Below are 57,671 nucleotides of genomic sequence, written 5' to 3'. Positions count from 1 at the left end.
CGCACGTTGGCGATCACATCCGGGTCATGGTTGGGGTCTTGCAGGTTGTTCCAGCCCTGCACCACGCCCAACTCGAAGCCCAGCATGCTTTCGCCGGGTGCCGAGGGCAGTTTGAAGGAGTACAACGCACCGGCATGTTTGGCCGGGCCATGCATGAAGGAATACGTGTGCGAGTAGAAGTCCGTCGGTGCCGGGGATGGCAACGCGAAGCCGATTTCGTTTTCCAGTGGCGTGTGGAATATCCCGATCATCAGGTCTGAGCCGCCAAGCACCGGGAAGTAGAAGTCGGCGTAGGCCTGGGCGATGGTGAGTGCGGGTTCTTCGGGTTTGTTGCTGCGGTTCGCGCTCAGGTCTTCGTCCCAGCCGTAGGTCTTGAAGTAGCGCGCGTCTTTGCCATACACCGTCGTGACGTTGAAACCCCAGTCAGCCTCTTGCGGCATCGGCCCCGGAAACGGCCCGACGCGGCCGATCACATTGCTCTTGGGTTTCTTTTCCACGGCCAGGGCGAACTGGTTGAGGTTCACGCCTTCATCGGTATTGAAGAAACTCTGTTTGCTGACGTCATCCGTGCCGTTGTTGTTGTAGATCACACCCACCTGGCCCCAGCCATAGACCTTGATCCCGTGTTCACGCTCAAGGCTGTCGCCGAACACCCCGCGCACCAACGAGCCCATCGGGTCGTCCGCTGCGCAAGCCAAAGAGGGAACCAGAACCCCGGCACCCAGAACGGGCGCAAGCAGGGTTGCTGCACGGACCCATGCACGAATACTCATAGCTGCCTTCCTTATTTTTATTAGGTGCCAATCCCCCGAAGGGGCATGCGGCCGAAAGCAAGCGATGACGTAACAGTGTCTGTCTTGATGAGCCCTGGCTGGAGCTCCACCCGATCGTTGGCCAATCGCGGTGTTCGGCGTAATGGAGGCTACAAGCCCACCACTCCACCAACAATTCCATTCTCGGCGACTTCAGTGTTTGCGTATTCAGAACAATCAGAGGCTCGGCACCCGGCTCTCAAGTGTGGATGTCGATGTCAGCCTCATCCATACAGGGCGCCACAGACTGGTGTGTCGACAAAGGAACACCCGGCAAAATTCGTATACCATATCTACAACTCATTCCGAACGACCGCCGCCGTGACCCAAACCAAATTCAATGCTCCAGACCTTGGCAATGCGCCTTCGACGTCGGAAATCATCACTCGCCATCTGCGGGACGCAATCGTTGCCGGGCATTTTGACGAGGACGAGCCGATTCGCCAGGACGACATCGCGCGGCAGTTCAACGTCAGCAAGATCCCGGTGCGCGAAGCGCTCAAGCGCCTGGAGGCTGAAGGCCTGGTGATGTTCCAGCGTAATCGCGGGGCGATGGTGACGCGGGTGTCCGACGCAGAACTGGCGCAGATGTTCGAAGTGCGCATGCTGCTCGAAGACAAAGTGCTGCGCCTGGCCATCCCTAACATGACCGAAGAAACCTTCGCCCGTGCCGAACGTATCTGCCAGGAATTCATCGGCGAAGATGACGTGGGACGCTGGGCCGAGCTCAATTGGGAACTGCATTCCTGCCTTTACGAACCGGCGCAACGCCCGTTTCTGGTCGGCCTGATTCGTTCGGTCAACGACAAACTGGAGCGTTACCTGCGCATGCAGATGAGCCTCTCGGCCGGCAAGGATCGCGCCGATCATGAACACCGGGAGATTTTGGCGGCCTGTCGCGCCGGCGACGTGGACCTGGCGGTGAAGCTGCTCGACGAGCACATTGCCGGGGTCTGCAAGACGCTGTTCGAGCACCTGCCGCACCATCACTAACCGCTCGCCGCACTGTGCCGATATCGTCATCGGCGCTGGATAAAACCATCAAGCCGGCGCCCCCCCGCACGGGCCACTCTTTCGTTCACTCATCTGAACGGACGTGGCCCTGTTATGAAACGAATCAGCGTGATCGACTCCCACACCGGCGGCGAACCTACCCGCCTGGTGACGGCAGGTTTTCCCGACCTGGGTTCCGGCAGCATGGCCGAACGTCGGCAGCGGCTGGCTGAGCAGCATGATCGGTGGCGTGCCGCGTGTGTGCTCGAACCACGAGGCAGTGACGTACTCGTCGGCGCCCTGCTCTGCCAGCCCGTCGATCCGACCGCGTGTGCCGGCGTGATCTTCTTCAACAACAGCGGTTATCTGGGTATGTGCGGCCACGGCACCATTGGCCTGGTGGCATCGTTGGCCCATATGGGCAAGATCGGCCCGGGCGTGCACAGCATCGAAACGCCAGTGGGCACAGTGCAGGCAACGCTGCACGAAGACCATTCAGTGAGCGTACGCAACGTGCCCGCTTACCGTTACCGCAAGGCGCTGGCGCTCGAAGTGCCAGGTGTTGGAACGGTGGTCGGCGATGTGGCTTGGGGTGGCAACTGGTTTTTCCTGATCGCCGAGCATGGCCTGCGTGTGGCCGGTGACAACCTCGATGCATTGACCGCGTATACCTTTGCCGTGCAGCAAGCGTTGGAAGCCCAGGGCATTCGCGGTGAAGACGGCGGGCTGATCGATCACGTCGAGCTGTTCGCCGATGACGAACACGCCGACAGTCGCAACTTCGTCCTCTGCCCCGGCAAAGCCTACGACCGCTCACCCTGCGGCACCGGCACCAGTGCCAAACTGGCGTGCCTGGCGGCTGACGACAAATTGCAGCCGGGACAGATCTGGCGCCAGGCCAGCGTCATCGGCAGCGAGTTCGAGGGTTCATACGAACTTCAGGGCGAGCGCATCGTGCCGACGATTCGCGGTCGTGCCTACATCAGCGCCGAAGCCAGCCTGATCATCGAACAGGACGATCCATTCGCTTGGGGCATTCGCCCGTGAGTGAAGGCCTGATCGCCGATGTGATCGTGATTGGCGCCGGCATCATCGGCGCCGCCTGTGCCCAGGCGCTGGCCCGCCGTGGCTTGCGCGTGCTGGTGGTGGACGCCGGCATCCCCGGTGCGACAGCGGCAGGCATGGGTCACCTGCTGGTCCTGGACGACAACCCGGCCGAACTGGCGCTCAGCCAATATTCCCTGCAACGCTGGCGCGAACACGGGCCGGATCTGCCCGACGGCTGCGCCTACCGCAGCAACGGCACCCTCTGGCTGGCGGCCAACGCCGAAGAAATGACGGTCGCCCACAGCAAATACCTGAACCTTCAAGCTCAAGGCGTTGCCTGTGAACTGATTAGCCGCCGTGCGTTGCGCGAGCGCGAACCCGAGTTGCGCGAGGGCCTGGAAGGCGGTTTGTTAATCAATGGCGACGGCATTCTCTATGCCCCGGCGACGGCTAACTGGATGCTCGACACGACGAACATCCAGCAGCTGCGGGCGCGAGTCAGTGAAGTCGATGGCAACCGTGTACGCCTGGATGACGGTCGCTGGCTGAGTGCCGAAGCCGTGATTCTGGCCAACGGCGTTCAGGCCAACGAGTTATGCCCGGAATTGCCAATCGAACCGAAGAAAGGCCACTTGCTGATCACCGACCGCTACCCCGCCAAGGTCACGCACACCTTGGTGGAGCTCGGCTATGTCACCAGTGCCCATAACGCCTCGGGCCCCTCGACGGCTTGCAACATTCAACCTCGACCAACCGGGCAATTGTTCATCGGTGCCTCGCGGCAATTCGGCACCACTGACCCGCAGGTCGAAGGCTGGATGCTCGCCAAAATGCTCAAGCGTGCGATCGAATACATGCCGGGGTTGGCGCAGCTCAATGGCATCCGCGCCTGGACCGGTTTTCGCGCCGCCAGCCCCGACGGCTTACCGCTGGTGGGTCAGCACCCAAAGCGCAAGGGCCTGTGGCTGGCCGTCGGCCACGAAGGACTGGGCGTCACCACGGCCCCCGGCACGGCCGATTTGCTGGTCGCGCAACTGTTCAACGAAACATCGCCGCTCGCCGCACATCCATATCTGCCGCAGCGTTTTCTGGGAGAGCCCGTTTATGCCTGAATTGATGCTCGATGGCCGTTCCCTGCGCGTTGCCGAGGGCACCAGTGTCGCGGCCGCGCTGGCATTGGGAAGCGACGGTTGCAGTCGGACTTCGGTCAGTGGTCAACGCCGCGCGCCCTTGTGCGGCATGGGTATTTGCCAGGAATGCCGGGTGACCATCGACGGTCGACGCCGTCTGGCCTGCCAGACACTGTGCCGTGACGGCATGCAAGTGGAGACACGCACATGAGCGAATATGCCGACGTGCTGATTATCGGTGCCGGCCCTGCCGGTATGGCCGCCGCCCTCGCCGCCGCGCCTGGCGGTGCACGTATCGTCATGCTCGACGACAACCCCGCGCCGGGCGGACAAATCTGGCGCGACGGGCCTCAGGCCAATTTGCCGACGCTGGCCCGTGATCTGCGTGATCAACTGCAGCGCTGCGACAACATCCGCGTCCATTCCGGGGCCCGGGTGATCGCCTGCGCCGGGCCGAAGCAATTATTGGTCGAAGATGCTGATCGTGGCTGGCTGATTGCCTACGACAAACTGATTTTGTGCACCGGCGCCCGTGAGTTGCTGCTGCCCTTCCCCGGCTGGACACTGCCCGGCGTAACCGGCGCGGGCGGCCTTCAGGCATTGATCAAGGGCGGCCTGCCGGTACAGGGTGAACGCGTGGTGATCGCCGGTAGCGGGCCGTTGTTGTTGGCCAGCGCCGCGACCGCAAAACACAAGGGTGCCCGGGTGCTGCGCATCGCCGAGCAGGCTTCAACGGCGGCAGTCGCCGGGTTCGCCGCACAACTGCCGCGCTGGCCCAACAAACTGCTGCAGTCGTTCACGTTGTTCGATCGCCATTACCGCACCGGCACCCACGTGTTGGCGGCGCTGGGAACCGAGCGCCTAGAAGGCGTGCGCCTGCAACAGCAAGGGAAAATCGTCGAACTGGAATGTGATCGCCTGGCCTGTGGCTTCGGCCTGATCCCCAACACTCAAATTGGCCAGGCCCTGGGCTGTGATCTCGATGGCCACGCCCTCGCGGTCGATACCTGGCAAGCCACCCGCCGCGTTGATCACTATGCCGCAGGAGAATGCACGGGGTTCGGTGGCAGTGAACTGGCGTTGGTCGAAGGTGCGATTGCAGGTTACGCAGCGGTCGACGACCGTCAGGCGGCTCAAGCATTGTTCTCTCGGCGCGCGCGGTGGCAGGGATTCGCCAATGCGCTGAACCAGGCATTCGCGCTCGGCCCGCAACTCAAGTCGCTGGCACAACCCGACACCCTGCTATGCCGCTGCGAAGACGTACCCTACGCGGCGCTCGCCGGGCACGCGGACTGGCGCGAAGCCAAACTGGCCAGCCGCTGCGGCATGGGCGCTTGTCAGGGTCGAGTGTGTGGCGGCGCCTTGCAGCACTTGTTCGGCTGGCAACCCTCGGTGCCACGCCCGCCGTTCAGCCCGGCACGGATCGAGACCTTGTTGTGCCTGGACGACAACCCGCCCGTTTGAATACCGGGCCAGGGCTTTCGATAGCCGGCCCGAGTCTTTATGATCCTCGGCATTGCCACCAGACGCCCAGCGCCATGTATGCCTCGCTCACGACGTTCAAACCCTGTGACCTGCCAACCCTGTTGAGCAGCTTGCAGCCGATTGCGCCGCTGCTCGACACCTTGTCCGACGTGGTGTTTTTCATCAAGGACAGCGAGGCCCGCTACGCGTTCGTCAACCAGACCCTGGCCCGACGTTGCGGCTTCAAACACCCTGACGAGTTGCTTGGGCTCACCGCCGACAGGGTCTTTCCCGAGCGTTACGGCCCGCTGTACACCGAACAGGATCGGCGCGTGCTGTCCACCGGCCGCGAACTGGCCGATCAACTCGAACTGCATCTGTATTTCGGCAATCAGCCAATGTGGTGCCTGACCCACAAACTGGCCCTGCACGATGAACAGGGCCGCATCGTTGGCCTGGCGGGCATCTCCCGCGACCTGCAACTTCCCCAGTCCAGCCATCCGGCGTTCCCGAAACTCGCTGCGGTGGACGCGCATATCCGCAAGCATTTCGCCCGCCCTATCAGCCTCGCCGAATTGACCGCGATTGCCGGGTATTCCGTGGCGCAACTGGAGCGCCACTGCAAACGCGTGTTCCAGCTCACGCCACGGCAGATGATTCACAAGGCCCGGCTGGAAGAAGGTTCGCGGCTGTTGTTGCACACCGACCTGCCCATCACAGAGATCGCCCTGCGCTGTGGTTACACCGACCACAGTGCCTTCAGCCGACAGTTCCGCGCCTTGACCAGCCTGGCGCCGAGCCAATACCGCGACAGCCGCCGTTAAGGTGTTCCTTTAAGGCGCGTCATGGGGCGACTGTGCTCCCTTCTGTAACACCTTCCTGATCCGCACCCTCTCGCCTCTACCGACTCATCGTCGCGCAACCCGTCTGATTCAAGGGCTGGAAATTAATTCTGGTCTCGGGAGGAAAACAGGCACGTCCATTGCTATTGTTAATATCGTATACGAAATCCCCAATACGATATCTGACGACACTACAACCACAACGAGGCCTCTATGAAAAACCCCGCATTTGCCGTAGCCCTCAGCGCTGTCCTCAGCACTTCCTTCATCGCCACCGCCCAGGCTGACAAGCTCGACGATATTATCGGTTCGGGCAAGCTGCGTTGCGCCGTGACCCTGGACTTCCCGCCGATGGGGTTCCGCGATGAAGGTAACAACCCGGCCGGGTTCGACGTGGACTACTGCCGCGACCTGGCGAAAGTCCTCGGGGTCGAAGCCGAAGTGGTTGAAACCCCCTTTCCTGACCGCATTCCGGCGCTGATCTCCGGGCGCGCCGACGTGATCGTTGCGTCAACCTCCGACACCCTGGAACGGGCCAAGACTGTCGGCCTCACCGTGCCGTACTTTGCCTTCCAGATGGTGGTGCTGACCCGCGACAACACCGGCATCAACAGCTTCGCCGATATCAAAGGCAAACCCCTGGGTAACACCAGCGGCACCTATGAAGCCATCGCCCTGGAAAAAGACGTGAAGAACTGGGGCAGCGGCACCTTCCGCGCTTATCAGTCGCAGAACGATACGTTGCTGGCCGTCGCTCAGGGCCACATCGACGCAACCGTCGTCACCAATACCGTGGCCGCCGCCACCATCAAGTCGGGCAAATACAAGAACCTGAAGGTCGCCGGTAACGCACCGTACACCATTGACTATGTCTCCCTGGGTGCCAAGCGTAACGAGTATGGCTTGCTCAACTACCTGAACCTGTTCGTCAACCAGCAAGTCCGTAGCGGCCGCTACGAGGAACTGTTCACCAAATGGGTCGGCACCGAGATCAAGCCTTCCGACCTGACCGTGCCCAAGGTCTACTACTAAGATGTCCGGCATGCCTGGGGCCACTTCCCTTTCCGGTCGCAGTCTGGTCGCGGGCGCCGCACAAGGCGCCCTGCTGTTCGCCGATGTCGGGCTGAGTTTCTGGGGCGGCGTTGACCCGTTCAGCGGTGAGGTCATCGACCGTCATCACCCGCTCAGCGGCGAGCATTTGGCCGGTCGTGTGCTGGCCATTCCCAGCGGTCGCGGCTCGTGCACTGGCAGCAGTGTCCTGATGGAGTTGATCAGTAATGGTCACGCACCGGCCGCACTGGTGCTGGCCGAACCCGATGAGATTCTGACCCTGGGCGTGCTGGTGGCGCAGACCATTTTCGAGCGTTCCCTGCCGGTGCTGTGCATCGGTCAGGAGGCCTTTGCCGCCTTGCGCGTCAAGGCGTTTGCCCGTGTCGAGAATTCATCGGTGACACTGTTCGAACACCTGCCCGGCGATGCCTGGCAGGCACTCGAAAATTCATCGCAAACCGTCGAAACAAGCGCCTCGATCGAGCTCACTGTACTCGACCGGGCGCTGCTCGATGGCGAGCATGGCAAGGCGGCACAAATTGCCATGCAAATCGTCCTGCGCATGGCCGAACTGCAAGGTGCCCGATGCCTGGTGGATGTCACTCAGGCGCACATCGACGGCTGCATCTATACCGGCCCGGCCAGCCTGCGGTTTGCCGAACAGTTGGTGCAGTGGGGCGCAAAAGTGCGGGTGCCGACGACCCTCAATTCAATCTCCGTCGACCAGCGTCGTTGGCGAGAATTGGGCATCGATCCCGCGCTTGGGGTACCGGCCAGCGCTTTGGGTGATGCCTACATGGCAATGGGGGCGCAGCTGAGCTTTACCTGTGCGCCCTACCTGCTGGACAGCGCGCCGAAGGCCGGTGAACAGATCGTCTGGGCCGAATCAAACGCTGTGGTTTACGCCAACAGTGTGCTCGGTGCACGGACGCTGAAGTACCCGGACTACCTGGATATCTGCATCGCCCTGACCGGTCGCGCGCCCTTGATTGGCTGCCATCTGGACGCTCAACGTAAAGCCCGTTTGCACATTGAGTTACCCGCATTGGGTGAACTGGATGACGCGTTCTATCCGCTGCTCGGTTATCACATTGGCGCGCTGGCGGGCAGCCGGATTCCGTTGGTGTATGGATTGGAACGGCGCACGCCAAACCTGGATGACCTGAAAGCCTTCGGCGCGGCGTTTGCCACCACCTCCGCCGCGCCGTTGTTCCATATCGCCGGTGTTACCCCGGAAGCCCTCGACCCGACACAGGTTCTGGAGCCGGATCAAACCCTGCCGGTGGAAACCATTCGCTTGAAGGACCTGCTGCACAGTTGGCGCAAGCTCAACAGCGCCCGCGAAAACCGGGTGGATGTGGTCTCGCTGGGCAATCCGCATTTCTCCCTCAGCGAGTTCGCTCACCTGGCGCGACTGTGTCGCAATCGGGTCAAGCATCCCGACGTGGTCCTTGCCATCACCTGCGGCCGCGCGGTGCTGGAGCAGGCGCGCGAGGCTGGGCACATCAGCGTGATCGAAGCCTTCGGCGCAACCCTCGTCACGGATACCTGCTGGTGCATGCTCGGTGAACCGGTGATCCCGCTGGACGCCAAAACCTTGATGACCAATTCGGGCAAATACGCCCATTACGCACCCGGCCTGGTCGGTCGAAAGGTGCACTTCGCCAACCTTGCCGAATGCGTCGATGCAGCCTGCACCGCTACGGCCAGCGGACGCTTGCCCGCCTGGCTGCAACCGGCTGTCCACCTGGAGAACACCGCGCATGTTTGATTACACCTTCCAATGGCGCTCGGCCCTGCGCGCCCTGCCGGACATGCTCGCCGGGGCGGTGGTCACCTTCGAGACCGCCGCCTTGTCGATGATCTTCGGTGTGCTCATCGCCCTGGTCCTGACGGTGATGCGCGAAGCCAAAAGTCCGTTGTTGCGCGGCTTCGGCAACGGCTGGGTGTCGATCGCCCGCAACACCCCGTCGCTGTTCCAGGTCTACGTCCTCTACTTCGGCCTTGGCTCGCTGGAACTGCATGTCAGCTCCTGGTTTGCACTGCTGGCGGGGATCACCTTCAACAACGCCGGCTACCTCGCGGAAAACTTCCGCGGCGGCCTCAAGGCTGTGCCCGGCACACAAGTGCGGGCCGCACGTTCGCTGGGCATGAGTGCCTTCCAGACCTACCGGATGATCATCGTCCCGCAGTTGCTGCGGATCGTGTTCTACCCGTTGAGCAATCAAATGGTCTGGGCGGTGTTGATGACCTCGCTGGGGGTGATTGTCGGCCTGAACAATGACCTCACCGGGGTGACCCAGGACTTCAACGTCAAGACGTTCCGCACCTTCGAATACTTCGCCATTGCCGCGGTGCTGTATTACCTGATTGCCAAGGCGATCGTCGCGACGGCCCGGCTGATGGCCTGGCGGCTGTTCCGTTACTGAGGACCTGACCATGTTTACCACCAGTTTTTCCTGGAATGACCTGCAGTTTCTGCTCAATGGCGCCTGGGTCACTCTGCAACTGACGTTCTGGTCGATCATCCTCGGCTCTGTCGCCGGGTTGGTGTTCGGCTTGTTGCGGGCGCTGCTGCCACGCGCCAGCCTGCCGCTGGCCTGGGTGCTGGACGTGTTTCGCAGCGTGCCGCTGTTGATTCAGTTTGTGCTGTTCAACTCGCTAAAGAGCATCGTCGGTCTGGACATCAGCGCTTTCAGCGTTGGCTGCATCGTGCTTGGGGTCTACGCCGCCGCGTACTTCACCGAGATCGTGCGCGGTGGTGTGCTCGCGGTGCCGTTTACCGTGCGCCGCGCCAGTCGCTCGCTGGGCCTGAGCTTCTTCCAGGACCTGCGCTGGATCGTCCTGCCGATCGCCACGCGCGTAGCGTTTCCCGGTTGGCTGAACCTCGTGCTCGGTGTGATGAAAGACACCGCGCTGGTGATGTGGATCGGCATCGTCGAGTTGCTGCGCGCCTCGCAAACCATCGTGACCCGCATCCAGGAACCGTTGCTGGTGCTGTGCATCGCGGGCCTCATCTATTACGTCATGAGCCTGGTGGTTGCCCGCCTTGGCGCTCGTCTGGAAAGAAGGTGGCAAGAAAATGATTGAGATCGACAACGTACACAAATCCTTCGGCAACCTGGAGGTGGTCAAGGGCGTGAACCTGACCGTGAGCAAGGGTGAAGTGGTGTCGATCATCGGTGGCTCGGGCTCGGGCAAGTCGACCCTGCTGATGTGCATCAACGGCCTGGAGCCGATTCAGAAAGGCAATATCCGCGTGGACGGTGTCGAGGTTCACCACAGCGCCACCGACCTCAATCGCCTGCGGCAGAAGATCGGCATCGTGTTCCAGCAATGGAACGCCTTTCCGCACCTGACCGTGATGGAGAACGTGATGCTGGCGCCGCGCAAAGTCCTCGGAAAAAGCAAGGCTGAAGCCGAGGAGCTGGCGGTGCGGCAACTGACCCACGTGGGGTTGGGTGACAAGCTCAAGGCCTTTCCCGGCAAATTGTCCGGCGGTCAGCAGCAGCGCATGGCCATCGCCCGCGCCCTGGCCATGTCACCGGATTACATGTTGTTCGACGAAGCCACCTCGGCCCTCGATCCGCAACTGGTGGGCGAAGTGCTGGACACCATGCGCATGCTCGCCGAAGACGGCATGACCATGGTGTTGGTGACCCACGAGATTCGCTTCGCTCGCGACGTGTCGGACCGCGTGGCGTTTTTCCGCAATGGCCTGGTGCACGAGATCGGCACGCCCGAGCAAGTTATCGGCAACCCGGTGCATGCGGAAACCGCGGCCTTCCTTAAGTCAGTGAAATAACCGACGGCCCCATCGCGGGCAAGCCCGCTCCCACAGTGATCGGTGTCTGCCACCGATTTTGTGTACACCCGCAAACCTGTGGGAGCGGGCTTGCCCGCGATGAGGCCCTAACAGGTAACAAAAGGATCAAGTCATGCGCTCATCGAAAGTCATACATGTCGTCAGCTGCCACGCCGAAGGCGAAGTCGGTGATGTCATCGTTGGGGGCGTTGCCCCGCCACCAGGCGCCACCGTGTGGGAACAATCTCGCTGGATCGCCCGGGATGAAACCCTGCGCAATTTCGTGCTCAACGAACCACGCGGGGGAGTATTCCGCCACGTCAATCTGCTGGTGCCGGCCAAGGACCCACGGGCGCAAATGGCCTGGATCATCATGGAACCGGCAGACACCCCACCGATGTCCGGCTCCAACTCGCTGTGTGTCGCCACGGTGTTGCTCGACACCGGTATTCTGCCGATGACCGAACCGCAAACCCGGCTGGTACTCGAAGCCCCGGGCGGGCTGATCGAGGCCGTCGCCGATTGCCGCGATGGCAAGGTCGAGCGGGTGGAAATCAAGAACGTACCCTCCTTCGCTGACCGTCTTGATGCGTGGATCGAAGTCGAAGGCCTGGGCTCACTGCAAGTTGACACTGCGTACGGTGGCGACAGTTTTGTGATCGCCGATGCCAAGCGCCTGGGGTTCTCCATCCGTCCCGACGAGGCGGCTGACCTGGTCGAGGCCGGGCTGAAAATCACCCGGGCGGCCAACGAACAACTGGGCTTCGTACATCCGCTGAACCCCGAGTGGTCGCACATTTCCTTCTGCCAGATCGCCGCGCCCATCGTCCATGAAAACGGCATCGCCACTGGCGCCAATGCGGTGGTGATTCAACCCGGCAAAATCGACCGCTCACCCACCGGCACCGGCTGCTCGGCGCGCATGGCGGTGTTGCAAGCCAAGGGTTTGATGCAGGTGGGCGATCGTTTTATTGGCCGCTCGATCATCGGTTCCGAGTTCCACTGCCGCATCGATTCGCTGACGGAGGTGGCCGGTCGACCGGCGATCTACCCGTGTATTTCCGGACGAGCCTGGATCACCGGGACTCATCAGTTGCTGCTCGATCCGAGCGATCCATGGCCACAAGGCTACCGACTGTCTGACACCTGGCCTGGCGCCTGATCCCTGCCGTCGAAACACTGACCAACGGCTAGCAAAAACCCCTTGTAACCCGAAAAAAGCGCTAGCCGAATTTACTCACTTGCAATATCGTATACGAAATACGAACGAACCCATCGGAGGCAACAATGAGCAAACGCATTAACTGGAGTGGCGTCTTCCCCGCGGTGACCACTCAATTCAACGACGACTTTTCCATCAACCTGGAAAAAACCCATCAGGTGATTTCCAACGTGATCCGTGACGGCGTGTCGGGCCTGGTGGTGTGCGGTTCCGTGGGGGAAAACACCTCGCTGACCGCCGAAGAAAAAATCGCCGTGACCGAAGTCGCGGTCGACGCCGCTCGCGGTCGCGTTCCGGTGATCTGCGGAGTAGCTGAGTTCACCAGTGTGGCCGCCGCCAAAGTCGCAAACGCAGTACGCCGTGTGGGCGTCGACGGCGTCATGCTGATGCCGGCACTGGTCTACGGCTCCAAGCCGTTCGAAACCGCCGAGCATTACCGTTACGTGGCAAAAAACGCCGACGTACCGCTGATGGTCTACAACAACCCGCCGATCTACAAAAACGATGTCACCCCGGACATCCTGATATCCCTGGCCGACTGCGACAACGTGGTGTGCTTCAAGGACTCCTCTGGCGACACGCGCCGTTTCATCGACGTGCGCAATGAAGTCGGTGATCGTTTTGTGCTGTTCGCCGGTCTCGACGACGTGGTGCTGGAAAGCATTGCGGTGGGCGCCGAAGGCTGGGTCTCGGGGATGTCCAACGTGTTCCCCAAAGAAGGCGAAACCATCTTCCGCCTGGCCAAGGCCGGTCGCTTCGCCGAAGCCATGCCGATCTACGAATGGTTGATGCCGATCCTGCACCTCGACGCCCGTGCCGACCTGGTGCAGTGCATCAAGCTGTGCGAAGCCATCGCCGGTCGCGGCAGCGCGCTGACCCGTCCACCACGCCTGGCCCTGCCGGAAGCTGACCGCGTGTTCGTCGAGCAGATCATGGCCAAGGCCCTGGCCAACCGTCCGGAGCTGCCGGACGTCGGTCTCTGAGTGATTGCCGGGCGGGCCCTTAGGGGCCCGAACCGGCTGCCTGTTTTTGCGCCCCCACAGGAAACGTCAGCATGTCCAATCCCCCAAGCTCGTCCAGCGCAACCACAACTTCGGGACTCAAGCGCGTCGTGGCCGCCGCCATGGCCGGCACCGTCGCCGAATGGTATGAATTCTTTCTCTACGGCACCGCCTCGGCACTGGTCTTCGGCCAGTTGTTCTTTCGCCAGACCGGCAACCCGGTCGACGGCATCCTCGCCGCCTTCGCCTTGTACGCCGTCGGGTTTCTCGCCCGTCCGTTGGGTGGCCTGGTGTTCGGTCACTACGGTGACAAATTCGGCCGCAAGCGTCTGCTGCAACTGAGTCTGGTGGTGGTCGGCATCACCACGTTCCTGATGGGTTGCCTGCCCGGTTTCGATCAGATCGGCTATGCAGCGCCGGTGTTGCTGGTGCTGTTGCGGTTGATTCAGGGGTTCGCTTTTGGCGGTGAATGGGGCGGTGCGATTCTGTTGGTGTCCGAACATTGTCCGGACAATCGTCGAGGCTTCTGGGCCAGTTGGCCGCAGGCCGGTGTCCCGGCCGGCAACCTGGTGGCCACCCTCGCCCTGTTGCTGTTGTCGTCGACCCTGTCGCAAGAACAATTCCTCGCGTGGGGCTGGCGCGTTGCATTCTGGTTTTCGGCGGTGGTGGTGCTGATCGGCTACTGGATTCGTACCAGCGTCGATGACGCACCGATCTTCAAGGAAGCCCAGGCCCGGCAGGCGCAAAACAAGCATCAGCAACTGGGTGTGGTCGAAGTGTTGCGTCACCACTGGCGCGCCGTGTTGGTTGGTATCGGTGCGCGGTTTGCCGAGAACATCCTCTATTACACCGTCGTGACCTTCTCGATCACCTACCTGAAACTGGTGGTGCACAAGGACACGTCACAGATCCTGTTGCTGATGTTCGGCGCGCACTTGCTGCACTTCTTCCTGATCCCGCTGATGGGGTATCTGTCTGACCTGGTCGGGCGTAAACCGGTGTACCTGACCGGCGCGGTGCTCACGGCGTCCTGGGGTTTTATCGGTTTCCCGATGATGGATACCGGCAACAACTGGCTGATCATGGCGGCCATTACCCTGGGCCTGGCCATTGAATCGATGACTTATGCGCCCTACTCGGCGCTGATGGCCGAGATGTTCCCGACCCACGTGCGCTACACCGCGCTGTCCCTGTGCTATCAGATGGCGCCGATCTTCGCCGGTTCGCTGGCCCCGCTGATCGCCCTCACCCTGCTCAACAAGTACAACAGTTCGACACCCATCGCTTTCTACCTGGTCGGCGCCGCGCTGATTTCGATAGTTGCCGTCGGGCTGACGCGTGAAACCCGTGGCAAGTCGCTGCATCAGGTGGACAGTGAATCTGCGGCGCGGATTGCTGGCCTGGACAGCACCGAACCGGCCACCACTCGCCGAGGCGATTCGCTGGCCTGATCCCCCTTCCCCTACAGGAGTTTTCCATGCCCGAGATCATCGGCCACAACTACATCGGCGGTGCGCGCAGCGCCGCCGGTACTGTCACCTTGCGAAGCCATGACGCCAGCACCGGTGAAGCGCTGCCCTATTCGTTCATGCAGGCCACGGGGGAGGAAGTCGATGCCGCAGCCCAAGCGGCCGCTGCCGCTTACCCGGCATTTCGGGCACTGTCGGCGAGTCGGCGCGCCGAGTTTCTTGAGGCCATCGCCGCGCAACTGGATGCCTTGGATGATGACTTCGTTGCGCTGGTAACCCGTGAAACGGCGTTGCCTGCCGGGCGCATACAAGGCGAACGTGGGCGCACCAGCGGGCAGATGCGCCTCTTTGCCAAGGTCCTGCGCCGTGGCGATTTCTATGGCGCGCGCATCGACCGGGCCTTGCCCGAGCGTCAGCCGCTGCCACGGGTCGATCTGCGTCAGTACCGGATCGGCGTCGGCCCGGTGGCGGTGTTCGGCGCGAGCAATTTCCCGCTGGCCTTTTCCACCGCCGGCGGCGATACCGCAGCCGCCCTCGCAGCGGGTTGCCCGGTGGTGTTCAAGGCTCACAGCGGGCACATGGCGACCGCCGAGCGGGTGGCCGATGCGATCCTGCGCGCCGCCGAGCAAACCGACATGCCCAACGGCGTGTTCAACATGATCTACGGTGCCGGCGTCGGCGAAGCACTGGTCAAGCATCCGGCCATTCAAGCCGTGGGGTTCACCGGTTCACTCAAGGGCGGTCGCGCCCTCTGCGATATGGCCGCCGCCCGGAAGCAGCCGATCCCGGTGTTTGCCGAAATGAGCAGCATCAACCCAGTAGTGGTGTTGCCCGAAGCGCTACAAGTGCGTGGCGAGAAAATCGCCAGCGAGCTGGTGGCATCGGTAGTCCAAGGTTGTGGTCAGTTCTGTACCAATCCGGGGCTGGTCATTGGCATTCGCTCCTCGACGTTCAGTGCGTTCACCGCAAGGCTGAGTCACTTGATGAACGAGCAGCCGGCTCAAACCATGCTCAACAGCGGGACACTCGCCAGCTACGGCACGGGTGTGCAAGCCCTGCTGCGCCATCCGGGTATCAGTCATCTGGCCGGCAAGGTCCAACAAGGCAATCAAGCTCAACCGCAGCTGTTCAAGGCTGACGTCAATCTGCTGCTTGATGGTGATCCGTTGTTGCAGGAAGAAGTGTTCGGCCCGACCACCCTTATCGTCGAAGTGGCCGACAAGGCAGAACTGCACCAAGCGCTGCACAGCCTGCACGGTCAGCTTACGGCCACATTGATTGCCGAGGCTGGCGACCTGCGAACCCATGGTGAACTGCTGCCACTGCTGGAACAAAAGGTCGGCCGCGTGCTGTTCAATGGCTACCCGACCGGTGTTGAAGTGTGCGATGCGATGGTGCATGGCGGGCCTTATCCGGCCACTTCCGACGCCCGTGGCACATCGGTCGGCACCTTGGCCATCGAGCGCTTTCTGCGTCCGGTTTGCTACCAGAATTGCCCGGATGCGTTGTTGCCCGAAGCGCTTCAAAACGCCAACCCGCTGGGGATCAATCGCCTGGTCGATGGCCATAACCACTGCGAACAGTTGTAAACCGAACGGGCGCCATTGGCGCCCGTCTTCTTTTAATCCAGCAATGCCTTCAAGTCGTTGTACAAGGCCTGCGGGATTTGCACCCCTTCCACCAGACTGCGCGCCCGCGCTTCATATCGCCGTTGCGACGGCAAGCGGGCACCTTGCCCTTGTATGCTTTCGAACAACGTTTCGGCACGCGCCAGGTGCTGCTCGGTGGCCTCGCCGAGAAAACGTCGCGGATCAAGTGCGATGATCAGCTCGCCATGGTACGGCGACGACTTGCTGCCAGCGTCATAGGCCAGCGATTCGGCACTGGTCAAGTCACCAATCAACGGCCCGGCAATCAGCTCCACCATCGCGGCCAGCGCCGAGCCCTTGTGCCCGCCAAACGTCAACATCGCGCCGGCATCGAGCACCACATTGGCATCGGTACTCGGTTGCCCGTCGGCGTCCACTCCCCACCCTTCGGGGATCGGCTTGCCGGCACGCCGATGCAGTTCGATATCGCCACGGGCAATCGCACTGGTGGCGAAGTCGAACACGAATGGATCTTTACCCGCACGCGGCCAACCGAACGCGATGGGATTGGTGCCGAACACGGGCTGGCTTCCCCCCGCAGGCGCGACCCAGGCATGGCTCGGATTGCAGGCCAGCGCCACCAGGCCGGCGGCGGTCAGTTGTTCGATCTCCACCCATAGTGCAGAGAAATGCACGCAGCGGTTAATGGCCAGCGCCGCAATTCCGTTTGCCCGGGTTTTCTCCTCCAACAGCGGCATACCGGCCTGGAAAGCCAGCTGCGAGAACCCACCCGCCGCATCGACACGCACGATCGAAGGGGCCTGATCGATCACCTGCGGCTCGGCATCGGCCCGCACTTTGCCGGCGCGCAGCGAATTGACGCAGCCCAGAATCCGGTACAAACCATGGGAGGCACAGCCATCGCGCTCGCCAGCAATCACCGTGGCGGCTACCGCTTGGGCGTGTGCAGCGTTGAAACCGTTGTGCAGCAGGATCGATTCGGCCAGCGTGCGGGCTTCGATCAGGGACAGTCGGATCATAATCAACTCCTTGGACAGACCGTCCAGACTGGCCCATTTCAAGCGTTGCGGCTTGATCGCTTTAGGCAAGGTTGATGACGAATTGGGCATACCCGTAGTGCCGTTACACCAAGCGATCACTCGGATTTTTCCTACACATCAGTGGCTTCATGCCTACAAAGTGTTGGCCTCTAGTGCGGCACTATCAGGCCATATTTCTATAATGAAGATCATTTGCGATGAATAAACCTTCGCTCCGCGCACTGGTTCTTGAGGACCATCCCTTTCAGCGAGCGTTTGCAGTCAAGGTACTCCAACACTTGGGGTGCACCGAGATCTTCCAGGCTGAAGACGGATCACAGGCGCTGGCACTGTTACAACAGGTGGGCGCCGTGGATATCACGCTGTGCGATCTGCGAATGAATGGCATGGATGGCCTGGAATTCTTGCAGCAGGCCAGCCACTCCAATTTGGTCGGCGCGATCATCATCAGCAGTTCGATGTCTTTGGATCTGCGGTATTCGGTACAGAAAATTATCTCTTTGTTGGGTATGCAGTTACTGGGCGATGTCGGCAAACCCCTGCTACCGGAAGTGTTGGCACCGTTATTGGAGAAGTACTCGGCCAGCTCATACAAGCCCTCCAGTCGAGCCCCGGACCTGGTCCTGCCTGATTGCCAGGAAGTCACCCAGGCCTTGCGTGACCATCAGATCAAGGCGTATTACCAGCCAAAAATCAATCTGCGTACCGGCGAGATGTATGGCGTCGAAGTACTCGCCCGGTGGCTACACCCCATCAAGGGAATTTTATCGCCCGCGGTCTTCCTGCCGACGCTTGAGCGGTGCGAGATGATGGACGAGTTACTGTTCGATCAGTTGAACCAGGCCTTGGCGCTGCAGAAACAATTGCGCGAAAAAGACATCGCCCTGAATTTCGCTTTCAACCTGCAAACGTCTCAACTGGTGGGCGGTCAACTGACGCAGCGGATCAAATCGATACTGGATCACTTCGACCTGCCAGGCGATGGCCTGACGTTTGAGTTGACCGAGGGCGGGCTTTTGGACGCTACAGCGGCCAGCCTTGAAACACTGGTTCGGCTTCGCATGATGGGTTGCCAACTGTCCATTGATGACTTTGGCGCCGGATTTTCCTCCTTGAAGCGTTTGTGCCAGTTGCCGTTCAACGAAATCAAACTGGATGGCGAGTTCGTGCGCACCTTGCACGAGCCACGCTGCCAGGCAGTTATCAGCAGCACGCTCGCACTGGGCGACTCATTGGGCATGTCAGTTGTCATCGAGGGGATCGAAACCCTGGAGCAACGAGACACGCTGCTTGATCTGGGTTGTTCAAGGGGGCAAGGATATTTTTATGCCAGCCCCATGAGCAGCGCAGATTTGCTGTCGCGTCTATCCCCTGCATCTCTCCCATGAACCCCGTGCAAACGCCAGAAACGACGAAGGCCCCATAGGGGCCTTCTTTTTTGCAGCACTGTTTCAGCAGGCAATGGCGTTAAATTCAACGCTATTGGAAGACAGGAGCAGCAGCGCCCTCCTCGGCATTGATGTTCAGCACCTGGGCACAGGATGGCGGCAAGAACAGATACGACTGCGCAACTTTATTGTCGTCGAACATCACCTTGTACTGGCAAACCATTGGCTCGCGGGTACCGGGCCGTGGGAATTTGAAGAGGTAGTCCCACTCGCGAACGTTGAACATCGCTTCGGAGAAGTGCGGCAAACCAATCAGTTCATAAAGCTGCGGCTTGGTCAGGCCGGGCACGACCTTGCGCAAGTTCTCCACGCTCACATAACTGCCTTCGGTACGGCTGGCATCCTTGAGCGCCGGGAACACTGGGGCACTGGACTTGCCATGATCATCAACATGGCTTCGATTGGTACCGCAACCTGCCAGCGTCGCGGCCAGGCAAGCGCTCAGAAACAGGCTCACCAGTGATGTATTGGGCTTTTGCATAAGATTCTCGACACGATAAATAGGGAAAGGAGCCCGGCCTGCGCCGGGCTCTGGATCAACGTGAAAGGGTTACCACTGATAACCCACACCCACCGATGCGCCGAAGTCGCGTTGGGTGTTGGTGGTGGCTTGCATTTTGGTGACCCACCGGCCGTTATCGGAGATCCGTGACACGCCCAACGCCATCGCCGATTCCCCGCGATAGGTGCCCAAGGAACCGGAGGTCATGCTTGCACCAGCGGTATACGGCTGAGGCAGTGCGGCCATGGCCATTGCACCGGCGATACCGGCACTCAAGTCGCTGTCCAGCTCTTTGATATTTTTGTTCAGCGAGTTGTAGACCGAATTGGTGTAGGCATTGGCGTTGTTGGTGGCGTCAGCCAATCCCTTGTTCAACTGGCTAAGGTTGACCGCGTCCGTCGGCGCCGTGCCGGCGGCCACATGGGTGATCTGTCGCTCGCTGCCCGCAGCGCCTACCGAAACACTGTTGGCGCGATCAGCCACCGAGTTGGCACCCAGCGCTACCGAGTTGTCCGCCTTGGCAGTGGAGCCATTGCCGATTGCCGTCGAGTTGTTACCCGCGGCAATAGCGTTGGTGCCGACGGCCGAACTGTTCTTGCCTGATGCCTTGGCACCCGCACCACCGGCCATCGAATCGTCGCCTGTCGCTGACGGTTTCGCCAGGTTGCTCGTGTTGTTGACCTGGAACATGCCGTCAGTGCCTTTTTGCAGGTTAGTGACATTCGTCACCGCCTGGGTCACACGGTTGTCGACGTCGGTCACCCGTTTGTCCTGATTCGCAACGGAGTTGTTGATCGAGCTGATCGAGTCATCGGTGTACTTCTTGGACTCGGCCACAGCGCCATCGAGCTGACGCAGGTTAACCGCATCGGTGGCTTCCTTACCGTCCGCGAGGTTGCTGAGTGTGCGAGTTTCGCCCGTTGCTGCGTTGCCGATGGAGGCCGTACCTGCGGTCTTGTTGTCGGCACCGGAGTACTTGCCGGTATAGTTTTCAGCACCACGACCGCCATCGCTGGCCCCGCTACCCAACGCAACGCTGCCATTGGCAGAAGCCTTTGCGCCTTCGCCCACGGCAACAGCCCCATTGCCCGCCGCATTCGCACCGTTCCCCGAAGCCACGGAGCCTGCGCCCGACGCTACGGCATTCGGCCCCATGGCAATCGACTCGGCCCCACTGGCCACCGAATCAGCACCCGAGGAGTTGGCACGGAAATACTTGATGCCCCCACCGTTGTTGATGGTGTTGAAGCTGTTTTCGATAGTCGTTACCCGATTATCGATGCCGGTAACCTGTCGGCCCAAGGCATACAACTGCGAACCGTTGACCGCATCCGTGGAGTTGGCGCTCAGATCTCCCGCACCCACGTTGGTGATCTTGTTAACGGTGACACCGCCATGGCTGGCACTGAAAGCCCCCAGGCTGGTATCCCACAGCAGTGCGTCATTTTTGAGGCTTGTGATGTTGGTGGTGTTGTTGCTCACTTGGTTATTGGTTTGATTGAGCTGCGACATGTTCACCGCATCGCTGTCATCTACACCGTTCGCCACGTTGGTGATCGTGGTGCCACCGGTGTGGGTGCTGCTGTCGTAGGTATTGCCACCCAGGGTAATGGTGTTATGGGTACTGTCGTCATATTTGACCACGTCGGCCACAGAGGCAGCGGCGCCCGCAGCGACGGCTTTCAATTGTTCGACGTTAACCGCATCGGCATCGTCTGCACCGGCGGAGAGGCCAGTGATGCGGCGGTCGCCGATGTTGACTTCGCCTGTTGCGGTCCCTGAGACCAGATAAGCCTTGTGCCCCAAGGTGCTGCCGTCTGCTACCGAGCCTGCGCCCAATGCGACGCTGCCGTCGTGGCTCGCTACCGCGCCCATGCCGATCGCCACTGCATCCCGACCTGACGCTACCGAGTCGGTACCGGTGGAGTTGGCATGGAAGTACTTGGTGCCGGTCTCGTAGAGGTTGGTCAGCGAATTACCCAGGGTGGTGATGCTGTTATTGGTTTGGGTCAATTGGGAGAAGTTCACCGCATCATTTGGCGCCTTGCCATCCGCCACGTTAGTGATACGGGTGCCGCCGGTGTGAGTGCTGTTGTCGTAGGTAGTGCCACCCAGAGTAATAGCGTTGTGGGTGCCGTCGTCATACTTGACCGCATCAGCGTCGACAGCGGCGATGGCCTGATTGGTCGCATGCAGCTGGCTGCCATTGATGGCGTCGGTGCTGGTGGAATTGACCTGGCCAGCCGCCAGGTTAATGATCTGGCGCTCGCCGTTGACCGAACCCACACTCACCACGCCAGTGGGTGACCCGCCCGCGTAGTTGTAGGTCGTGCCGTTGATGATGCCGGTGGGCGTGGCCACGACAGCTCTGTCGGTGCTGTTGTTGCCGAGCACTACGCTGTTGTCTTGCGTGGTGGTGATGTTATTGCCGACCACGAATGTGTTGTTATTCGCGATAACGTTTCCGTTGCCGAGGCTGTAGCTGCTGTTGCCGGATACGCCGCTAAAACTGACAGAGCTTCCGGACCCGATGGCACCGGATTTATTGCCGGTGACTACGTTCAGATCGCCGATACCGATGCTGGCTGTGCCCTCGGCACGAGCACCAGTACCCAGTGCGATGGCGCTGGCCCCGGAAGCTTTTGCTGATTCACCTATCGCAGTGGCCCTCGAATTATTCGCCACCGCCAGATAACCGATACCCGTGCTGTTGAAGCCCGATGCAGTGGTCCAAGTACCTATCGCGACCGCATTCGCACCTGAAGCAATCGGAGCATTACCGATACTGACAGCACTGTAGCCGGTGGCTTTGGTGCCTGAACCAATGGCAACCGTATAACCTTCAGACGCAATAGCCGAGAAACCCAAGGCCAAAGATTTCACGATACTGGTGTTACCGCTCACTCCCGAAGTTGCGCCTTGACCAATTGCCATAGTTTCCGTCCCGTAGGCGGCCGCCCCGGTCCCGAGCGCGATGGCGTTGTACATTTGGGCCTTCGAGTTCTTGCCGATGGCTATCGCGCCGCCTATGTGCCCATCGGGCGCTATAGCGCCATTAGCGTTCGCACCACTACCCAGCGCCAGGTCATCCACCTCTGATGCGCTGGCTTTCTCGCCGCATGCGAGAGCATTGTCCCCAGAGGCCGTGGGCGCCGTCACCCATGTGCCATTGATCAAACAGGTATTGCCTGCGTAAGCAACGTTTAGGGAGCCGGCGCCAAACAACAATGCTGCAGCGGCAAGCTTAGTTACCGAATTGATCTTCTTGTGGCCGCTGGCCGCAACGCTCCCGATAAACAGTTCCACGCTCGACGCAGCGGCAGTGGTTGCGTCGCGGGGGGCGCCTAAACGATTGGATTTGGTCTTGGCAGTTGCAAGTTCCGAAGCAACACCCCAAGTATTGAGTGCCGCATTCCAAACCAACCTGAATATTTTGTTCATTACGCTACATTTCCTGCTGAGGGGGCTTGGGCCCACAGATGAACTACCCGAGGCCATGGGGCGACTGTAGATAAGTTCATTGGTGTTTAATGTAGGAAACTTCCTAGCGTTATTACCTCGCTAACATATTTCGGCGCACTACTGGCCCACCTGATTTTGTTAGGAAATTTCCTACAAGTAGTTGGCTTTCGCCTTACATTTCCAACAATAGGATGATGTAACTGAACATCGACGAGAGGTGCTTGATAGAGTTGATGTTAGGCCGCGATAGTTTTAATTAAGTTGACGTGCAAGGGCGGCTGTTTTTTCTATCAGGCACACTTGGCCATTCATGCTTCGCTGAGCGAGCATCGCAGGAAGTCTTCTATTGGTTAAAACGAGGGGCACTAGGGGCGATACAAGGAAATTAACGGCTTTGTAGTGTTCTGGTGTTCCCTGGCGAATCCGGCATAAACCCAGTTTATGCCGTGATTGATTTCCGGCCCGGTCAAAACAACCGGCCTTTCGGCCTCTGCGTTCAAGCCACGTAGAGGCTCAGCTTCTCGGCCAATTGCTCCATCTCTTGTTGCAGCTCATCCACCGCTTGAGCCAATTGAGAGGTGTCGCGGCCATTGCAAACCTCTTCAAGACGTTCACAGCACTCGATCAGTCGTTGCGCCCTGATGATTCGCGCGCCCCCCTTCACTCGGTGAGCCAGGTCAGACAATGCATTCAGGTCGTGTTGGGTAAACAACTTGATCAGCCGCGCCATGTCTTCTTCGTTCGCGGTGGACAGATCATCAATCAGGCTATTGATCGACGCTTTATCTCCCCTGGTCAGTTGCTCGACACTGGTCAGGTCAATCTCGTTGCTGCGCTGAATCGAGGTCTCCACCTCACTGCGTACAACAGGCACTACGGCATCCAGGCACGACTTCAACTCCTCCAGCCCGATAGGCTTGAACAGGCAGTCGTCCATACCCGCCTTGATGCAACGGGTCCGCTCTTCCTGTTGGGCGTTTGCGGTAAAACCCAGAATCAAACACGGTGCGAGGCCTTTGGTGTGTTCCTCTTCGCGAATGGCTTGAGTCAACTGATAGCCATTCATCACCGGCATGTTGCAGTCGGTGATCACCACATCGAACCATTGACTGCGCCAGGCTTGCAGACCCAGCCTGCCGTCTACGGCATCACTCACCCGGTGTCCCAGGTGGCTCAGTTGCTGAGACACCAGAAGTCGATTGGCAGGATAGTCGTCAACCACCAACACATTCAGCACCTGATGTTGCGCGGCAGTTTCATGCGGCATCATCCCGGGCAGTTCAGCCAGTGGTTCCAGCGTTGGCAGACTCATGAGTACTTCAACCTTTGTACCCTTGCCGAAAACGCTGCTCATGAGCAAACGCCCACCCATCATTTCGCACAGCGTCCGACTGATCACCAACCCCAACCCGGAACCACTGCGCCCGGATTGAGTGTTGTTGCTTGCCTGGGTAAACGGGCTGAACAAGCTCTGCTGATCCTCCTCCGAAATGCCGATACCGGTGTCTTCAATGACGAGGGCGACGGCCATGAACTGCGGATTTTTGGCGGGGCGTGCCTGCATGCTCAATCGCACCTGGCCGTCCTGGGTGAACTTGATCGCGTTACTCAGCAGGTTGGAAACAATCTGTTTGAAGCGTAAAGGGTCAATGAGCACATCACTCTGCATCTGGAAGTCCAGATCCAGTAGCAGGCTCAGACGCTTTTGCCGGGCGACACCTTCGAACACCCGCAGTACCGACTCCAGAAGCTCACGCAAATTGGCCCTCTCTGGCGACAGCGACAAACGCCCGGACTCGATTCGGGCGATGTCCAGAATATCGCCGATCAAATCCAGCAGGCCACGAGCAGCGCCAGACGCAACTTCAATCGCAAACCGGTCCGTTACGCCTTGATCGGCCTTTTTCATCGCCAGCTCAAGCATGCCGATGATTGCATTCATAGGCGTGCGGATTTCATGGCTCATCGTCGCCAAAAACAGACTTTTGGCCCGATTGGCATCATCGGCATGTTCCTTGGCCTCATCGGCGATCTCCTTCGCCTCACGCAATTGCCCGACAAGTGCCTGGCGTTCACTGATGTCAATCCATCCAGCAATCACCCCACCTACTTCGCCATTACTGTCGCGATAAGGCAGCATCCAGTGATAAATCTCCAGTTTACGGCCATCCAGCATCGTTATTTCACGGTCTCGAACCATCGGCGAGCCCCTGCTGATGATCCGCTGAAACTCCTCCTCGTAACTCCTTGCGTCCTCAGGGCAGAGCAACTTCACTTTGGTCTTTCCAACCACATCCTCGCGCTCGACCCTAAAGGCATTGAGGTAACTGGAATTACAAATCAACAAAACCCCATTGCGGTCCCGGATGTAGATCGGATGGGGTGTTCCATCAATCAAGACCCGCATAAATTCCAGTTGCTCGTTGAGTGCCCGCTCAGCCTCATCGCGCCTGCGCAACGCCACCTTCATATAGGCGATCCATATCAGCGCCAGCGCCAACAACACCAACACGCCACCAATAGCCTGGATGAAGAGCGTTCTGTTACGCGTCCAATAGCTGTCTTCGATCAACACATCGTTACGCCAGCGATTCGTTACTTCATCCATTTCCTCGGGTGGAATGCTCAGCAACGCCTTGTCGAGAATGGAATGGAGCTCCAATGCCCCGCGGCTTGTCGCGAAGGCCATGCGCGCAAAGTCGTTACCGATGGTGCTGACGACTCGTAACTGCCCGTCAAAATGATGATTTACCGTGTAATTGCTGATGATCAGCGGACCAACCATTGCATCCGCTTCACCATGCAGGACCAGACTCATAGCATGTTCAGAGTTGTCAGCATCGACGAGCAGGATCTTGGGAAAGTTGGCCGCCAGCCATTCGTGCATGCCCGTACTGCGAGCCAGCGCCAAGCGTTTGCCAGCGAGTTTTTCGGGCGCAAATGAAATGTCGGTGTTCGCTTTGGCAATCAGCACATAGGGCGAAGACAAGTAAGGTCGTGTGAAATGCAAGGCACGCTCGCGCTCCGAACTCGGAGTGAGCGCGGCTATAATTTCGGAATCATTTTTGCCAACATTTTCCACCATCGCAGCAACCGACGGCATTACCCGAATATCAAATTTCAACCCTGTGCGCAGCGATACTTTGCTCAACACATCATGGGCAATACCTGCGTAGTCGCCATTCTTGTTAAAAAATGACAAAGGCGGATACCCCCCCACGACATTGACCCGAACACTGGGGTGCTCATCCAGCCATCGCTGCTCACTGCTACTGAAATTCAGACGCCGCTTGCCTGGCATGCTCTCCCCGCCCGCCCCCCAACGGTTCATGATTTCCATGTGTGCACTCGCTGGAATCGCGTCTACGGCTGCATTGACGACACGAATCAGGGGTTGGTTTGCGCTATTCATGGCAAAGCTGAAGTCGCGAACTTCCATGCGGGAGAAGTCCGCTAACTCGACATTATTTAAAAAATTATTATTGATCAGGTAATTGGCGCTAACAGAATCACCGAGATAAACATCCGCCTGGCCAAACGCTACAGCACCAATGGCACCCAGCATGGAGGGATAAAGCTGCAAGGTGGCTTTAGGGTAAAAAGCGCGGACGGAATCAGGCGACAGGTAGTGGTAAAGCATGGCAATGGTCTTGCCGTTCAGGTCTACCGGCAAATCACTGCTGTCGCCCTTGCGGGTGACCAATGTGGGCTTGTCGTTGGAATAGGGATGGCTGAGCACAATGTTCGGAGACTGCGTCTCGAACTCATTGGCCGTCCCGACAAAATCCACTTCTCCTTTTCTGACCGCGTCCAGCACTTCGCCGCGACTGTCATACCGGCGAATCTCAACCTTGACCCCCAGGAGCTCGGCAATCAACTGCGCATAGTCAACCGTCATCCCTTCCATCTGATCATTATTGATCGTCATATCGAACGCCGCGTAATCGGGAGCCGAGGCCCCCAATACCAATACGGCCTTTGAGCGCAACCAACGCCAATCTCTCCCGTCGAGTGTTACGTGATAAGCACCGTTGACACTGGAACGACCCAACACGCTCAGCGTGCTGGGTTGTGCTTCTACTGGAGAGGTGAAATTGGCCGTGATTACAAGCACGACCAGCGACAGACAGTATGAAAGAGACTTCACCATTTAAAGCAGATCGTTGCGTTTGGCAAAATCTGCCAGATAAACAACGGACGTGACATTAAGCTTCTCGATCAACCGCGCCTTGTAAGTGCTGACGGTCTTGTTACTCAAGAGCATGATGTCACCAATTTCTTTATTGCTGAGCCCATTCGCCAGTTGTTTGAGAATCGCCAGCTCTCTGTTCGAGAGCGTACTAATCAACTCCTCATCGGTTGCGCTTCCATCGCTGCGGCGAACAGAAAGGGCTTGTATATCCGGAAAATAGCTATAACCGGACATGATGACTTTGACACCCCTGATCAGCTCATCAAGACCATCGGTTTTGGAGATGTAGCCCGCCGCACCGGCACTCATGCACCGCATGGAATAAAATTTTGCAGCCAAAGAAGTCAATACCAGAATCTTTGTGCGGACCTCCAACGCTCGAATACGTCGAATAACTTCCAGGCCGTCAAGCTTCGGAATGGTGATGTCCAGCACAACCAGGTCGGGCTCATGAGCAATGACCAGTTGAACGGCATCGGCGCCATTATCAGTTTCCGCGACGACTTCAAAACCTTCATGCGCCAGAAGCATTTTGACTGACGAACGTATAAAAGGATGATCATCTACAACGATTACTTTTAACATGTTAGTCCTTGTTGGCTCCCACTATAACCACGGCGCAATTGATGATGTTAACCCCTCCTCCAAGCCAACAGACAGTTTCATTACATCCTTCTGATCGGCAGGTGCAAGGCTATCATTAGTTTCTGTTACAAATCTGTTACTGGGGTCTTTGGCGCAGCCAGGTCCGAAGAACCTTGGCGCACATCGGCCGTCCCAGAAAAAAACCCTGCCCTTCTTCACACCCCATTTGCACTAATGAGTCTCGTACCCATTTGCTGCCGATGCCTTCAATGACCAGGCTCATATTCAGCGATTGAGCCAGCGCCAGAGTGCTGGTTACCATGGTTTTACTGAAAGGATGATGGAGTGCATTTACAAACTTCTTATCAAGTTTTATCTGGCTGAAAGGCAGGTGACAGAGCAGTTGCAGTGAAGAAGCCCCCAAACCAAAATCATCGATGGCCAGGCCACATCCGAGCATACGCAGGCGCAACAAGTTGTCCCGCGCCTTGGGATCGAGATCAAGCAGACCGCTTTCCGCCACCTCGAAAATCAATGACGAGCCTGAGAGTTCATGTCGCTTTAGCGCGCATTGTATGTCATCCGCCAAATCATCCGAGGCCATCTGCGAGGCATGCAGATTGAAAGCGATCTCGACATTCATGTTTTGCTTGCGCATGTCGCTTAGAAAAGTCAAGCCCTGCTCCAGCACGTGCTCGAACATTTCACCAATCAGGTTGTGCGCCAACACTTCAGCCAGAAAGTCGCGAGGCAACAACAACCCCCGAGTCGGGTGATCCCAACGGACCAGTGCCTCGACGCCAGTAAAGGTGTCTTCGCGCAAAGTGAGTTTGGGTTGATACCAGACCTGAAACTCACCTTGCGCCAATCCCCTGCGAATATCGTAGGCGCTAGGTATTAGTTTCGCTATTTCGGGCTCTACCTTCGATACCCCCCAGCGTTGCCGGTATTGCTGGATTATCCGATGCAAGGGGCGCATCTGCATGGGTTGGCTCATTATCCCCAGCAGCTCAAGGCCGACTAAAAGCGCCGTTCTCTCAAGTGCCCGGCTCACGGTTGGCTGCAAGGTGCCGCAGAGCGCTACGGCCCGGACCATTCCTGTTCTCGCCGCCTGTTGGAGAAACTCCAGATGATTAAGGTCTCTGCCAGCCAAGTCACACAATACGATGTCAACCCCACCTGAGGCCTCTAACTCGAGCAGTGCCTGCCGGACATCCGTTGCTTGAAGGATATCTGTTACGCCCAAGCGCCGGAGCATCATCACATGGATGTTGCGCGTAAATGCGTAGTCATCCAGTACCAGCACCCTCGGGTATTTCATGTTTGGTCGGTCACTCTTCCAGTCTTGATCAGCGCTGAATACTGGTTAAAAAAGTGAGCACTCGCCGTAGGAAACAGCCCTCTTTCTTGTAGGGAATTTCCCAAGGTGTCGGCCAAGCATGCGCAGAGTATCGGAGGTTGCCTAGGTCGATATCGGCCAGTAGCAAATCTGACAGCGAACCCTACACTGACACAGTGGTCACAACCATTGATGGCATCGCAACCGATCAGTGGCCTTGTCCCCTGCAATCAAGAGCGACGCTTGCAATCCACATATTTCAGGGTGCGCCGGATACTCCAGTGGTTTCGGTTCCTGTCTGAGGCAGGCGCTGACTGCTGCTCGCGTCCAATGCTCCCTTATCGGAGTACGCAAATGACTCAATCAACGCGGTTCTTCCTATCGCTCTTCCTCGCGGCAGCCTCATTGGCATCGGCGAGTCTCCTGAACACTGCCGGTGCGGCCACCGCCGAGGACCTGAATGCCGACTCTCGGCAAGCGTTGCAACTTCTCTACAAATCAACTCCCGCTGCCGAAACCCTCTCGCACAAGGCCAAGGCGATTTTGGTCTTCCCGAAAATCATCAAGGCAGGCCTTGTCTTCGGCGGCAGCTATGGCGAAGGCGTGTTAATGAAGGGCACGAAAGTAGATAACTATTACAACTCTGTCAGTGGGTCATGGGGGCTACAGGCTGGCGCCCAGTCGTATGGCTACGTGCTGTTTCTGATGACCGACAAAGCGGTGAAATATGTCGCTGAAACCAAAGGTTGGGAAATCGGTGTAGGACCCACGGTAGTGGTGGTTGATGAAGGGGTTGCGAAAAACCTTTCCAGCTCGACGCTCAAAGATGACGCGTACGCGTTCATCATCGACCAGCAAGGCTTGATGGCTGGCGTCAGTATTGAAGGAACCAAGATTTCCTTGATAAAACGTTAAATCCCGTTGTTTGGTTGGACATCGGGCGAACAATGCGGTCAGCCATGGCCCTGCGAGCAGCAGGACCATGGCTTGCCCCGATCAGCCGCGAATGAACTTCAGCAGCTCTTGATTGACCACATCGGCGTGCGTCGAGCACATTCCGTGGGGGAACTTCTCATACACCTTCAGCGACCCATTTTTCAGCAGTTTGCTCGACAGCAGCGCCGAGTCAGCAATGGGAACGATCTGGTCGTCGTCACCGTGCATGACCAAGGTTGGCACGGTGATCGCCCGCAGGTCATCCGTGAAGTCGGTTTCAGAGAAGGCCTTGATGCACTCGTAATGGGCATTTGCCGCGCCGGCCATGCCTTGGCGCCACCAGTTCTGGATCATGCCCGGCGAAACAGCGGCACCCGGGCGGTTGAAACCGTAGAACGGGCCACTGGCGACATCCAGATAGAACTGAGACCTGTTGGCTGCCAGTTGCTTGCGCATGTCATTGAACACCCCGATGGGAAGACCGCCTGGGTTGGTCGGGGTTTTGACCATGACAGGCGGTACCGCACCAATCAAAATCAGTTTGGCCACGCGTTTCTGCACCTGGCCATACCTGGCGACATAGCGCGTCGCCTCCCCGCCTCCGGTCGAGTGACCGATATGCACAGCGTTGCGTAGATCCAGGTTCTGAACCAACGCCGCGACGTCTGCAGCGTAGTGGTCCATGTCGTGGCCGCCGCTCACTTGAGAGGACCTGCCGTGGCCGCGCCGATCATGTGCGATGACGCGATAACCCAAGCCAACGAAGAACAGCGCCTGACTGTCCCAATCATCACTGCTGAGCGGCCACCCATGGTGAAACACGATGGGCTGGGCGTTCTTCGGCCCCCAATCCTTGTAGAAAATGTCAACGCCATCTTGGGTAGTCACTTTGCTCATGATCATGCTTCCACTGTTGATGTCAGGAGAGTTGACGGACGAAATTGCAAGGCAAGGCGCCGAAGAAAACGCCGCCAGTGCGGCGGCACTCAAGCCAAGAACGATAAAATCTCGCCGGTCCGGGCTAGCAGGCCCATTGTTTTTGTTATTGCTCATTTGGTACTCCGCGTCAGTCAGCAGAGACGGGAGCCACAAGGCCCCCGTCTCTGGTCAGGAGATGGCACATACCCTGGATCACTGCCCTTCGAGTTTTTTCACCACTTCGTCGGTCGTCATCACGTCATTGGCGATGTAGCGGAAGTTGACCAGCGCGCTACCGTATCCATCGCCGTCAGGCAGCTTCGGACCGGCGACGGCGTCGCGGACGACAACCACTTCGAAGCCACGCTCCAGGAACTCGCGAAGGTGCGATTCGACGCACAGATTGGAGGCCATGCCCACGAGGACGATTTTGTCGATCCGTTTCTTGCGCAGTTGCAGCATCAGGTCGTTGCTTTGAGGGCCATACAACTTGTGCGGTGAGGCGACGATGGTCTTGCCGTCTTCGATGAAGGGTTTGAACTCCTGCATGAAGTCGGCGCCCGAGTTACGGAAGCCATCAAGTGTCAAGGCGCCCTTGCGATCGAAGAGCCCCAGCTTGTGCTGAACGGTTTCCGCTGGCGCCTCGAACTCCCATTTATGATCGTGGGGATAGTAGTAGTGCGGCGAGATAGCGACCGTCGCTCCGGCCTTTTTGAACGCCGTGAACAGCTTGCTCAGATGCGGAACCAGATTTTGCTCGGTAACGCTCTGACCGAAGACTGACCAGCCCGCGCCCTCTGGACTCATGAAATCGATCTGCGGGTCGATCACGACCAGCGCGGTTCGGCTGGAATCCCACTCAAAGGTGGAGGCTGGGAGCGCGGGTTTGACCGGGTCGGCATACGGGTCCTCGGCGGCGGCGCCAATGCCCGGTGCAATCAGGAACGCCGCGAGCAAGGTGGCGCAGGCGATCATTTTTCCGGGGGTAGTTCTGTTGAAGGTCATTTGCACGTCCTCAAGGGTGGGGGTGCATTTACGGTACGGCGAGAAGACGGCACGAAATGGACATTTATCCCTGGATTTCGGCCGACACGCGCAGCCACCTTGCAGGAGGCGGATGGGCTCGCTACTCCTTCGTGACCTTCCAGACAGCACGCGCGTACTATGGCTTCCCCCATTCAGACTTTGGGCGTTCCGTTCATGCAGCGTCACATGTGTTTCCTGGTCTACCCAGGCTTCGTATTGCTGGATCTGAGCGGCCCGCTCGAAGCCTTCACCAACGCCAATCGCGCGCGCCCTTCGAGCTATCGATTCACGGTCGCGTCACTGGAGGGCGGGTTGATCCACGCGTCGAGCGGACTGCAAGTGGCGACTGAAACCATGCAGGTTGTCGAGCGCCTCGACACGCTCATCATCGTCGGCGCACCAACAGCCCCAATCGATGACCGGATGATGCCGATGGCGGCTGCGATACGGGACATGTCCCCGCGCTCTCGCCGCACGGCCAGTGTCTGTACCGGCGCCTTCCTGCTCGCCGAGAGCGGCCTGCTCGACGGTCGCGTCGCGACCACGCATTGGAACTATGCGCCGCAGTTGCAAGCACGCTATCCGTTGCTGCGCGTGGACGGCGATCGAATCTGGACCGAAGACGGGAATGTCTGGACGTCCGCCGGCATGTCGGCGGGCATCGACATGGCCCTGGCCATGATCGAACAAGACCTGGGCAAAGAGGTGTCGCGTTCCGTCGCGCGCATGCTGGTGGTTTACTACCGGCGACCGGGGGGTCAATACCAGTTCTCTTCGCTGCTGGATTTCGACCCGGGCTCGGATCGCATCCGCACGGTGCTGAGCTACGCGCGCGATCATCTGCGTGACGATCTGTCCGTTGAACGACTGGCCGACGTCACCCATATGAGCGTGCGCCAGTTTGGTCGCGTATTCGCAGCGGCTATCGGAGTGACTCCGGCGAAAGCGATCGAGCGCCTGCGTATCGAGTCAGCGCGGCCACTGGTCGAGGACGGACACCAAACCTTCGAGGAGATCGCCAGGTGCTTCGGCTTCGGCGATGCCGATCACATGCTGCGCAGTTTCGTGCGAGTCGTAGGGCGCACGCCGCAAGAACTGCGGCGCAGTGCCCGACAGTCCAAAGATACTGGCGGGGCTGGGAGAAAGGAGGATCAAACGTCGGCGTAAGCGAGGCGCTCAGCGTTGATCAAGCAGCGAACTCGCCAACAACGCCTCCAACCCCATCGGCTTGGCAAAGTAGTAACCCTGGGCCTGCTCAGCGCCGATTTCGCGCAGCAAGTCCAGGGTCGCTTTGTCCTCGACACCTTCGGCCACCACACTCAGGTCCAGCGATTCGGCCATGCGCACAATCGCCCGCACGATGGCGCGACTGCGGGCACTGGTGGTCAGTTCGAGGATGAACGACTTGTCGATCTTCAGGCCGCTGAAACGGTATTGATGCACATAGCTCAGGGATGAAAACCCTGCACCGAAGTCATCGAGCACCACCGACATGCCGTTGTCGGCCAGTTGCTGCATGGTCAGTCGGGCAATGGCTGGCTCTGCGACCAGAGCACCTTCGGTCAACTCCAGGCAGATCCGCGACGGCGCGACCCCGCACCGGGCCAACAGGGCAAGCACTTCACTGGCAAATTCCGGGCGCGTCATGCTGTAGCTGGAGCAATTGACGTGCACCGCAGGCCAATTGGCGTGCTCGGGCTGTGCGAGGATTACTGCAATGCTGGTGAGCATGTACAGGTCCAGTCGACCGATCAGGCGCAACCCCTCGACATCCGGCAAAAACTCGCCCGGCGCGATCACCCGGCCGCCCGGCTGATGCCAGCGGATCAGCGCTTCAAGGGCCAACAGTTCGCCGGTTTCGACGCTGACAATCGGCTGGAAATACGGCAGCAGTTCGTCTGTACGTTTGAGCGCATTGCGCAAGGCCCCTTCCCGCTCAACCTGGTCCGAGACTTCACGGCGCACTTCCTGGTTGAACACTGCGTAGCTGTCGCGCCCGGCGCTTTTGACCCGGTACATCGCCGCATCGGCGTCGCGCAGCAGGTCGGCCGGCTCGTGATGGAATTGGCCGTCGGCACTGACAATGCCAATACTGCACGACGAAAAAACTTCATGGCCATTGATGAAAAACGGCAGGTCAAACGCCACCAGGATCCGTTCGGCGATTTCGATCACCACCTCCAGCGGCGCTGCGGGAGCCAGCACCGAAAACTCATCGCCCCCCAGGCGAGCCAGCATGTCGGTTTCGCGCAGGCAACCGCGTAACCGCTGGGCGGCCTGCATCAACAGCAGGTCGCCGAAATGGTGGCCGAGGCTGTCGTTGACCATCTTGAAACGGTCGAGGTCGATGAACATCACCGCCAGGTGCCCGCCTTCGCTGCCGAACTGCGACCAGGCCAGACCGAGGCGCTGTTGCAGGTAGGTGCGATTCGGCAGGCCGGTCAGCGCATCGTGGGAGTTTTCGTGTTGCAATTTGGCGTTGGCGTGATCGAGCTCGCGGGTGCGGTTCTGTACCCGGGCTTCGAGCTTGAGGTTGGCGGCATGGATCGCTTCGGCGGCTGTGCGTCGCGACAACGCGGTGTCAATGTGGCGCGACACGAACGTCAGCAGTTCCTGGTCGCGCAGGGTGTACCAGACCTGCGAGGTATAGCTTTGCACCGCCAGCACGCCGCGCACCGCATCGCCATCAAACAAGGGGATGCCTAGCCAGGAATAGGACCGGACATACTCATCGGCGAGTTCTATTTCACCGCGCGCAGCCAATCGTTCGGCCTCGCCGGCATCAATCAGGCAAGGTCGACGCTGACGGATCACGTACTCGGTCAAGCCCCGGCGCCCACGCCGGGCCGCCGGGCGGGTCGTCTGTCGCTCATCGACATAATAGGGAAAGGTCACTTCAGTGGTCGCGTCGTCGAACAGCGCGATGTAGAAGTTTTGCGCGAACAGCAGATCACCGACGATGCCATGCAATGTTTGAAACAGCTCAGCCATGTCGCCGGGCTGGCTCGACAGCTCAGCAATCTGGAACAGCGCGCTCTGCAGATGTTCGGCACGCTCGCGGTCCGCCACTTCCTGCCTCAAGGCATCGTTGAGTGCCGACAGCTCCAGGGTGCGGCGCATCACCGTCGCTTCCAGGTCCTCTCGGTGGAGGATCCGGTCCAGCGCCATGGCCACGTGGCGGGCTACCACCAGGAACAGCGCGCGGTCTTCAGCGCTGTAGGTACGAGAAACGTCGTAGACCTGCATGGCAAGCATGCCAAACACGTCATCCGAAGCATTTTTCAACGGCGCGCCCATCCAAAACTCTGGACGATCACCCACGCAGTAGAATCGGCCCTGGGCCTGAGCCGCGAGAATGCCGGCGGCGTCGATCAGCAACGGCTGTCCGGAGGTCAACACCTGGCCGGTCAGCGACAGGTGCGAAGGGTCCAGGTATTCGTAGTTTTCCGACTCCAGGGCATCAACGTCGATGATGTCGACGTAATACGGGTAGTCAATCTTGCCGCTGTGCGGGTCATACAGCGCGAGATAGAAGTTCTCGGCGTCGATCAGGCTGGCCAGCAGCCGGTGAACCCCCACCAGAAACACTGACCGGTCGCGGGTCGAACTGGCCAGGTAGGTAATTTCATACAGTACGCGCTGAGTAATCTGCGCACGGGCAAGGGTATTGGTCTGTACCTGAATCCCCAGGCGCCGGGCAAACTCGGCGAGCGCTGGCTGCGCGGCATCATCGACTGGCGCGAGTAGCCAGCCCAGCACACTTTCGCCTTTGCCGGTCGGCCAGCGGTGCAAGCCCATGGTCAGGCAAAAGGCTTCAAACGCTTCGTTTGCAATGCTTGATGGCCATTGCACCCGAGGGTCGCCCTGCCCGACTAAATGCATTTGTTCACCGGCGCGGTAAACCCCCCACGCGGTGGTGTGGGCCCAGTGACGAGCTGAGTCCAATAATTGGGCGATCGTGTCTTCATTGTCAGCACAGGTCATGCCGACAGTATCGGGTTGTTCATTCAGTGAAGGTGCGACAGCGTCGCAATCGGTCGATTGCCGCGGGGAGTCGGTCAATGGACGAAAACTCATCAGTGCTCCCTGAGCCAAAAACTGGCGAAACTCACATGCTGATTACTGGCAATGTGCCGGTGAGCTTCTCGTTTAAAGCTAATAGAAGTTTTTTTCAATAGTTTTATTCGCTTTAATGCCAACTATGGGACGGACAGCGAGTTATTTGCTACAGGTTGTCCAGAACAACGTTTCTACACTGATGTGCGAGGTCGCCCGGAATGGCGCGAGATCCGTTGCGAGTCTTTCAAAAAACAAGAGGAACACATTTATGAGCAAGGCTCGCGCGTTGGCCGTTGACGAGGAGCTGTCCAGGCCGCAAGCGATCAGTCTGCGTGAGGCGTTCTGGTTCTGGCTGAAGCTGGGGTTCATAAGCTTCGGCGGGCCTGCGGGACAAATTTCGATCATGCACCAGGAGCTGGTAGAACGACGGCGCTGGATATCCGAGCGCAGATTTCTGCATGCCCTCAACTACTGCATGTTGCTCCCGGGGCCGGAAGCTCAGCAGCTAGCGACTTATATCGGCTGGTTGATGCATCGAACATGGGGCGGCGTCATTGCGGGTGCACTGTTTGTGCTGCCCTCGCTGTTCATTCTGATCGCCCTGTCGTGGATGTACATCGCCTTCGGTGAAGTATCCGTGGTCGCCGGACTCTTCTATGGAATCAAGCCTGCGGTGACAGCGATTGTCGTGCAGGCGGCACACAGGATCGGCACTCGGGCGCTGAAGAACAATTGGCTGTGGGTGATTGCTGCGGCCTCATTTACGGCGATCTTCGCCTTCAATGTTCCATTCCCGTTGATCGTACTGGGCGCGGCATTGGTCGGTTATGTCGGCGGACGCCTGGCACCCGAGAAATTCAGGGTCGGGGGCCACAGCGCCGCCAAAAAGTCCTTTGGCCCAGCCTTGATCGATGACGACACGCCGCCCCCTGAACATGCCCGATTTAGCGGGTTGAGACTCGCCTCCCTCGCACTCATCGGCGCGGCGTTATGGGCGTTGCCGATGGGGATTTTGACCGCTCTCTTTGGTTGGGGAGGCACCTTGACCCAGATGAGCTGGTTCTTTACCAAAGCCGCATTGCTGACCTTTGGTGGCGCCTACGCGGTGCTGCCTTATGTCTACCAAGGTGCGGTCGGTCACTATGGCTGGCTAACCCCGACTCAGATGATCGACGGCCTGGCGCTGGGGGAAACCACGCCTGGACCACTGATCATGGTGGTGGCTTTCGTGGGGTTTGTCGGCGCCTATGTCTCGCAAGTCTTCGGAGCTGATCAGGTGTTTCTGGCTGGCGCTGTCGCGGCGTCCCTGGTGACATGGTTCACCTTCCTGCCTTCGTTCTTGTTCATCCTCGCGGGCGGCCCGCTGGTAGAGTCGACTCACAACGAACTCAAGTTCACGGCACCGCTCACCGCCATTACGGCGGCGGTGGTTGGAGTGATCCTCAATCTGGCGTGTTTCTTCGGCTATCACGTGCTTTGGCCGAAGGGCTTCAGCGGCAACCTGGACTGGCCCTCTGCACTGATCGCCATTGCGGCGGCGGTGGCCTTGTTCCGCTTCAAACGCGGTGTCATTCAGGTGTTGATGGTCTGTGCGCTTGCCGGTTTGGCAGTGCATTTGCTGCGCTAGAGAGCTTGAACGGGTTGACCAAAATTGGCGGGCTTCGGGCCCGCCAGATCATCCTCGCCTAATGAGCCATGCAGGCAGCATCGCCTGAGATGGTCTATTTACGCATTCAGGCCGATCCAACCATGAAAGCCCACGTAGAGGCCAACACCGATGATCAATACGCTGGACAGGTATGGCGCGCGACGAGCAACGGCGCCCAGCCAGGGCCAGCGATTGGACGCTTGCTTAGCGCCAATGGCCGCAGCAGCGCCCACCGTCACCAAAGTGATCGCCAGGCCGATGCTGAAGCACAGAACCAGCATGCCCCCTAGCGCGACCTCTTTAACCTGAAGACAGAGCAGCAAGACGGTAATCGCCGCAGGACATGGAATCAGACCGCCAGTCAGACCGAACATGACGATCTGCCCCGTGGTGACCTCGCGGTGGGTGAAGCGTTTGCGGATATCATTGGCGTGCGCTCGTTCGTGTGCGTCCTGATAGCCATCAATCGACAACTCCAGACCTTCCAGCTCCGAATGCTCGTGCCCGTGATTATGTTCCTGATACTCGAGATCGTAATCATGGGAGTGGCCCGCATGCCCAAGACTCAAGCGAGCACTGAACTCATGCGGCTCCGGGATATCGACGGCCGACTCCAGGAAACCCTCGCGCTCGACGAAAGAGAACGATTGAGTGCTGCCGTCTGGACGGGTCGTCATCAGGCGAACATCTGAGGCTCTCCAGGCATGACCGCTCAATACCTTCAGGCGCCAATGCGGTGGCATGCCTTCTTCAAAGATCGACAGTTCGATTCGGCCATGGCCAGTGTCGATGCGGTGGGTCTCATCATGATGGCCATGGCCATGTTCGCCGTGGTGATGATTGTCACCTTGCTCGAACTTGAACATTTGTTCACCGCGCCAGGTGCGCCACAGCATCCAAAGCGCAATCACGATGATCAATACCGAGGACGCCAGCTGGAAGTAAGGCTCCGTGGTTTGAGCATCCAGGCCTTTACCCAAATACATGCCCCCGATGGCGACCAGCCACACCACTGCCGTGTGCGACAGCGTCGCGGCCAAACCCAACAAAACCGCCTGTTTGACCGAGCCACGAATGGCCACGATGAAGGCCGCCATCATGGTTTTTGAATGACCCGGTTCCAGGCCATGCAAGGCCCCAAGTAAAATTGCGCTCGGGAAGTACAGCCAGGCGTGAGTCCCACCCTGTTGCAGCAGTTCAGCGAAGTTGGGCATGTCTGGCCTAGAGGTACTTGGTGATTTGTTTGAACGCGTCCAGTGGTGCGCGCTCGCCATTGTTCAACGCCGAGACGGTGTCTTCCAGACAGTGATCAATATGATCCTGGATGAGCGTGCGCTTGGCTTGGCACACCGCTTTTTCGACCGCATGCAGTTGCTGAGCGATGTCCACGCAATCACGGCCCTCTTCGATCATGGTGATGATGCCGCGTAGATGGCCATCTGCGCGCTTGAGGCGTTTGACAATCGCTTCATGACTTTGGTGGGTGTGGGAATGGTTGTGTCCGTGCTCACTCATGACTTGAGCCTCTGGCCTCAATGAATTACGGCGGCATCCTATCCCCCCTGGGGGGATACCGTCAAACGCATCAAGCCCTCGAAGCGTGCCAAAACATAAACACTTTGCCCTGTAAGCACGGGGACTTTCCGGCCCTTGAATTGGGCGCGCAGCAATTTAACAGCGGCTGCCGCTCTTGGCCCGGCGCTGCAATCGAACGTGTGATGTGGATTGTGAAGGCCGCCGTAAAAAACAGATCAGTTTCGGCTTCTGTATGGCGGCTTTGGGGTGTGGATTCAATCGGTGAAATCCACAGCCGATAGAGGGTCGTCTGGACCGGCCCTCTGGTTCAAATCACGACACCTTTGAGAAAGTCGAAAGGTGTCGCGTGTTTTCTCTGCAGGACGCTCGTGCAAAGTCAGGTGTGAGCTGAACCTGTCGATCGTTCAGTCAACAGTATCTTGAGCGCTCACCAGCCACTGACTCAAAACGAATGTTTCGATCCCGACGTCGCAGCGTTACTCAATCCTTTGGCGTTGTGATCCCCAGGGGTGGATCTCGAAACAGCGGTGGCTTTAGCAACACCGCGAGTATCTTTGGAGTGGGCGATACCTGAAGTGGTTGAACCATGAGCGCGATCACCATTGCGATCATTGCCATAGTGGTTCCCGCTTATGCCATGGTCGCGAACAGACCTGCCGGCATGATCGCTGCTCAGTCCATTGCCGTGGCCATTACTGTTGGAGTTGCCGGCGTGATCTGAACCGCTGTGACCGCTCCCAACACCGCCGCCATGGCCACCACCGTTTCCACTACCATTTCCACCGCCGTGACCACCGCCATTACCACCACCACCACCACCACCACCACCACCGTCTTTCGCATAGGCGGAGTTCATCATGGACAGGTTAGCAGGGAGTAACGGGGCGGCTGCAAGCATCATGGCGCATGACATTACAGCAACAAGACTCTTGTTTTTTAAAAGCATGATTGCTTCCATAAGGTTGATATCGCGCACTTTATGACGCGTTATCCCCTTGGCAGTTCAAGTCTTGCGACAGACGGGATGCACGGTGTACTGGCCAAACAGGCGTGCGCGCCAGAAGGCGCGCTAAAACGAATACTGGCAAGGTCATGCCAACAGCGCTTACTGCTCAAGCTTTAATCAAAAGCACCATTCAAGACTTCATAAATAAGCCCCGTTGCCAGCGCGACCAGTATCAAGTCCGTACCCGCTTGCTGCCATTCGTACCCCTCATAGTGCGGCAGTCTGCCGATCAGCCGGCCATCGAGTTTTTTGGCGATGCCCGGAGGAAGTGGTTTGCCTCTCGCCAGGTTTTTTTGAATGCCCGGTGGCAACGCTGGCCCAGGGCTCCAGTAGTCCGGATAACCGCCAACAATCCCGAGAATGCTGCTGCGATTAATGCTTGGACCATTGTCCCAATCGCTGCCCCCGGAATTGTTGCCTTTGTTTCCATGACCTTTTTGGTTGCCATGGTCTTGAGTGTTTTGAGGATTTCCCTTTGCGTTTCCCTGGCCTTTCCCATTACCAGGATCAGCCCATGCAGTAGCAGAGCCGGAGACCAGCGCACAACAGGCAACAGTTGCAATCAACGAGCGAAACCTGAACATAGAGGGTTCCTTCAGCGTGGATCAATTTCTACGTCTATCAAGACATTCACGGCGCAGCACAAGGTTATTGATCTCTCTGCATTCGACCGAGTGATCATCATCAGCTTTGTTTTTGGCCTTGTCCTTGGCTTTATCGCAATTGCCATTGTTATTGCAATTGCCTTTCCCTTTTTGATCGTTGTTGTTTTTTACACAGTTTCTGGCGTCACTTGCACTGCCCGAATCACCGCAATTTGAACCGGCAAAGGACAACGCAGGTAATGCCAGGGATAACAGAAGTGTGCACACAGAGGCCGCTACGATTCGCATGACGGAACTCCTGAGTAGTTTGTTTTTACCAGCGACTGCCGATTTGAGCCGGTCTGGCTGACTATAGCAGTCCCTATAGAAGAGGCTCGTTGACGGGGCTGTGGATTCAACCGGTCGAGGTACCCGATTGTCTGCGCCAGGTGCCAGGTGATGTGCCGAACTGGCGTTTGAACGCGCGACTGAACGCGGCTTCGGATTCGTAGCCCACGGCAAAGCCGATTTGCGCCACATTCCCGCGGCCTTCGCGCAACTGTTGCGCCGCCACGTGCATACGCCAGAGCGTCAGGTACTGCATGGGCGGTTGTCCGACCAATGCCGTAAATCGCTCGGCGAATGCCGAGCGCGACATGCCCACTTCAAGCGCCAGTGCTTCTGCCGTCCAGCCCTCGGTTGGACGAGCATGGAGCAACGCGAGTGCCCGCCCGATGTGGGGGTCTCGTAACCCCGCCAGCCACCCGCGCCGCTCGGCCGGGAGGCTGGCGACATGCTGGCTGACGGCTTCGACGAATAACAATTCGGAGAGCTTGGCGATAACCGCTGTCGAGCCGACGCGCCCCGCTGCGATCTCGCTGACAGCGAAACGAAATGAGCTCTCAATCCAGGCGCCCGAAGCCGTCGCGCGTACGTCTAGTTTCAATAAGGATGGCAGCGATGAAAGCAACGGACTGAAGGGCGTTTCAGACCCGAGGAAGCCACACAATAGTTGCGTGACCTCTCCGCCCCCGCCGTGCTTGATTCGTGCAATGCCGCCGACTTCTGGCGGTTGAATGACCTCACCCGCAGACATCGGCGCAATGCTCAGATCGCTGCCAAACGTATGAGTGTCGTTACGAGGAAGCAGAATGAGCTCGCCTGCTTGCACATCGATGGCGGGCTCCCCGTCGATCCGCAATTGCATGTGCCCCGCGGCGACAAAGTGCGACGCAATGATATGTCGAGGTGCCGCCAGGAACGGTTTGCAATCGTCGGCCGAGATTTTTCCGCCGATGCACCAGGGCGCAGTGAACTCCGCCTCGAGGAACACCCCTCCAGACAGCCGAATCACACGCAAGACATCAGAAAGCGCATCCAGCACTCGCCAGCCCTCCTCTCCGGAGTCCGGAGCAAGTAATCCGGCGCACTGGTCATTCATCGCCGGAACGGCGAGGCCTAGATTAGCACCAACGCGGACCCGGCGATCGAGACTGGCCCCAGAGGCTTCACCCATGGTCATTGGTTCCGACGTCAACCGTAACTGCCCCGAAGCAGGAGATCGAAATGAACACCGTCGCGACCCTACTCAACCCGGAATCGAGCAACGCCGCCCGTTATGCTCAACTTGTCAGATCATCGAAGAAAGCGGAATGGCAGATCGATCGTGATTTGCTGCAGGACCGCAGCTTCGACTTCTCGCGCAAATTCTTGCCCGACGGACTCTCACGGGTCGACCGGCTGACCTTTCTCACCGAGGATGAAGCGCGCCGGCTCAGTCAGGTTCATGGCCGAACCTACGCGTATATCTTTGGTCTGGTCGAACGGTTTATCAGCGCCAAAATGCTCGATCAAGGTCGCGCCCATGTCTTTGACGATCAACTGGCACTTGAAGCGCTGGTGCGTTTTTCCAACGACGAGATCAAGCACCAGGAACTGTTCCGGCGCATGGAAACGATGATGAGTGCGCAATTGCCTGCGGGCTATCGTCAGGTTGCCGATCCAAACGATGTGGCCCGCGCAGTACTGGCGGCCAGTACCTGGTCGGTGCTGGCGTTGACCTGTCATATCGAGCTGTTTGTGCAAACGCACTACTCGCAAAGCATCGCCCCGCGCGAGGAGTTGTGCCCGTTATTCAAGGATGTCTTCAAGTTTCACTGGATGGATGAGAGCCGGCACGTCGTACTGGATGAACTGGAGTGGAAGGCAGAGCACGCGAAACTCTCGCCAGCCGAGCGCGATCAGGCCGTTAACGATCTGATTGCGCTGGTGGCGGCCGTCGACGGCATCCTGCAGGCGCAATCGGTTGCCGATGCCGACTACTTCATTCGAAACGTTTCACGCCCGTTCAGCGTCGATGAAACAGCGCAAATCAACGCCTGCATGCTGGGCGCCTACCGCTGGCAATACATCATCTCGGGCGTGCAGCATCCCCACTTTGGCCGGCTGCTGACGCGCATGACAACGCCAGCGCAACTGTCCAGGATCCAGGCCGCACTGGCCCCCATCATGAGCCATTGATCGACAGCGCGCGACCGACCACTGGCCGCGCAGCTGGGCAATGACGTGCTGAAAACAATTGATCGAGGATGGCCGCCATGACGATCCCCCAGTGGATGTTGCTTGGATTTGCGACCTGGACTTTGCTGCTATTGATGGCAACCGTCGGGGTGTATCGCTGGGTCGCCATCCTGTTCTCAAAAGTTGCGATTGCCTCTTTTCGCAGCGATCAACTCGAAGGCGAGGACTGGTATCGGCGCGGGACAAGAGCACACGCCAACTGCGTGGAAAACCTGCCGGTCTTTGGCGCCATCGTGTTCGTGGTTTCAGCCTTGGGTGTCAGCGGCCCCGCAGTGAACGACTTGTCCATACTCGTGCTGGTGGCTCGGGTGTGCCAGTCTCTGGTTCACGTCTCCCATGTGCAAACCGACCGGTTCGTGGCCGTTCGGTTTACCTTCTTTTGCATTCAGTTGATCTGTTTTCTTGCGCTCATTGGTATAGCTGCTTGCTACGCCGTATGAGTGCTCACGTCGTGGAATGTATCCAGCTCAGGTCAACAGTTCGGTGATCCAGCGAGTCTGTCGGGCGATTTCCTGCACCTTCTCCTCGGGCACAGCCTGCCGCGCCCGGGTGAAGTGGGTCAGCGTGCGCTGCTTCAGGCGCAGCATGCGCTGCCACTTGAGCAGGAACGCCGGGCTGCGTGCCTGCATCTGTAACGGACCGAAGTACAGTTCCTCGGCGGTGTACTTCACCGCCCCTGCCCGCTCGGCGACGATAATTTCGTAGTCGAAGCGGTTTTCCCGCAGCACTTCCTCGTGGAGGATACGGTAGCCATTTTCCATCAGCCATTGGCGCAGTGGCTGCTCGCCGCCGTTGGGTTGCAGGATCAGGCGTTCCTGGCCGCTCAGATGTGATTTGCCGCTGTCGAGGATGTCGCGGATGGTCTCGCCACCCATGCCGCAGAGGCTGATCGCCGTGATCCCGTCACCCGGCTCGATCGCCGCCAGGCCATTGGCCAGGCGCACGGTGATCCGCTGATCCAGGCCGTTTTCGCGCACAGTGCGTTCGGCCGCACGAAACGGCGTCAATGCCACCTCGCCGGCGACCGCCGCTACGATGGCGCCACGGCGCATCAATGCCACCGGCAGGTAGCCGTGATCCGAGCCGATATCGGCCAGGCGCGCACCGACTGGCACCTGCGCCGCGACGCGCTCCAGGCGCTTGGACAATGTCTGTTCGTTCAACTACAGCCCCTTTTCACCGCGAACGTCCGACAACGTTGGCCGGCTTGGGGCGCGATTCTGGCGAGCAACGCCGTACATTTCAAATTTATGCGACCGGGGTCATGGTTCGCCCCGTACCCGCTGTTCGCGTATCAGCGCAAACGCTGGTGATGCCCTTCAGTCAGCCCCTTCCCGCAATGACCGCCTGACCTCAGCCTGTATGGCATAAGCCGGCGCTTCCACTGCATTGAAGTCTTGTGTATACCGCTGGGCAAACCCTTCTACCCCCCATTCCTGATACTGCTGCACGTGCTTTAGTTCGTGAGCCCAGAGTGCGAGGTCCTGTTCTGCGGTTTGAGCGTCGCGGAACAGGATGATGTCGATCAGCGTCACGGCACCGACATCGGGGTTTTGCAGCATGGCAGTGGCTGCGTTCATTTGGCTGTTATCGCTGACTTTGTAGCGCGCGGTATCAAGGACACTGGGGTCGTACCAGCGCAGCAGTTGCTCCCGGATGCGCGGTGGAATCGGTTGGGTGCCGGCGATATCTGCTTCAGCGCGGGCTTGGGTCAGCCACAACGCCAGGGCAGGTGCCGCCATCTGGTAAATGCCATCAGCGATCAGTCCCAGGTCTGGCAAGCAAACGCAGCTGTCCAGGCACACGGGTTTCTCGCCGGCTGGACAGCCGTTGGTCTGGGCTGGGACTTCAAGTGTCAGGCAAAGCGCTAACAGCGCCACCAGGCGCGTGGTGATGGGCGGCATTGGGCGCTCCATGGACGGACGCAAGTGGGTCGTTTGATCGACGACCCACACAGCGTTAGCGTAGTCCTGAACCAGGTGCCCTATGCCCGAGATGCTTTTTTCAGGGTGGGCAGCACGGCACCACCCGCCGCCGCCAAGTTTGAAAATATTCGATCTGCCTGATTTATCACGGATTTTTCCTCGCCTGCCCATCGTCGCTTGGGACTCTTCAAAATGATGCCGTAACAATGGCATCCCTCGCTAATCGTTAGCGTAGACACCTGCTTGCCCAGAAATTCCCCCGTGGAAATTGATATAGATAGCTGGCTATTTGTTATCAATTCTCTGAAGTATTGATTTGAACTTTCAGATTCTTTCGCCGCTCAGCCTGTGCCTAACATCGGCTCCACAGCGAACCAGCCTTGGCATTGTTCAACAGCTTGGTGCGTCGACGTGCTTTTGCAGTAGGCCCTGGATTTTTGAGGATCACCGATGAAGCTGGAAATTTTTCGCACGCTGTGGGGTTACACCGCCAGCAAGGCTCAGGCGCTTGAAGAGCTGCTGCAAGCAGGCTTTGATGGCATGGAAGCGCGACTGCCACTGGACGCCCGTGAGCGGGCTGAGTTTGGCGCCTTTCTAAAGGCCAATCGCCTGGGCTATATCAGCACCGTCTTCACCGCCTACGACGTGCTGCCGGATCAGTCGGCAACGCCCGCCGTACACCTCAATGACCTCGAACAAAAACTCGCCTGGGCTGGCGAACTCGGCCCACGCTTCGTCAACGTACTGGCGGGCAACGATCGCTGGTCCTTGCCACAACAAGTGGAGTTTTTTGGACAGGCGCTGGATCTGGCGCGCAAGCACGGCCAGGTCTGCAGTTTCGAAACTCATCGCTCGCGTTCGCTGTTCAACCCTTGGGTGACCCTGGAGTTGATCCGGCAACTGCCTGATCTCTTGTTCACCAGTGACATCAGCCATTGGGTCGTGACCTGCGAGCGTCTGTTGAATGACCCGGCCGATGACCTGAGCCCTTTCATCGAGCGCGTTCACCATATCCAGGCCCGGGTCGGTTACGACCAAGGCCCGCAGGTTCCGCACCCGGCGGCTCCCGAATATGCAAAAGAACTGGCCTTCCATCAGCAGCACTGGGAAAGCATCTGGCGCTCGCAACAGGCCCGCGGTTATCAGGTCAGCACCCTGACCCCGGAATTCGGCGCCGATGGCTACCTGCATCATTTGCCCTTCACCAATGTCCCGGTCGCCGACCTGTGGTCATTGAACGTGTGGATGGGCCAGACCGAGCGCGAACACTTCGAGCGTTTCCACCACTCAAACCATCCTTAGGGAGCCGATGCGTCATGCCTGACAATAAAAATAACAGCGCCAGTACTGACACACTCAAAGCCAACTTCAACAGCATCCCGGTGGTCAGCATCGCCGGTCTGTTCAGTGTTGAACTGGAACACCGCCTGGCCGTGGCCGAACAATTGGGGCGCGCTGCCAGCGAGGTCGGGTTCCTCTATATCACCGACCACGGTATCGACCCGCAACTGATCGCCAATCTGCGCAAGGCTGCCAAGGACTTTTTCGCCCAGCCCATCGACACCAAGATGCGGCACTACATCGGCACCTCGCAAACCCACAAAGGTTTTGTGCCCGAAGGCGAAGAGGTCTATTCCAAAGGCAAGCCGGACCACAAGGAAGCCTTCGACGTCGGCTTCGAAGTCCCCGCCGATGACCCGCTGGTGCTGGCCAACACCCCATTGCTTGGACCGAACGACTGGCCGCAGTTGCCCGGTTTCAAGGCGTCGGTGCAGGCCTACTACGAAGCGATCTTCGCCTTGGGCCGGCGCCTGTTCGGTGGCTTCGCCCTGACCCTGGGCCTGGAAGAAAACTATTTCGACAGCCTGGTCACCCGTCCGCCGTCCAAGCTGCGCCTGATCCACTACCCCTTCGACGGTGCGGCCCATGATGCACCGGGTCTTGGCGCTCATACTGATTACGAGTGCTTCACCATTCTCCTGGCCGACAAACCAGGCCTTGAGGTGATGAACAATCTTGGCCAATGGATCGATGCACCACCGATGGCCGATGCCTTTGTGGTCAACATCGGCGACATGTTGGAGGTGATGACAGCAGGCGCCTTCGTTGCAACCGCGCACCGGGTGCGCAGCGTGAGGGAGGAGCGCTATTCCTTCCCCCTGTTCTATGCCTGCGACTACCACACCCAGATCAAACCGCTGCCCGGGTTCGCCCAGGCTGGTAACGACTACGAGGAAATCACGATCGGCGAACACATGTATGGCCAGGCGCTGCAGACGTATCAATATCTGCGCCAGAGGGTGGCCAATGGGGAAGTTCAACTGCCAGGTAAGGCACGCAAGCCCGCCAGTTTTGGACATTTGAAAAATCAGGTTCAACCGTCCTGATTGAAGTTTTCAGCTAACCCCTTACCTACGCCGGAGCAGTAATAATGAAAAAAAATAACAAAGCCCTGTTGAGCATGGCCGTATTGGCAGCCGGTATGTTCGGTGCCTCGGTGAGCATGGCCGCGACTGACACGTTCAAGGTCGGCATGGAAATCACCTACCCTCCTTTCGAGTCCTACGACAAGGACAAAAACGTGGTGGGTTCCGACCCCGAACTGGCTACAGCCCTGGCCAAACACATGAACGCCAAGGTGGAATTCGTCGACACCAAGTTCCCGAGCCTGATCCTGGGCCTGAACTCCGCAAAATACGACGCGGTCATTTCCGGCATGTACATCACACCGGAGCGCCAGACTCAGGCCCAGACCATCGCCTATGCCAACACCGGGGCCTCGGTCATGGTGCCCCAGGGCAGCGAGATCAATGCAAAGAAACCTGAAGACCTGTGCGGCTTGAAACTGGGTCTGGAACAAGGCACTACCTGGGTCAAGGAATTCAGGAAGCTGTCCGATGAGTACTGCGTGCCGAACAACAAAGGCGCTATCACCGTCAGCGAGTACCCTTCGGCCCCCGAAGTGACCCAGGCCCTGTTGTCCAAGAATATTCAGGCTCAGGTTGAAATCGCCGGCGCCGCAAAATTGATCGCGGAAAAGACCAATGGCCGCGTGGTGATCACCACCGACCACCCGATCTATCAGCAAACCCTGGGTATCTTCGTCAAGAAAGGTAATGACGAAACGTTCCAGGCCGTGCAAAAGGCCTTTGAGGAGACCAAAAAGAGCGGTGAATATGCCGCTATTCTTAAGAAATATGCCTTGGAAGAACCGACTGCCCACTAAGAACGCGTCCCTGTAGTCTGGTCATCTGCCGCCCCTGCATGGAGGCGGCAGATCGAGGTGCCCTATGCAATTTGATTGGTCGTATTTTTTCTCGCTGTTCTCCCTGCCAGACTTCTGGAATGCCTGTATCACGGTCGTCCAGCTCAGTGCCCTGGCCTGGTTCATTGGCATGCTGCTGGGCTTTCTCCTGGCCACGGCCAAGCTCTCCCAATCGCCCTTCCTGCGTATTCCCGCAGCGGTCTATATCTGGTTCTTCCGCAGCATCCCGTTGCTGGTGCTGGTGGTCTTCGTCTACAACTTGCCGCAATTATTTCCCGGCAGCGGCCCGATTCTGTCCAACCCCTTCTACTCCGGACTGTTGGCCCTGGTGGTCACCGAAGCGGCGTACATGGCGGAAATCCATCGTGGTGGTCTGATTTCCGTGGCCAAGGGCCAGAGGGAAGCCGGGCGCGCACTGGGTGTCGGCCTGTTCGGTATGCAGCGCTTGATCGTGATCCCCCAGGCATTTCGTATTTCGCTGCCCACCTTGATCAATGAATACATCACGGTGGTCAAGCTGACGTCGCTGGTCTCGGTCATCTCCCTGACCGAAATTCTCACGGTCGGCCAACGCCTCTATGCCACTAACTTCCTGGTCATGGAAACCCTGGCGGCGGTAGGCGTCTACTACGTGCTGATCGTCACCGTGTTCGGCTTTTTCCTGCAGCGCCTGGAGCGCTACCTGGACCTGAACTTCCGCAAGCCGCACACGCTCGACGCGGCCACCATCGCCAAGTTCAAGGCCAGCGCCGAAGCGCTACCGGACATTGCGCGCAAAGCCGCCGGCAACAACGCCACCCCAATCCTGCAACTCAAGAACATCCAGAAGAGCTACGGCACGCACAAAGTGCTGCTGGGCATCGACCTGAATGTCGAATACGGCCAGGTGGTCTCGATCATTGGCCCATCGGGTTCCGGCAAGACGTCGCTGATCCGCACGGTCAACGGCCTGGAAACCATCGATACGGGCGACATTCAGTTGTTCGGCGAAACATTCATCGAAGCGTCGGACAAACCCAACAGTTCTCGTCTGCGCAAAGGCGTGCGGCAAATCGGCATGGTGTTCCAGAACTTCAACCTGTTCCCGCACCGCACCATTCTCGATAACGTCACACTGGCGCCGCGTTACCACGGCCAACCGGGCGAGCTGAGTGAACATCGCGCTTATGCGCTGCTGGACAAAGTCGGCCTGCTGGCCCACGCCCACAAGTACCCGCACCAGCTCTCCGGCGGCCAGCAACAGCGCGTGGCGATCGCCCGGGCCCTGGCGATGGAGCCGCAGATCATGCTGTTCGACGAGCCGACCTCGGCCCTCGATCCGGAACTGGTCAACGACGTGCTGAACGTGATCCGCGACCTGGCCAAGGAAGGCATGACCATGCTGATCGTGACCCACGAAATGGACTTTGCGATGTCGATCTCCGACCGGGTCGTGTTCATGGAGAACGGCAATATCCAACTGGATGCCGCACCTGAAACCATACGACGCGATGCCGAAGGAGAGAGAGTGCGACGCTTCATGGGCATCGATGCCCAATCGCCAAACCTGTCTGCAACCGTGGATCATGCATGAATAGGCCCCCCCTTTCTTTGAGCTACCTTCTTGCAGGACAACACGCATGAATCTTGGAATAGCAGGACGCTGGGCGCTGGTATGCGCCGCCAGCAAAGGCCTGGGTAAAGCCTGCGCGCAGGCACTCGTCAGCGAAGGTGTGAACGTGGTGATCACCGCACGAGGCGAAGACACGCTGAATGAAACAGCCCGTCAGCTCAGAGCGATCAATCCTCAAGTGACCGTCATCGCCGTAGCCGGAGACATTTCAACGCCTGAGGGTCGGGCGGCCGCCCTCGGGGCCCACGAACATTTCGATATTTTGATCAATAACGCGGGAGGCCCTCCTCCCGGGGATTTCCGCGAATGGAATCGCGACGCCTGGGTCAAGGCGCTGGATACCAACATGCTCACCCCAATCGAGTTGATCAAGGCCACGGTAGACGGTATGGCCGCTCGCGGATTTGGCCGAATCATCAACATTACGTCGAGTGCGGTGAAGTCACCTATCGAAAGCCTGGGTTTGTCCAATGGCGCACGCAGCGGGCTGACGGGATTTGTCGCCGGGCTTGCCCGACAGGACAACATCGCCAGCCGCAATGTGACGATCAACAACCTGCAACCGGGCTCATTCGACACCGATCGACTGCGTGGCAACCTGGTCGCTGTCGCCCAGGAGTCGGGACAAGACAGTGAGGTATTCCTTGACGAATGCCGCAGCGAAATTCCGGCGAAACGCTTCGGCTCACCCGAGGAATTCGGTGCACTTTGCGCCTTCGTTTGCAGCAGCCATGCCGGATACCTCACCGGGCAGAATCTGTTGATTGACGGCGGGGCCATTCGCTCCAGCCAGTAATCACGACAGGCACAATCGGGGCGGTGGCATCAGAGCTTTCGCCATTGCCCCCGCCTCCTCGACTTTCCAGCGCCATCCCTGGCCACAATCCTGCTCATTCTTGAAACAGCTACTAAGCTGTAACGCGCACGCGACTATTGGGTAGGCCGAGAATTGAGGGTTTCGATGATTGCAAGAAATAAAGCTGTACTGGGATTGGCGGTGTTTTTGCCGGCCATGCTTGCTCAGGCAGATGACGGCGGTATCAGCTTTTGGTTACCTGGCCAGTTCGGCGCGCTGGCCGCGGCACCCACCAAACCGGGTTGGAGTCTGCCGCTGATCTACTATCACGTCAGTGCCAGTGACGATAAAAACAATGCGATACCACGAGGCGGACGGACCACCTTCGGTCTGGATGCCAAGGCAGATCTGCTGTTCGCCAGCCCCACGTATACCTTTGCCGAACCGTTACTCGGGGCCCAGGCTGCGATTTCGGTGGTGGCCGCGGTTGGCCGCGACGAGGCCAGTGTCGACGTTACGCAAGTCGGGCCGCGCGGGCGCGGCTTTTCCGGTGGAACCCAAGACACCCTCAAGGGGGGGAGCGACGTGTATGTGCTGGGCACGATGAAATGGAACCATGGCGTTCACAATTTCATGGCCTATAGCATGGGCAACATTCCCGTGGGTGCTTATGACCCCAATCGCCTGGTCAATATTGGCCTGGGACACTCGGCGCTGGATGCCGGTGGTGGCTACACCTACTTCGACAAAAAGAACGAGTTTTCCGCCGTGGCGGGCATGACCTACAACTGGGAAAACACCGACACAAACTATCAAAACGGCATCGACGCGCACCTGGACCTGAGTGCCTCGCACTTCATCACCGATCAGACCCAACTGGGCCTTGTCGGCTACGTTTACCATCAAGTCACGGGGGACAGCGGCAGCGGCGCGACACTGGGCGACTTCAAATCCCAGGTCAGTGCCATAGGTCCTCAGGCGGGACACTTCTTCAAAGTCGGTAAAGATCTCTGGTACGCCAACCTCAAGGGTTACTACGAGTTTGACGCGAAGAATCGCCCAGAGGGCTGGAATACCTGGCTGACCCTGGTAGTTCCGCTGTCGGAATAGCCGGTGAAACCGTCGTTAAGGGCAAAGGATTGTTGGCGCAGCAGCACACTGCCTGATCGGGGCCGGCTTCGGCCTAGAGCATTTTCTCAATGCCGATCTTGTCACTGAGCCACGCTTTGAAACTGCGCCACGCGCCGCCAGGCTCCTTATACAAGGTATGCAGGCGGCCGTTGTCCTCAGTGACCCAGACGACTTCGCCGTTTTCCAGACGAGCCTGGTAACTCACGGCTGGCGACATGCCTTCAAACGCGAGTTCGCGTACGTAGCCGGCCAATTCAGGGCTGTCGACCAGCACCCCGACTTCTGTGTTCCAAAGCACAGAACGCGGGTCGAAATTGAAGGACCCGACAAACACCTTCTGTTTGTCCAGGATCATGGCCTTGGTGTGCAAGCTGGAGTCCGAGCCACCACTGAAGCCAAACGAAGAACCGCGACCGGGGTCATCCGCCTGTCGTCGCAACTCATAGAGCTTCACGCCGTGTTCGAGCAGGGTTTTGCGGTAAGGCGCATAGCCGCCGTGCACGGCTGGCACATCAGTGGCTTCCAGTGAGTTGGTCAACAGGCGTACATCAGCCCCGGCCTCGGCACGACCCAGGAGGTAGCGCATGCCCGACTCCTGGGGAACGAAATAGGCCGAGATCAAGATCAGCTCCTTGTCGATGCTATCCAGATCAGGTCGAAGTTGCGTGGCCATCATTAGCGCGCGGGCCGGTTCGTCATCGGCCAGCACCTTGCTCGGGGCGTCCCACATCGCTTTGCCATGGGCCCAGATCAGCTCCTTGCGCCAATGATCGAGTTGCGGGTGCGTCCGGTAGGTCATGAGGTGCTCGTACAGGGCCTTGTTTTCGATCCGTGTGCTGTCGAGCGATTGTTCCAGGCGTTGACGGCTCTCGAGCAAGTCTTCGGGCGTTGGCTTGTTGAGCTGGAAGTCACTGATGGGATGGCTCAGGGCGCTATTCCAGTATTGATCGAAGCTGTGCCCCAACTGCTGGGCGACCGGGCCGATGCATAGCAGGTCCATGTCGGTGAAGTTGAGATCGGGCTTGGCGTCGAAATATTCATCTCCCAGGTTGCGTCCGCCAACGATGCCGGCGCTGTTGTCAGCCAGCCACAGTTTGTTGTGCATGCGCCGGTGCTGCTGCGAAAGATTGAGCAGACGGCCCATGGTTCGGGTCACAAAAGTGCTGCGCCCCAGATGCAAAGGGTTGAAGACACGGATATAGATGTTCGGGTGCACGGCCAGGGTAGCGATGACTTCTTCCTGACCGTCGCTGGCCGTGTCATCGAGCAATAGGCGTATACGCACGCCTCGATCGGCGGCCGCCAGCATTTCACGCACCAGGGCCCGGGTGCTCAGACCGTTATGCACGATGTAATACTGCAGATCGACGCTCTTTTGGGCGTTGCGGATCAACTCGGCGCGGGCCCGGAACGCCTCACTGCTGTTGGGCAGCAAGCGAAAACCCGAAAGTCCCTGATGCGAGGCGGCCTGAGCCAGGATCGAGCGCCCGAAAGCCGAGTCGCTGGCGGGTATCGTCTCGCTGAAGTCGTGGGGCATGTGCGTAGTGGTGCAGCCGGCGAGCAGCAGCGGGAAAAACCTGATGGGGAAGAACCGGAATTTGGACAAGGGCTCGTCCTCAACCTCGATGGCTGTAGTTTTGACCTCGGAAGCCAGCAACACACGGCAATCTGCACAACTGATTCCAGTAAAGCCCGGTTCTAGCGAGGCGTGTCGAAATTTTTGAACGCCCCCCCATTTCAAAAGGCTGGCGTTTGTATGCCCACGTAAAAAAGCAGTGACTCGTGGCGAGGGAGCAAGCGCCCCCACCGCCCGTTAAATGTGAACCCTCAAGTGCGGCCCACGGAGCCTGTGACGGGTAGATTGCCCAGTAATTTTAGCCCCGTACTTTTTACGAAAGCGTCATAGTCCATCGGCCTCTCAATACGGGTTTCGGCGTTGGGGAGTATGTAGGCCCAGGCCCGTTTGGACGATGCGTCGTAAACCAGCTTGAACAGGCGCGTCGGTACCCAGACCTTGTTGTCGCCAATGGTGCTATGGCCTGGGTCAAAGAGCGGGCCGGTAAAGACAAAAACATTGCCATCGGCTCGCTTGGCAAACTTCCTGACATCAGACTCAACCTTGCTCCAGATCTTCCGGTTGTTGGTTGGGTCTTGCGGCACCATGTTCGACAGCGCAAAGGATTGAGCCATTGCATTGGGGTTCGGTGCATCGGCGGCCGGGGATTGATGGCCACGGTCCACAGCCGGGTGTTGGCTACGGTAGTCACTCAACTCTGCCCGTCCACTCTTGGGAATGCGAGGATCTGGATAGAACTGGTTAGTGCGCTCCTCCCCTTTTGCATCCTGAAGCTGGGCTGCATTAAGACGCTCCACCACCACCAGCGGCGTCTTGCTGGTTTGCGAGTACAGCACCGCAAAGTTGTCGGAACACAGGGCCAAGGGGTTCATTGTTGCAGGCACGGAAGCCAGGTTGATTGGTTTGGCTGCCGGGAACAGATCTGCACAGCCATCGAACGATGCCTGTTTTTGTTTGTTTGAATAAAGGTCCAGTGCCGCGTTCTGACTGATCGAACCCGAGCGGGATACTGGGTCCTGATGCTGGGTGGGCGGCTTGAGGAGATCCAGCAGGCTGCGGGCTTCTGCCCCGGTGGAAAGCAAAACAAGGGCCGACAGCCCAACTGCAATTTTGCGTAGGTACATGCGTTAGATCTTCGAATTGGATTGAGGGGTAAACGTACGGCCAGTCCCGATTCACGGAACCCCGTAGTGGCGGTTGCTGATTATGTGGCGATGAGCATGCTTTCACTGTCCTTGGTCAAAATACCGATGCGGAACTGGTCGGCACCGAGCAGTACGACCGCTGACGTTCGTGCGGGGTTTATTGACCACCACAAATCCCATTAGTGCTGAGTAGCGTTGGCATTCTACTCGTCAGAGCACGTCGAAGATGCGATGGGAATCTCGCTCACGCTATATAGCTATTGAACTCGTGCGTACCCGCACCGGCAAAACGGGATGTCCCGCCGGCTTCGGCTGTCCAGAAACATCAGTAGAACCGTCTGTTTTTTCGACTTGGCAAAGGACTGGCGTTTTATATGCCGACGAAAAAGCGGTGATGACCTGTGGCGAGGGAGCTTGACCCCTCGCCAGCGTCTAGCTCAAGACATCGGGTTCTGCATCACTGGGGGCTTAGCGAATACCAGCACCCGCCATGGACTCCGGCACCCACTGCGCCGTCGACAGCGGTTCGATGTAGTGGATACCGCCATGTGGGCCGACCACGCCATTGATGTTGTAGGTGCCAAGCGACAGGTCGTAAGTCATGAACGGGGTGGCATCCGGGACTTGCTCGTCGTAGCTCTGGCTGAGGAAAGCGAAGGAGCCACGGTAGAGCTGGCCACTGGTGTTGTACTGATCGGAGGCCACGGCGGCCCAGGTGTCTTCATCCAGGTAGAAGCGGCGTTTTTGGTAGATGTGCTTTGCACCGGGCTTGAGGTTGCCCTCCACGACGTAGACCCGGTGTTTTTCCCAGCGGACGAAGTCCGGGGAAATGTAATTGGGGGTGGTCAGCGATTTGGCATCCCGGGCATAGGTCAGTTTGTAGGTGTTGTAGGGCACGATCATTTCTTGCTTGCCCACCAGCGTCCAGTCGTACAACTCAAGCGCGCGGGCGGTACCGGGGTTCGGTGTGTCGTAGGCCAGGATCGATATCTGTTTGACCCGGCGCTGGGCCGGCAAGTACTGCCAGGCACGACCAGGACGTTGCAGCGGGTTGGTGGCGTTCTTGAGCATGACCGACTCACCGGCACGTCGCGCGGGTCCGGTATAAGCCAGCTTCAGCTGGTAGTAGATGTCGGAGTTGTTGATCGGCTTCGACATGTTCTCGTAAATCGGGAAGGACACGAATGCCTCGCCGGAGACCGCCAGGCTTGCCACACCTGCCGAGTCGACGCTCCAGGAGTCGTACTTGGAATGGATGTTGACGCCCTGGTAGCGCAGCAGGAAATTCCACATCGCCTCGGCGCCCGATTGCGGGATCGGGAACGGCACACCGGGCAATACGTTTTCAAAGGCAATCCCACCGTTGAGGGATTTGGCGCCGGTGGCGTTCTTGCGGCTGTTTTCCAGCACTGCCTCTGGCAGTGAAGCCGTGCGGTGGGTCGGATACACATCGATGCGAAAGTTTGGATAGCGCTTGGCCAATGCGACCGTGGTAGCCGTCAGCATGCTTTTGTACTGATCAACGTTCTTGCCATCGATCACCAGCAGTGGTGTCTCATCGGCGAAGGGGTTCGGGCGCATGCTGTCACCCGTTTTGAAGCTGGCCGGGGCGGTGGTCAGGCCTCCGTTGTAGGCCGGAATGGAACCGTCGGCATTGCCAGCCTTTTCGGCGCCTACCAACGTCAGGCTGGTGCCCAGTCGGGCGGCATCCTGAGTGGATACATAGGCTTGTGCATCGATGGTCAGCGCCATCATGAGTGGCGTAGCCAGCAGACTTTTCACGAATTTCATATTGTTATTCTCCTGCCTGGCGTACCAGGCATTCGTGACGCAGGCGGTGCAGTCGCATCCATCGGTTCAAGCGGCGGTAAGTTGTACGGCCCTAATCCAGATATCGGCCCTCCATGGCTTGGCAGTTCCTACAAACAGGACTGGAAAAATCATCGCGTTGCACCGGCTAGCAGAGTGCCCGCCTCGTTACATTTGCCGTGTCACCGACCCAATCGGCTCAATCGACTTTTCAGCGCCCATTAAAAAGCCCCCGGCCCGGGAGCGCTTTTCATTTTGCGACAGTCTCTTGGCTATTCATGACAGCGCCTTTTCGAAGTCCTGCAGTCCAATGGCGTGGGACAAACCCAATCAATATCGACTTACGGTTTTTCGTTCCTTTTGACTGATTTGCAGTCGCGTGAATGCCAAAGGCATGTATCCCTCGCAGGCGACTGCGTGAAGTCTCAGCCTCCCACCTGAAACCGCGGCGCAGAGCGCTGGCTGTCATCAGTCGAATCGATGTGCGAATAGTCATAAGTGAACGATTGAGCCCGCTGCCCTTATGGTGACGACTTGGGAGGTGATTCAAATGTGTCGACAATGTAGTTGATTGACCTGCGGATAATCATTATATTCCGGCTCAATCACGAGATAGTGTCGACAATATCCACCGTTGCCGAAAACCTCCGATTGGCGCAGATGCAGATCTGTGCCTTCCCGATTCCGGGACAGAACACCTTTTGCAGGCGCAGTTGATTGGATAGTTTCGGGTGGTCACCCTCGACAACCGAAAAACTGCACCTGCCTTTATTTTTGCGGGCGCACGCTGTTCGCTCACTCAACAACACGCGGTATGACAGGAGAAACCCAGTGCTTGAGACCTACGTACAACAATTACAAGCACGTGCCGAGCAAGGGCTTCCACCCTTGGCGCTCAACGCCGAGCAAACTGCAGGCCTTATCGAGCTGCTGAAGAATCCTCCGGCTGGCGAAGAAGCTTTCCTCGTTGACCTGATCACCCATCGCGTTCCACCTGGCGTGGACGAAGCGGCCTATGTCAAGGCCGGCTTCCTGTCCGCCCTCGCCAAAGGCGAAGCCAAATCCCCCCTGATCGACAAGAAGCGCGCTGTTGAACTGCTCGGCAC

The 57,671-nt window shown here is 58.7% G+C and carries 48 protein-coding genes and 1 pseudogene (1 of these 49 running past the window's edge); 28 read left to right on the top strand and 21 right to left on the bottom strand.

The genetic code is table 11. From position 1 onward, the window contains the following. Positions 1-773: the 5' portion of an outer membrane beta-barrel protein gene (locus C7534_RS23385; RefSeq protein WP_109787176.1), read on the bottom strand. Its footprint begins 574 nt before the window's first position; the window shows 773 of its 1,347 coding nt (coding positions 1-773); its start codon is at positions 771-773; the stop codon falls past the left edge of the window. A 360-nt stretch (positions 774-1,133) separates the two neighbouring features. Between C7534_RS23385 and C7534_RS23380 the strand changes: the two genes are divergently transcribed. The 15 genes from C7534_RS23380 to C7534_RS23310 all read left to right on the top strand — a co-directional run bounded on the left by C7534_RS23380 (position 1,134) and on the right by C7534_RS23310 (position 16,424). Further along, positions 1,134-1,805, top strand: a complete 672-nt coding sequence (locus tag C7534_RS23380; protein WP_046027847.1) for a GntR family transcriptional regulator — start codon at positions 1,134-1,136, stop codon at positions 1,803-1,805. A 114-nt stretch (positions 1,806-1,919) separates the two neighbouring features. Beyond that, the gene (locus C7534_RS23375; RefSeq protein WP_109787175.1) at positions 1,920-2,852 is read left to right on the top strand and encodes a 4-hydroxyproline epimerase; all 933 of its coding nucleotides are present in this window, start codon (positions 1,920-1,922) and stop codon (positions 2,850-2,852) included. Next, positions 2,849-3,964: an NAD(P)/FAD-dependent oxidoreductase gene (locus C7534_RS23370; protein WP_109787174.1), complete on the top strand. Its 1,116-nt coding sequence runs from the start codon at positions 2,849-2,851 to the stop codon at positions 3,962-3,964. Before C7534_RS23375 ends, C7534_RS23370 begins: the two co-directional genes overlap by 4 nt. Further along, positions 3,957-4,193 carry a (2Fe-2S)-binding protein gene (locus C7534_RS23365; RefSeq protein WP_109787173.1) on the top strand — a complete coding sequence of 79 codons (237 nt, stop codon included), beginning with the start codon at positions 3,957-3,959 and terminating at the stop codon, positions 4,191-4,193. Before C7534_RS23370 ends, C7534_RS23365 begins: the two co-directional genes overlap by 8 nt. Further along, on the top strand, positions 4,190-5,446 hold the full coding sequence (locus C7534_RS23360; protein WP_109787172.1) for an NAD(P)/FAD-dependent oxidoreductase: 1,257 nt from the start codon (positions 4,190-4,192) through the stop codon (positions 5,444-5,446). The genes C7534_RS23365 and C7534_RS23360 overlap by 4 nt, the downstream gene beginning before the upstream one ends. 74 nt (positions 5,447-5,520) lie before the next feature. After that, a complete protein-coding gene (locus tag C7534_RS23355) occupies positions 5,521-6,270 on the top strand; it encodes an AraC family transcriptional regulator (protein WP_046027198.1) in 750 nt (249 codons plus the stop codon). Positions 6,271-6,501: 231 nt separating this feature from the next. Then, positions 6,502-7,320: an ABC transporter substrate-binding protein gene (locus tag C7534_RS23350; protein WP_046027197.1), complete on the top strand. Its 819-nt coding sequence runs from the start codon at positions 6,502-6,504 to the stop codon at positions 7,318-7,320. A gap of 10 nt (positions 7,321-7,330) precedes the next feature. After that, positions 7,331-9,109 (top strand): cis-3-hydroxy-L-proline dehydratase, encoded by a 1,779-nt coding sequence (gene lhpI, locus C7534_RS23345; protein WP_109787233.1) that lies wholly within the window; start codon positions 7,331-7,333, stop codon positions 9,107-9,109. Beyond that, positions 9,102-9,767 carry an amino acid ABC transporter permease gene (locus tag C7534_RS23340; protein ID WP_109787171.1) on the top strand — a complete coding sequence of 222 codons (666 nt, stop codon included), beginning with the start codon at positions 9,102-9,104 and terminating at the stop codon, positions 9,765-9,767. The genes lhpI and C7534_RS23340 overlap by 8 nt, the downstream gene beginning before the upstream one ends. Before the next feature lie 10 nt (positions 9,768-9,777). Next, the gene (locus tag C7534_RS23335; protein ID WP_046027195.1) at positions 9,778-10,428 is read left to right on the top strand and encodes an amino acid ABC transporter permease; all 651 of its coding nucleotides are present in this window, start codon (positions 9,778-9,780) and stop codon (positions 10,426-10,428) included. Beyond that, on the top strand, positions 10,421-11,143 hold the full coding sequence (locus tag C7534_RS23330) for an amino acid ABC transporter ATP-binding protein (protein ID WP_046027194.1): 723 nt from the start codon (positions 10,421-10,423) through the stop codon (positions 11,141-11,143). The genes C7534_RS23335 and C7534_RS23330 overlap by 8 nt, the downstream gene beginning before the upstream one ends. Positions 11,144-11,276: 133 nt before the next feature. Then, entirely contained in the window at positions 11,277-12,305 is a 1,029-nt protein-coding gene (locus C7534_RS23325; protein ID WP_109787170.1) for a trans-3-hydroxy-L-proline dehydratase, read from the top strand. Between the two features lie 125 nt (positions 12,306-12,430). After that, positions 12,431-13,348, top strand: coding sequence for a dihydrodipicolinate synthase family protein (locus tag C7534_RS23320; RefSeq protein WP_046027192.1), 918 nt, complete (start codon positions 12,431-12,433; stop codon positions 13,346-13,348). Positions 13,349-13,419: 71 nt separating this feature from the next. Beyond that, on the top strand, positions 13,420-14,817 hold the full coding sequence (gene abaF / locus C7534_RS23315; protein WP_109787169.1) for a fosfomycin efflux MFS transporter AbaF: 1,398 nt from the start codon (positions 13,420-13,422) through the stop codon (positions 14,815-14,817). 26 nt (positions 14,818-14,843) lie between these two features. After that, positions 14,844-16,424 carry an aldehyde dehydrogenase (NADP(+)) gene (locus C7534_RS23310; protein ID WP_109787168.1) on the top strand — a complete coding sequence of 527 codons (1,581 nt, stop codon included), beginning with the start codon at positions 14,844-14,846 and terminating at the stop codon, positions 16,422-16,424. Positions 16,425-16,456: 32 nt separating this feature from the next. Here C7534_RS23310 and C7534_RS23305 read toward each other — a convergent pair whose 3' ends face one another. After that, on the bottom strand, positions 16,457-17,464 hold the full coding sequence (locus tag C7534_RS23305) for an Ldh family oxidoreductase (RefSeq protein ID WP_046027845.1): 1,008 nt from the start codon (positions 17,462-17,464) through the stop codon (positions 16,457-16,459). Positions 17,465-17,682: 218 nt separating this feature from the next. On the opposite strand from C7534_RS23305, the gene C7534_RS23300 reads away from it, so the two are divergent. Then, positions 17,683-18,873: an EAL domain-containing response regulator gene (locus tag C7534_RS23300; protein WP_109787167.1), complete on the top strand. Its 1,191-nt coding sequence runs from the start codon at positions 17,683-17,685 to the stop codon at positions 18,871-18,873. 91 nt (positions 18,874-18,964) lie between these two features. Here the strand turns inward: C7534_RS23300 and C7534_RS23295 are convergent, their stop codons facing one another. The 5 genes from C7534_RS23295 to C7534_RS23275 form a co-directional block, all read right to left on the bottom strand. Then, positions 18,965-19,414, bottom strand: a complete 450-nt coding sequence (locus C7534_RS23295; RefSeq protein ID WP_109787166.1) for an outer membrane protein assembly factor BamE — start codon at positions 19,412-19,414, stop codon at positions 18,965-18,967. Between the two features lie 69 nt (positions 19,415-19,483). Beyond that, a complete protein-coding gene (locus C7534_RS23290; protein WP_158283933.1) occupies positions 19,484-22,876 on the bottom strand; it encodes a YadA-like family protein in 3,393 nt (1,130 codons plus the stop codon). Positions 22,877-23,393: 517 nt separating this feature from the next. Next, complete coding sequence (locus C7534_RS23285; protein WP_109787164.1) at positions 23,394-27,047, bottom strand: transporter substrate-binding domain-containing protein; 3,654 nt, start codon at positions 27,045-27,047, stop codon at positions 23,394-23,396. Then, complete coding sequence (locus C7534_RS23280) at positions 27,048-27,674, bottom strand: response regulator transcription factor (protein WP_046027186.1); 627 nt, start codon at positions 27,672-27,674, stop codon at positions 27,048-27,050. A gap of 136 nt (positions 27,675-27,810) precedes the next feature. Beyond that, entirely contained in the window at positions 27,811-28,980 is a 1,170-nt protein-coding gene (locus C7534_RS23275) for an EAL domain-containing response regulator (RefSeq protein WP_158283932.1), read from the bottom strand. Positions 28,981-29,367: 387 nt separating this feature from the next. On the opposite strand from C7534_RS23275, the gene C7534_RS23270 reads away from it, so the two are divergent. Continuing rightward, positions 29,368-29,928, top strand: coding sequence for a YSC84-related protein (locus C7534_RS23270; RefSeq protein ID WP_046027182.1), 561 nt, complete (start codon positions 29,368-29,370; stop codon positions 29,926-29,928). An 81-nt stretch (positions 29,929-30,009) separates the two neighbouring features. Here C7534_RS23270 and C7534_RS23265 read toward each other — a convergent pair whose 3' ends face one another. Then, the gene (locus C7534_RS23265; protein ID WP_109787163.1) at positions 30,010-30,846 is read right to left on the bottom strand and encodes an alpha/beta fold hydrolase; all 837 of its coding nucleotides are present in this window, start codon (positions 30,844-30,846) and stop codon (positions 30,010-30,012) included. A 234-nt stretch (positions 30,847-31,080) separates the two neighbouring features. Then, positions 31,081-31,872, bottom strand: a complete 792-nt coding sequence (locus tag C7534_RS23260) for a cysteine hydrolase (RefSeq protein WP_109787162.1) — start codon at positions 31,870-31,872, stop codon at positions 31,081-31,083. 159 nt (positions 31,873-32,031) lie between these two features. On the opposite strand from C7534_RS23260, the gene C7534_RS23255 reads away from it, so the two are divergent. Beyond that, positions 32,032-33,060 (top strand): GlxA family transcriptional regulator, encoded by a 1,029-nt coding sequence (locus C7534_RS23255; RefSeq protein WP_256594802.1) that lies wholly within the window; start codon positions 32,032-32,034, stop codon positions 33,058-33,060. Between the two features lie 9 nt (positions 33,061-33,069). Here the strand turns inward: C7534_RS23255 and C7534_RS23250 are convergent, their stop codons facing one another. After that, positions 33,070-35,970 (bottom strand): sensor domain-containing phosphodiesterase, encoded by a 2,901-nt coding sequence (locus C7534_RS23250; RefSeq protein ID WP_109787161.1) that lies wholly within the window; start codon positions 35,968-35,970, stop codon positions 33,070-33,072. Positions 35,971-36,220: 250 nt separating this feature from the next. Between C7534_RS23250 and chrA the strand changes: the two genes are divergently transcribed. Continuing rightward, on the top strand, positions 36,221-37,579 hold the full coding sequence (gene chrA / locus C7534_RS23245; protein ID WP_109787160.1) for a chromate efflux transporter: 1,359 nt from the start codon (positions 36,221-36,223) through the stop codon (positions 37,577-37,579). Between the two features lie 98 nt (positions 37,580-37,677). Here the strand turns inward: chrA and C7534_RS23240 are convergent, their stop codons facing one another. The 6 genes from C7534_RS23240 to C7534_RS23225 form a co-directional block, all read right to left on the bottom strand. After that, positions 37,678-38,814, bottom strand: a complete 1,137-nt coding sequence (locus C7534_RS23240) for a nickel/cobalt efflux protein RcnA (protein ID WP_109787159.1) — start codon at positions 38,812-38,814, stop codon at positions 37,678-37,680. Positions 38,815-38,821: 7 nt separating this feature from the next. After that, complete coding sequence (locus tag C7534_RS23235) at positions 38,822-39,115, bottom strand: metal-sensing transcriptional repressor (protein ID WP_046027176.1); 294 nt, start codon at positions 39,113-39,115, stop codon at positions 38,822-38,824. Between the two features lie 463 nt (positions 39,116-39,578). Next, a complete protein-coding gene (locus tag C7534_RS32905; RefSeq protein ID WP_256594810.1) occupies positions 39,579-40,082 on the bottom strand; it encodes a hypothetical protein in 504 nt (167 codons plus the stop codon). 173 nt (positions 40,083-40,255) lie between these two features. Further along, the gene (locus C7534_RS23230) at positions 40,256-40,726 is read right to left on the bottom strand and encodes an anti-virulence regulator CigR family protein (RefSeq protein ID WP_046027174.1); all 471 of its coding nucleotides are present in this window, start codon (positions 40,724-40,726) and stop codon (positions 40,256-40,258) included. Positions 40,727-40,747: 21 nt separating this feature from the next. After that, entirely contained in the window at positions 40,748-41,035 is a 288-nt protein-coding gene (locus C7534_RS32370; protein ID WP_146206184.1) for a hypothetical protein, read from the bottom strand. 106 nt (positions 41,036-41,141) lie between these two features. After that, a complete protein-coding gene (locus tag C7534_RS23225) occupies positions 41,142-42,110 on the bottom strand; it encodes an AraC family transcriptional regulator (RefSeq protein ID WP_109787158.1) in 969 nt (322 codons plus the stop codon). Positions 42,111-42,292: 182 nt separating this feature from the next. On the opposite strand from C7534_RS23225, the gene C7534_RS23220 reads away from it, so the two are divergent. Both C7534_RS23220 and C7534_RS23215 read left to right on the top strand, forming a co-directional pair. Next, the gene (locus C7534_RS23220; RefSeq protein WP_109787157.1) at positions 42,293-43,246 is read left to right on the top strand and encodes a diiron oxygenase; all 954 of its coding nucleotides are present in this window, start codon (positions 42,293-42,295) and stop codon (positions 43,244-43,246) included. Between the two features lie 77 nt (positions 43,247-43,323). Continuing rightward, on the top strand, positions 43,324-43,746 hold the full coding sequence (locus C7534_RS23215) for an MAPEG family protein (protein ID WP_109787231.1): 423 nt from the start codon (positions 43,324-43,326) through the stop codon (positions 43,744-43,746). 27 nt (positions 43,747-43,773) lie between these two features. Here the strand turns inward: C7534_RS23215 and C7534_RS23210 are convergent, their stop codons facing one another. After that, positions 43,774-44,469: a tRNA (adenine(22)-N(1))-methyltransferase gene (locus C7534_RS23210; protein ID WP_109787156.1), complete on the bottom strand. Its 696-nt coding sequence runs from the start codon at positions 44,467-44,469 to the stop codon at positions 43,774-43,776. 156 nt (positions 44,470-44,625) lie between these two features. Further along, the gene (locus tag C7534_RS23205; protein ID WP_109787155.1) at positions 44,626-45,210 is read right to left on the bottom strand and encodes an eCIS core domain-containing protein; all 585 of its coding nucleotides are present in this window, start codon (positions 45,208-45,210) and stop codon (positions 44,626-44,628) included. 471 nt (positions 45,211-45,681) lie between these two features. On the opposite strand from C7534_RS23205, the gene C7534_RS23200 reads away from it, so the two are divergent. The 6 genes from C7534_RS23200 (at position 45,682) to C7534_RS23175 (ending at position 52,014) form a co-directional block, all read left to right on the top strand. Then, positions 45,682-46,533 (top strand): sugar phosphate isomerase/epimerase family protein, encoded by an 852-nt coding sequence (locus C7534_RS23200; RefSeq protein ID WP_077430139.1) that lies wholly within the window; start codon positions 45,682-45,684, stop codon positions 46,531-46,533. Between the two features lie 14 nt (positions 46,534-46,547). Next, positions 46,548-47,618 carry an isopenicillin N synthase family dioxygenase gene (locus tag C7534_RS23195; RefSeq protein ID WP_077430138.1) on the top strand — a complete coding sequence of 357 codons (1,071 nt, stop codon included), beginning with the start codon at positions 46,548-46,550 and terminating at the stop codon, positions 47,616-47,618. A 44-nt stretch (positions 47,619-47,662) separates the two neighbouring features. Continuing rightward, positions 47,663-48,457 (top strand): ABC transporter substrate-binding protein, encoded by a 795-nt coding sequence (locus C7534_RS23190; protein WP_077430137.1) that lies wholly within the window; start codon positions 47,663-47,665, stop codon positions 48,455-48,457. Between the two features lie 64 nt (positions 48,458-48,521). Then, positions 48,522-50,069, top strand: coding sequence for an amino acid ABC transporter permease/ATP-binding protein (locus C7534_RS23185; RefSeq protein ID WP_046027163.1), 1,548 nt, complete (start codon positions 48,522-48,524; stop codon positions 50,067-50,069). Positions 50,070-50,115: 46 nt separating this feature from the next. Further along, complete coding sequence (locus C7534_RS23180; RefSeq protein ID WP_077430136.1) at positions 50,116-50,904, top strand: SDR family oxidoreductase; 789 nt, start codon at positions 50,116-50,118, stop codon at positions 50,902-50,904. A gap of 165 nt (positions 50,905-51,069) precedes the next feature. Next, positions 51,070-52,014 carry a SphA family protein gene (locus tag C7534_RS23175; RefSeq protein ID WP_109787154.1) on the top strand — a complete coding sequence of 315 codons (945 nt, stop codon included), beginning with the start codon at positions 51,070-51,072 and terminating at the stop codon, positions 52,012-52,014. A gap of 73 nt (positions 52,015-52,087) precedes the next feature. On the opposite strand, the gene C7534_RS23170 is transcribed toward C7534_RS23175, so the two are convergent. The 3 genes from C7534_RS23170 to C7534_RS23160 form a co-directional block, all read right to left on the bottom strand. Then, positions 52,088-53,572: a phospholipase D family protein gene (locus C7534_RS23170; protein WP_109787230.1), complete on the bottom strand. Its 1,485-nt coding sequence runs from the start codon at positions 53,570-53,572 to the stop codon at positions 52,088-52,090. A gap of 290 nt (positions 53,573-53,862) precedes the next feature. Beyond that, on the bottom strand, positions 53,863-54,735 hold the full coding sequence (locus C7534_RS23165; protein ID WP_077430135.1) for a DNA/RNA non-specific endonuclease: 873 nt from the start codon (positions 54,733-54,735) through the stop codon (positions 53,863-53,865). Between the two features lie 489 nt (positions 54,736-55,224). Continuing rightward, complete coding sequence (locus C7534_RS23160; RefSeq protein ID WP_077430134.1) at positions 55,225-56,547, bottom strand: DUF1329 domain-containing protein; 1,323 nt, start codon at positions 56,545-56,547, stop codon at positions 55,225-55,227. A gap of 849 nt (positions 56,548-57,396) precedes the next feature. On the opposite strand from C7534_RS23160, the pseudogene C7534_RS23155 reads away from it, so the two are divergent. After that, positions 57,397-57,671 (top strand): annotated as a pseudogene (locus C7534_RS23155) (bifunctional aconitate hydratase 2/2-methylisocitrate dehydratase); the annotation flags it as partial.

The sequence above is a fragment of the Pseudomonas sp. OV226 genome (assembly GCF_003148705.1).
Taxonomy (GTDB): domain Bacteria; phylum Pseudomonadota; class Gammaproteobacteria; order Pseudomonadales; family Pseudomonadaceae; genus Aquipseudomonas.
This window is presented reverse-complemented; position numbering and strand designations above follow the sequence as displayed.

What these genes read in the sequence shown, in the direction of transcription:
- C7534_RS23375 (WP_109787175.1), top strand. Translation starts at nt 1,920, where the DNA reads ATGAAACGAATCAGCGTGATCGACTCCCACACCGGCGGCGAACCTACC.
- C7534_RS23365 (WP_109787173.1), top strand. Translation starts at nt 3,957, where the DNA reads ATGCCTGAATTGATGCTCGATGGCCGTTCCCTGCGCGTTGCCGAGGGC.
- C7534_RS23360 (WP_109787172.1), top strand. Translation starts at nt 4,190, where the DNA reads ATGAGCGAATATGCCGACGTGCTGATTATCGGTGCCGGCCCTGCCGGT.
- C7534_RS23355 (WP_046027198.1), top strand. Translation starts at nt 5,521, where the DNA reads ATGTATGCCTCGCTCACGACGTTCAAACCCTGTGACCTGCCAACCCTG.
- C7534_RS23350 (WP_046027197.1), top strand. Translation starts at nt 6,502, where the DNA reads ATGAAAAACCCCGCATTTGCCGTAGCCCTCAGCGCTGTCCTCAGCACT.
- lhpI (WP_109787233.1), top strand. Translation starts at nt 7,331, where the DNA reads ATGCCTGGGGCCACTTCCCTTTCCGGTCGCAGTCTGGTCGCGGGCGCC.
- C7534_RS23340 (WP_109787171.1), top strand. Translation starts at nt 9,102, where the DNA reads ATGTTTGATTACACCTTCCAATGGCGCTCGGCCCTGCGCGCCCTGCCG.
- C7534_RS23335 (WP_046027195.1), top strand. Translation starts at nt 9,778, where the DNA reads ATGTTTACCACCAGTTTTTCCTGGAATGACCTGCAGTTTCTGCTCAAT.
- C7534_RS23330 (WP_046027194.1), top strand. Translation starts at nt 10,421, where the DNA reads ATGATTGAGATCGACAACGTACACAAATCCTTCGGCAACCTGGAGGTG.
- C7534_RS23325 (WP_109787170.1), top strand. Translation starts at nt 11,277, where the DNA reads ATGCGCTCATCGAAAGTCATACATGTCGTCAGCTGCCACGCCGAAGGC.
- C7534_RS23320 (WP_046027192.1), top strand. Translation starts at nt 12,431, where the DNA reads ATGAGCAAACGCATTAACTGGAGTGGCGTCTTCCCCGCGGTGACCACT.
- abaF (WP_109787169.1), top strand. Translation starts at nt 13,420, where the DNA reads ATGTCCAATCCCCCAAGCTCGTCCAGCGCAACCACAACTTCGGGACTC.
- C7534_RS23310 (WP_109787168.1), top strand. Translation starts at nt 14,844, where the DNA reads ATGCCCGAGATCATCGGCCACAACTACATCGGCGGTGCGCGCAGCGCC.
- C7534_RS23305 (WP_046027845.1), bottom strand. Translation starts at nt 17,464, where the DNA reads ATGATCCGACTGTCCCTGATCGAAGCCCGCACGCTGGCCGAATCGATC.
- C7534_RS23300 (WP_109787167.1), top strand. Translation starts at nt 17,683, where the DNA reads ATGAATAAACCTTCGCTCCGCGCACTGGTTCTTGAGGACCATCCCTTT.
- C7534_RS23295 (WP_109787166.1), bottom strand. Translation starts at nt 19,414, where the DNA reads ATGCAAAAGCCCAATACATCACTGGTGAGCCTGTTTCTGAGCGCTTGC.
- C7534_RS23290 (WP_158283933.1), bottom strand. Translation starts at nt 22,876, where the DNA reads ATGAACAAAATATTCAGGTTGGTTTGGAATGCGGCACTCAATACTTGG.
- C7534_RS23285 (WP_109787164.1), bottom strand. Translation starts at nt 27,047, where the DNA reads ATGGTGAAGTCTCTTTCATACTGTCTGTCGCTGGTCGTGCTTGTAATC.
- C7534_RS23280 (WP_046027186.1), bottom strand. Translation starts at nt 27,674, where the DNA reads ATGTTAAAAGTAATCGTTGTAGATGATCATCCTTTTATACGTTCGTCA.
- C7534_RS23270 (WP_046027182.1), top strand. Translation starts at nt 29,368, where the DNA reads ATGACTCAATCAACGCGGTTCTTCCTATCGCTCTTCCTCGCGGCAGCC.
- C7534_RS23265 (WP_109787163.1), bottom strand. Translation starts at nt 30,846, where the DNA reads ATGAGCAAAGTGACTACCCAAGATGGCGTTGACATTTTCTACAAGGAT.
- C7534_RS23260 (WP_109787162.1), bottom strand. Translation starts at nt 31,872, where the DNA reads ATGACCTTCAACAGAACTACCCCCGGAAAAATGATCGCCTGCGCCACC.
- C7534_RS23255 (WP_256594802.1), top strand. Translation starts at nt 32,032, where the DNA reads ATGGCTTCCCCCATTCAGACTTTGGGCGTTCCGTTCATGCAGCGTCAC.
- C7534_RS23250 (WP_109787161.1), bottom strand. Translation starts at nt 35,970, where the DNA reads ATGAGTTTTCGTCCATTGACCGACTCCCCGCGGCAATCGACCGATTGC.
- chrA (WP_109787160.1), top strand. Translation starts at nt 36,221, where the DNA reads ATGAGCAAGGCTCGCGCGTTGGCCGTTGACGAGGAGCTGTCCAGGCCG.
- C7534_RS23240 (WP_109787159.1), bottom strand. Translation starts at nt 38,814, where the DNA reads ATGCCCAACTTCGCTGAACTGCTGCAACAGGGTGGGACTCACGCCTGG.
- C7534_RS23235 (WP_046027176.1), bottom strand. Translation starts at nt 39,115, where the DNA reads ATGAGTGAGCACGGACACAACCATTCCCACACCCACCAAAGTCATGAA.
- C7534_RS32905 (WP_256594810.1), bottom strand. Translation starts at nt 40,082, where the DNA reads ATGCTTTTAAAAAACAAGAGTCTTGTTGCTGTAATGTCATGCGCCATG.
- C7534_RS23230 (WP_046027174.1), bottom strand. Translation starts at nt 40,726, where the DNA reads ATGTTCAGGTTTCGCTCGTTGATTGCAACTGTTGCCTGTTGTGCGCTG.
- C7534_RS32370 (WP_146206184.1), bottom strand. Translation starts at nt 41,035, where the DNA reads ATGCGAATCGTAGCGGCCTCTGTGTGCACACTTCTGTTATCCCTGGCA.
- C7534_RS23220 (WP_109787157.1), top strand. Translation starts at nt 42,293, where the DNA reads ATGAACACCGTCGCGACCCTACTCAACCCGGAATCGAGCAACGCCGCC.
- C7534_RS23215 (WP_109787231.1), top strand. Translation starts at nt 43,324, where the DNA reads ATGACGATCCCCCAGTGGATGTTGCTTGGATTTGCGACCTGGACTTTG.
- C7534_RS23205 (WP_109787155.1), bottom strand. Translation starts at nt 45,210, where the DNA reads ATGCCGCCCATCACCACGCGCCTGGTGGCGCTGTTAGCGCTTTGCCTG.
- C7534_RS23200 (WP_077430139.1), top strand. Translation starts at nt 45,682, where the DNA reads ATGAAGCTGGAAATTTTTCGCACGCTGTGGGGTTACACCGCCAGCAAG.
- C7534_RS23195 (WP_077430138.1), top strand. Translation starts at nt 46,548, where the DNA reads ATGCCTGACAATAAAAATAACAGCGCCAGTACTGACACACTCAAAGCC.
- C7534_RS23190 (WP_077430137.1), top strand. Translation starts at nt 47,663, where the DNA reads ATGAAAAAAAATAACAAAGCCCTGTTGAGCATGGCCGTATTGGCAGCC.
- C7534_RS23185 (WP_046027163.1), top strand. Translation starts at nt 48,522, where the DNA reads ATGCAATTTGATTGGTCGTATTTTTTCTCGCTGTTCTCCCTGCCAGAC.
- C7534_RS23180 (WP_077430136.1), top strand. Translation starts at nt 50,116, where the DNA reads ATGAATCTTGGAATAGCAGGACGCTGGGCGCTGGTATGCGCCGCCAGC.
- C7534_RS23175 (WP_109787154.1), top strand. Translation starts at nt 51,070, where the DNA reads ATGATTGCAAGAAATAAAGCTGTACTGGGATTGGCGGTGTTTTTGCCG.
- C7534_RS23170 (WP_109787230.1), bottom strand. Translation starts at nt 53,572, where the DNA reads ATGCCCCACGACTTCAGCGAGACGATACCCGCCAGCGACTCGGCTTTC.
- C7534_RS23165 (WP_077430135.1), bottom strand. Translation starts at nt 54,735, where the DNA reads ATGTACCTACGCAAAATTGCAGTTGGGCTGTCGGCCCTTGTTTTGCTT.
- C7534_RS23160 (WP_077430134.1), bottom strand. Translation starts at nt 56,547, where the DNA reads ATGAAATTCGTGAAAAGTCTGCTGGCTACGCCACTCATGATGGCGCTG.